The organism is Nonlabens sp. MB-3u-79 (assembly GCF_002831625.1).
Lineage (GTDB): Bacteria > Bacteroidota > Bacteroidia > Flavobacteriales > Flavobacteriaceae > Nonlabens.
Map to the genome: position 1 here is coordinate 2325857 of NZ_CP025116.1, position 57671 is coordinate 2383527.

Genomic DNA, 57671 nt, shown 5'->3' on the forward strand with positions numbered 1-57671 from the left:
TAAGCGTTTTACCTACAAACATAACGATCTAGAAAGTATAGAAAAAAACTTACAACGTGCCACTAAAATAGCAGAACAAACTGGAGGAGGAATTCTATTAATTTCTGAAGGTGTTTTTGGAATGCGTGGTGAGCAAGGAAAATTAAAAGAAATAGTTGCTTTTAAGAAAAAGTACAATTTCCGTCTTTTTGTAGATGATGCACATGGTTTCGGTACATTAGGTAAAACTGGTGCTGGAGCAGGTGAGGAGCAAGGTGTACAAGATGATATTGATGTTTACTTTGCCACATTTGCAAAATCTCTTGCTAGTACAGGAGCTTTTATAGCAGCTGACAAAGAAATAATAGATTATTTAAAGTACAATTTACGTTCTCAAATGTTTGCAAAATCACTGCAATCACAATTAGTAGTAGGTGCTTTAAAACGTCTTGATATGTTGCGTACCATGCCCGAGCTTAGGGAAAAGCTTTGGGAAAACGTAAACGCATTACAAAACGGTTTAAAAGATCGTGGCTTTGATATAGGTACAACAAAATCTTGTGTAACCCCAGTGTATTTGAAAGGAAGTATCCCAGAAGCGATGGCGCTAGTAAAAGACTTGCGTGAGAACTTTGGTGTATTTTGTTCTATTGTTGTGTATCCTGTAATACCTAAAGGTCTAATCCTATTAAGATTGATTCCTACAGCTTCTCATACAATGGAAGATATAGAGGAGACATTAACCGCATTTGAAGGAATTCGGGAACGATTAGATAGTGGCGTTTATAAAAGATTAAGCGCTAGTGTAGCTGCTGCTTTTGCATAAGCCGATCACTGATTACTTATATAAATGATTAAAGAAAGCTCTGTTTTTACGGAGCTTTTTTATGTAAAATAGTAATGTCATTATTCTTTAGGTAACCTGTCCTGAGCTTATTGAAGTAAGTGACTTATATTCCTGGATTTATTGAGCTAATTTATAAAGTGATGCTTGCTGCATGACACTTATGGGATAACTGCTGACTTGGTATCCTGCGGCCTCCCCTGTTTCTTCTTTATTCTTTAGCACCGACATGGTGATCATAAAATCCATGTGGTCTTTGTAAAAAACTTCGCTGTTCTGTAATAAATTACCAGCGACTTCATAAGTGCTGAATAAGGTGTTTTTAGAATAGGCTAGCGGAAGTAAAATGCCATTATTCTCATCCAGTTCATAAATATTAGGGTTTCCTGTCTGGATCAAGGTGTAGGCTCTTTCAGATCTTTCAGCTCCGTAGTATATTTTATAATCGTATTTAAAAGAATCAGATGTGGCGAGTAGATGGAACTCCATAGGAATGATTTCAACGCCATTGCTTGTAGTGTTCACTAGGTCTCCTTTATATATGCCTAAAAAGTCGTCTGGAAAGACAAGCTCTTTTTCAATCGCTTCAACAATAGACTCTGGGCTACTAGAAGGTTCTTTAGGCGGGGTTTTACAGTTTACTAAGAGCAGGAGAAGGGCAATTATGGTCCATTGTTTCATACTTCAAAAATAGAAATTTATCTGGTTTGCTTGTCATTGAATTTTAACTAATTCTCTAAAATAAGAAATCCCAAGTTGTCAAAGATGACACCTTAGGATTTCCAACTAACCAACCAAAATACTATTTGAAAATTACTCTTAATAACTTTATAATCAACTATATGCAATACCTATGCCAAACTATTATGCGCGCATAATAAATAACAGTAGATGTGTTTTTATTTTATCCATACGCTGTAGCTTTGTTCTGTTTTACCAGAAATCTTTAAGATATATCATACAAATATGAAGGCAGCCTTATGTTTTGGAGTAGATAAATGAGGTGTAATGAGGTTTGTAATAGTGAATCGTATTATGTTAAATACTGATTACCAAGGGTTAATAAATGTTTTTATACTAAGTCATGAAGGGCATTTCATTTTAAGTTACACTTGTTGAAGCAACTAAGTCAATTAGGGAGTTGTAATTGCCGCAGTAGGAGTTGAGTAGGTCAGTTTGATGACACTCTGACATTAATTTTTATAGGAGTACTTGTCACTAAGTAAAGCTTAGAGTTTTGAAGTTCAGTTGATTTACTAAGATATTCCTTTGTAAATATGTATTGAAGCGGTCCATTAAATGCTGCATATATTATTAAGCGTGTCCTCTCCCTTTTCTGTTTTTGAGAGTATTTCAATGAAAATTACAGTACTATCGAAATTTGTAAAAGATAATCCTCTGTCGTATTAGCCTGTTTTGTTATAGATCTAGGCATCTTTTTATTATTGTTAACTACTAAGAATAGAAATTATTGTTAACTACTAAGAATAGAAAAGAAGACTAAGAATTCACAGCAAGATAAACTCCATTTAGATCCACTTTTTCCATTTAAAAATAATAATCAAACTTATAAAAATAACTATGTTCAACATCCAGAAATATTGATAACCATGTTCCCAAGTCAATTCTGGAATGTGTTCAAAATTCATCCCGTAAATTCCTGCCACAAATGTCATTGGAATAAATATCGAAGACACTATAGTGAGCACTTGCATGATCTGGTTCATTTTGTGACTGACACTAGAAAGGTACATGTCACGTAATCCAGCGTTGATCTCTCGGTAAGATTCTACCGTTTCAATGATTTGAATACAGTGGTCGTAAGCGTCTTGTAGATACGCATGAGTGCGGGTATCAATAAGATTACTATCTTCTTTTATGAGTCTAGATATCGATTCTCTTAATGGAAAAATAGCTCGGCGTAATTTTAATAACATCCTTTTGTTTTTCTGTGCTTTGTTTAAAGAATCCCTCTGAGGGTCTTCAAAGACTTCATCTTCCAATAAGTCTAGATAATCGCCTATTTGCTCAACGGCAATAAAATAATGATCTATAATACTATCAATTAGGGCATAGAATAGGTAATCACTTTTTACAGATCTAATACGACCACGGCTATTTTCTATACGTTCTCTAATGTTTTCAAAGACATCTCCAGTTTTTTCTTGAAAAGTGATGACAGCATCTTCTGTAAGGATAATACTCACTTGTTCCTCCGAGAGTTCATGATTGACTGCATCATAAGAAATCATTTTGATACATTGATAAATGTAATCACCGTAGAATTCAGTTTTGGGACGTTGGGTGGTGTTTGCTATGTCTTCCAGAAGTAAGTGGTGTAAATGGAATTTACTTCCTATTTTTTCCAATAAATCAATATCATGTACACCATCAATATTGAACCAGTTGACGCGATCTTCTTTCAACTGATCTAAAAAGATACCATCTTGTTTAGAAAAATGAGTTTCATCATACAGAATGGTTTCTGCGGTAACAACACCGGTTCTATCTTCTCCTACGTAAGAAATTGTTCCAGGTGGCTGGAACACGTTATTTCTGGACTTAGGAGCCGCCTTACGGCGCAATCTCAAATTAGGTTTTTTCATGAATTTATTGATAAGAATTCAATCTAGATCAAATGTATGAAGTTTAAGTTGAACTATTTATGCTTATTGGGTAACTGCGACACCTTTATAGAATAAAGAGGCACCCCTTCTTACTTTAATTTTTCTGCGATGTATGGAGCAGTATAACAGTTTTTCACTTGAGCCACCTCTTCTGGAGTACCGCTAGCTACTAACTGACCACCAGCATCTCCACCTTCAGGTCCGAGATCAATAACGTAATCGGCACATTTTACCAAGTCCATATTGTGTTCTATAACAATCACTGAATGTCCTTTATCAATAAGTGCATTGAAACTATCCAGTAATTTATTAATGTCATGAAAGTGCAACCCAGTAGTAGGCTCGTCAAATATGAATAAGGTCTTATCAGACGTTATTCCTTTTACTAAAAAGCTAGCGAGTTTGATACGTTGTGCTTCACCGCCTGAAAGGGTAGAAGAGCTTTGTCCTAATGTTACATACCCCAAACCTACGTCCTGAAGCGGTTGTAATTTTCTTGTAATTTTTGCTTCCTTGTTAGTGTCAAAAAATGCGATGGCATCATTGATGGTCAGGTTCAAAATATCATCGATGTTTTTATCGTGAAATTTCACTTCTAAGATTTCCTTTTTAAAACGTTTTCCATTACAAGTTTCACATTGCAAAGTCACATCTGCCATGAATTGCATCTCGATAGTTACCTCTCCATCTCCTTTACAAGTCTCACACCTACCTCCATCTACATTAAAAGAAAAGTGTTTGGGTTTATAGTTTCTAATTTTTGAGACTTTTTCATTAGCAAATAGGTTACGAATGTCGTCATAAGCTTTGATGTAGGTCACAGGATTGGATCTTGAACTACGACCTATCGGATTTTGATCAATAAACTCTACTGTTTTTACATTTTCAAACTTTCCTTTTACTTCAGTAAACTGTCCTGCTTTTTTTCCATAGCCACCCAACTTTTTCAAGAGGGCAGGATATAAAATCTGCTTTACTAAAGTTGATTTTCCACTACCTGAAACCCCGGTAACCATGGTCAGAACACCTAGAGGGAAACGCACGTCTATATTCTTAAGATTGTTCTGTCTTGCGCCTATAACGTCTATATAATATTTGTGTGATCTGCGCTTTCGCGGAAGCGGAATTTCCATAGACCCATTCAGATACATAGCGGTAAGGCTGTCTGATTTCAAGATTTCAGCAAGTGTTCCGGCGGCAACCACTTCACCTCCATGAGTTCCTGCTTCTGGACCTATATCGATTATCTGATCAGCCGCTTGCATGATTTCTTCATCATGTTCTACAACGATCACAGTATTTCCTAAATCGCGTAGATTTTTGAGTACTTTGATCAAACGCTTCGTATCTCGCGGATGCAATCCTATACTAGGCTCGTCTAGAATATACATACTACCTACTAGGCTACTTCCCAGAGAGGTTGCTAGATTGATACGTTGCGACTCTCCACCAGAAAGACTGTTGGATTTGCGATTCAATGTCAAATAATCTAAGCCTACGTCAGATAAGAAAATGAGCCTGTTATTGATTTCAATAAGCAGTCTTTTAGCTATTTGTTGATCGTGTTCACTGAGTTTTAGATTTTCAAAAAAGACCGTCAGTTCTTTGATAGGCAAGGTAACCAGATCTGTGATTGTGGTTTCGGCTATTTTAACATAGTTGGTTTCCTTTCTCAATCTTGCACCATTACAATTGCTGCACTTCGTTTTACCGCGGTACCTAGAAAGCATCACGCGATTTTGAATTTTATAAGCTTTCGCCTCGAGCTCATCAAAAAAGGAATGAATACCGTCAAAATATTTATTCCCGTCCCAAACCAGCTGTTTTTGCTTCACTGTTAATTCAAACCAAGGTCTGTGAATGGGAAAATCAAACTTGTCAGCGTTCTTTATAAGTTGGTTGTTATAATAAGACATGCTCTCGCCACGCCAAGGAAAAACCGCCTGTTCATAAACAGATAATGCGGTGTTAGGAATAACTAATTCGTCATCTATACCTATGACGTCACCGTAACCTTCACATTTAGGACAAGCACCATACGGATTGTTAAAACTAAATAAATGTGGATTAGGTTCTAAGAACTCTATGCCATCCAATTCAAATTTATTAGTAAACTCACGGACTTTACTGCCGTCCATGTGCTCTATAAAAGCGACACCTTTTCCTTCAAAGAAAGCCGTGTCAATGGCATCTGCTAGTCGGTTATAGAAATCTTCATCATCACGCACGATGATACGATCCACGACTATTTTCACTTCGTCTTTTTTAGAATAGGATAAATTTTCTTCATCCATTCTATGAACGGTCTCGTTAATTTTGATACGAGTAAAGCCTTGTTGTTGCAGTACTTGTAATTGAGCCGCGATATCTCGCTTGCCTTTTACAATAAGCCTTGTGGTAAGCAATAACCTAGAACCTTCTTCTTGCTCTTTTACATAATTAACCACATCACTTACCGTATCTTTTTTTACTTCATCGCCAGAAATAGGCGAGTAGGTATGCCCTATACGTGCAAACAACAACTTGAGGTAGTCGTAAATCTCGGTGGTGGTTCCTACGGTTGATCGTGGATTTGTAGAATTCACCTTTTGTTCTATGGCTATTGCAGGCGCAATTCCTTTGATGTACTCTACTTTTGGTTTATTGAGACGTCCTAAAAACTGTCTGGCATAAGAAGAAAGACTCTCTACATAACGACGTTGACCTTCAGCATAAAGTGTGTCAAAAGCAAGAGAAGACTTCCCACTTCCCGATAAACCGGTGATGACAACTAGTTTATTACGCGGGATGACAGCGTCTAGACTTTTGAGGTTGTGAAGTTCGGCACCTTTGATGAGGATATTCTTCTTAGGGCTCAATTGGTCTATATTGGCAAACAATTTTATTTCAGGCATAAATACAAATATAAGAGGGAGATCGCCCTTCAAAGAATCGTTTATTGTGATTTAAATGTTAAAAAACATTATTAGTTTTTGTGTATGTAGAATAAATGTTACTATATTTAACCCGTAACAAACTCTAAACACTCTGCGTATACTATAACATTACTTTAAAAATCGATCAAAGGCTCCTGTTCTGAGGTCACCAAAGTTGTTATATTATGAAATTAGAAAACGTACAAGATGCTGCACTGGTAAGGCAGTATATCGAGGGAAATGAAAAAGGTATAGAAATCCTTATTACCCGTCACAAACAAAGAATCTACAGTTTTATTTTTTCCAAAGTACTCGATCGAGACATCACAGAAGATATTTTTCAGGATACCTTTATTAAGGTCATTCGCACGCTTAAAAGGGGGAAATATAATGAGGAAGGTAAATTTCTTCCATGGGTAATGCGTATTGCGCACAATCTAGTTATTGATCACTTCAGACGTAATAAGCGCATGCCTAAATTTCAGTCTCGTAATGATTTTGACATCTTTGATGTGATCAGTGATGGAGAGGAAAGTATGGAATATGAAATGATTACTAGTCAGATGCATGAAGATGTAAGACGTCTGATAGAAGAGCTTCCAGAAGATCAAAAGGAAGTGCTTACCATGCGTATTTTTAAAGAAATGTCCTTTAAGGAAATAGCTACTGCCACTGATGTAAGTATCAATACGGCATTAGGGAGAATGCGTTATGCGCTTATTAATTTACGCAAGGTAATTGACAAGCATAATATCATATTAACAAGATAAATTTAGTTTTTTAGTTGATTCTTATAATATAGTCATAAAAAGTACGTTTAATTGAAAACTAAACTTACTTAAAACATGGCACAACTTTACAATGAATCATTTCCTGAGCCAGTGAAACCTACAGGTCCCAAAGAGGAGACGGTAAAATTTTTACTCGCCTTTTCAAAAGCATTAAGTGTTACACGATATAAGAACATGACGTTTGAAACACTTAACAATTGATACCGTTCAGCCTGGTATCAATATTTGTTTTCAATTTGAAAATCCATTCTCAAAGCTACTGAGAATGGGTTTTCTTTTTTATGATGGTTTTGCTTGCGCGAAAGAGTGGCAAACAAAAACAGGAACTGTTTAATTCTAGGTCTGCAACACCTAACTCTTATCTTTTCTCAATGAAAGACGGGACTTTATGAATTATATTACCATTTGGAGATAGCAAGGCATTTAGTTTTCCCTTTAGGAAAATGTTCAAAAGACAAAGGGTGTTAGCGTTTTACTATGTGCTTTTAAAACAAGCACGAGAAATAAGTTATCTTCAGATTAATAAGGAGAATTAATTTCTTTATAATCACCAAAAGGAATATCGATTAAGATAATTTTATTCCATTCTCTTGACTCTAAAATTTCTAAATTTTTAACCTTGTTAAGATTTAGATCTCCAGAAATTGATATTCCAATGGATATAATAAGCCACCTTTCATCAAAACTTCTTTTCCATTCTTTAATTTTTGACGATTTTGAATTTATGATAGGTTGCAACCATTCTTCAGTTAGATCGCTATAATCAGATGGAATGCTTAATATAAGGCGAGTAGGTAGTAAATCAGTTTTACGAATAGAAAATTTTCTGATATTAATTGATGATGGAATTACTTGTCCTTCATAAAAATAGGATTCAATATTATTGATAACGGCTTGTACTTCCAATTTTATTGATGTTTTCTCAGTAGCTGCAAACTCATAATATATATCAAATACAAATCCCTTAGGATATTTGTCTAGTAGTTCTATTCCTAGAGTTTTATGTAATTTTTTAATAAAACTTTCTCGTTTCTTCAGCTTAGACCCTGTAACGTCATAGTCAGGATAAAACTCTGTTATCTCACAACCTATTTCATGACTTTCATTTTTTAATATAAAATCAGGAGATTCAAAATCAGTAATATCAAATAATTGATTAGAGCTATCAAGATATCTTTCAACAGCTTTCCTTTCTAATTCTTTTTGATTTAACATACTTCTATTTCCTCAATTTCTTATAATAAGCATCCAACACGGTTTTTCTTCCTACCGTCTTGGTAATGATGTCCCTTTCTATATCCCAACCACGTGCAGGACTGTATTCACGGCCGTACCAGATGATTTGAAGATGCAAGTCGTTCCACGTTTCTTCTGGAAAGAGTCTTTTAGCATCTTTTTCTGTTTGTACGACGTTCTTTCCATTGGTGAGATTCCAGCGGTACATCAGTCTGTGAATATGTGTGTCTACTGGAAAAGTGGGTATTCCAAAGGATTGCGCCATGACAACAGCAGCGGTTTTGTGTCCTACAGCTGGGAACTCTTCTAATTCCTCGTAAGTTCTTGGGACGATACCCTTATGTTTGTCAATCAAGATCTGAGAAAGGCCATGGATTCCTTTAGCTTTCATAGGAGAGAGTCCTACAGGTTTGATGATTTCACGTATTTCTTCTACGCTCAGTTTCACCATGTCATAGGGATTATTTGCTCTGTCAAACAGTAGCGGAGTAATCTTGTTGACTCGCACATCTGTGCTCTGTGCGCTCATTAAAACAGCAATTAATAAAGTATATGGATCGGTATGATCTAAGGGTATAGGAATTTCTGGATATAACTCTTCCAGTTTATTTATGATAAATGCAACTTTTTCTGATTTGTTCATTCCTATCTTTATGCTTTAATTCATTCAAAAATACGATATGACTTCATTAAAAGTAGGAGATAAGGCTCCAGATTTTTCAATTCTTAATCAAGAGGAACAAAGCGTTTCTTTGTCGGATTTTGCCGGTAAGAAGTTGGTTTTATTCTTTTACCCTAAAGCAAGTACACCGGGTTGTACCGCTGAGGCATGTAACTTAAGGGATAATGTAGATCGTTTTCGCGCAAGCGGCTATGAGATCTTAGGCGCAAGTGCCGATAGTCCTAAACGACAAAAGAACTTTCAGACTAAATACGAACTTCCATACGATCTTCTTGCAGATGAAGATCATACCTTGTTAAATGCTTTTCAAGTTTGGGGTCCTAAAAAGTTTATGGGTAAAGAATACGACGGCATTCACCGTACGACTTTTGTGATTGATGAAAACGGCGTGATCACTGATGTGATCCAAAAGGTAAAAACCAAAGATCACGCAGCTCAAATTTTATAAAGGTGCGTCCTCTGTATGAGATGCTGCATCCTTCTTAGAGTTTTGCTCGTTATTGTTGCAACCGAAGAGATTCTCCTTTTCCATTAAAGCGGGAATTCCTTCGGGCAACATAGCCTTCCACCCATCCTCACCTGCATCGATCATTCTTAGTACTTCTCTTGAGAAAATATGAAGAATATCAGGATTGTAATCCTCTATATCTTTTAGTTTTCCATTGTATTTGAAGAATTTATAAAGCTCCTTCATGCGTGGATGTACTTTTAGGTTCTCGCTTGTTGTGAGTTCCCCAGTTTCAGCATTTAGCATTGGGTACAAATAAACTCTTAAGTCCTTAAAGAATAGTTTTCCGAAAGCTTCCAGAATCCCACCACTTAAGTGGGTGTAATATTTGGTATCAAAAATTTCAACTAGATTATTGACCCCCATTACAAGGCCTATACGTTCTTTAGTATAGTTATTAAAGTACTCTACCAACTTATAGTATTCTTTAAAGTTAGAAATCATAACGGTTTGTCCAAGGGAGCAAAGCAGCTCTGCTCGGTGCATGAAGTCTTTCTCATCTATTTCTCCACTGGCTCTTAAATTAGATAGTGTAATTTCAAATATGGTTTCTACATTTTCTTCTTTAACTGTGCCTGATTTTAAGAACCTGCGGCGAGCAGTTTCAAACATATCCATGTTTACTTTAGTTACCGGACGGAAACTACCTCGTAGTGCCAATACATTTTTCTTATAAAGAATACGAGCACTTAAAATATTATTCCCATCAGGTCCGAACATTACAGCCTCCGTCATTCCGTGTTTAAGGAGTTGTAAACTCATTAAACGATTATCTACTTGTTCAAAACGAGGACCAGCAAAATTGATCATGTCAATCTCGATCTTATCCTTATCTATATGATCGTATAGATATTCCAATAATTTTCTTGGGTTATCATGCTTATAAAAAGCACCATATATCAAGTTAGTTCCCAGAATACCCAATGTAATTTGCTGTAATCTAGCGTCGCGTTCTTTAAAACGCACATGTAATATAATTTCTGAATAATCCTCCTCAGGGGAAGCTTGGAATCTAATTCCTACCCAGCCATGACCTAAGTATCTCTTAGCAAAGTCAATGGTTGCAACAGTGTTAGCATAAGTAAAGAATAATTTTTCAGGATGTTTTTCTCTAGAAAGCCTTTCTTCAATAAGGTTGGACTCGTGATCCAGCATTTTTACTAATCTCGACTCTGTGACATAACGTCCGTCATCTTGAATACCATAAATAGAATCTGAGAAATCCTTGTCATAAGCACTCATTGCTTTTGCAATTGTACCAGAGGCGCCACCAGCTCTAAAAAATTGCCTAACCGTTTCTTGTCCGGCACCTATTTCGGCAAAGGTTCCGTAAATGTTACGATTCAAGTTAATTCTAAGGACTTTGTTTTTTAGGGATGGAACAGATTCAAAATCGTGATCTCCTGGTAAGCTTAAACCCATCTTGTATATTTTGGTGTTTATACAAAGGTAGCGAACAACCCTACTTTAATGAAAAAATATCAATACTTTTATAAAACAATTATGGAAGTTAAAATTACGATTTTAGGAACTGGTACATCACAAGGAATTCCTGTTATAGGTAGCTCACATCCAGTGTGTTTGAGTGAGAATTCTAAGGATAAACGTCTTAGGGTGAGTGCTATGTTTGAAGTAAATGATAAGCGTTTTATCATCGATTGCGGTCCTGATTTCCGCCAGCAGATGCTCACACAAGAAGTTTCTGATATTAATGCTATGCTTTTTACCCATGAACATGCTGATCATACAGCAGGATTAGATGATTTGAGACCGTTCTACTTTCGTCAGGGGAATCTGCATTGCTATATGACCTCTCGAGTTCATAAGGCACTTCAAGAACGCTTCAGTTATATTTTTACCACAGTAAATAAATACCCTGGTGTAGCAACCTTAGACGTTCATGAATTTGAAAATGAGTCCTTTGAAATAGAAGGTATTCCCGTGACTCCTGTTTTGGCAGACCATGGTTATATACCTGTGCATGGCTATAGAATAGGAGATGTTGCTTATATGACTGATGTGAAGACTATAGATTCCAGCGAAAAGGAGAAGCTTAAAAACCTAGATGTTCTGGTACTTAATATGCTGCGTATAGAAACTCATGCCACACACCTTAATCTAGAAGAAGCATTAGAATTAGTAAGGGAATTGCAACCTAAACGTACTTACTTTACACATATAAGTCATCACCTAGGTTTTCACGATGAAGTGCAAAAAACACTTCCTGAAAACGTGTTTTTGGCATACGATAACCTTAAAATCATATCAAATTGATAAAAAGTTTTTATTTATACCTGTTTATTTTTGCCTCTTTAATTGCACTAGTCATCTACGTTAATGGTAGGAAATACCAAGAAAAACTAGAAGGCCAAGTACAAAGTCTTAGAAAAGAGCTTTATGAAACAGATCAAGAGCGTAAAGAGGCACTGTCTATAGAAGTAAAAGCCGATTATGAAAATTCTGTTTTTTCCTTAAAAGGAAATCCTGAAGCAGAAAATTATTTGTACAACATAGGATTAGAACCTTCTGAAGTTGAGGCGATCGTTAGAGATCAATTGCTAGAACTCAATATCAAGGAAGGTGGTAATCCATTAGTTCCTTATATAGGTCAAGGTCGTGGTTTTAGAATCAACGATACCAAGTTTATCAATCATAAATGGGTGCTCGCTAACTTTACTGATAACGACCGCTGGGGTGATGTTATGATACGATATAACATCAATACGAAGAAAGAGGTAGAGATGGAAACGATTAAAGCATTGTTGTTTGATAAGAATACCAACAATTAATCCAATCTGTAAATTCTAACCTTTCGCTTCTTAATTTTGCTATTATTAAGTTGCTGTGTTAAATCGTAAGCCTTTTCAAAAGGGACTGCGACAAAGGCACAATCTTGCTTTAATTCAATTTCGCCTAATTCGTTTTTGTCTAGATTTCCTTGTTTAAAGAACAGTCCCGCGATGTCACCTTTAGAAATTTTATCTTTTCTACCGCCAGAAATAAATAATGTTTCCCACTTTTGTTGATGGTTGACTTTTAATCGCTCCGCATATTCTAAAGGTGTACTTTCTCCTATATAATCAGGAAGTGGGTGTTTCTTATTGTGTAAGATATAAGCGGTTCCATCAGCATGCATTCTAGCCGTACGACCGTTTCTATGGGTGAATTCTTCTTTGTGGAATGGAAGTTCGTAATGAATAATAAAATCCAATTCAGGCACGTCTATTCCACGAGCAGCCAGATCTGTTGCTAGTAATAGTTGGTGTGTACCATTTCTAAATTTGATCAAGGCACGCTCGCGATCTCGTTGTTCTAGCCCACCATAAAAAACAGAATGAGAAATATCTCGGCTTTTTAGAAACTCGCTCACTTCTTCAATAGAATCTTTGAAATTGCAAAAAATGATCCCATTCCCGTTATCGGTACGCGCAATAATTTGCTCTAGATTGATAAAACGGTTCTTAGAGTCAGAAGCCATGGTTTTAATCTGAAGCACACTATCCGTCTTCTTCTCAAACTTCAACACTTGGGGATCCTTCAATCCTACAAAAACGGGAATGGCCACTTTAAAAGTAGCAGATGTAAGTATATTACGTCCTACATGAGGTAAAGAACCTACTATTTCCTTCATCTCTTTCTCAAATCCGGTCTCCAGAGATTTATCAAATTCATCGAGAATTAAGGTCGTTATAAACGATGGGTCAAATGATTCCCTTCTTAAATGGTCAGCTATTCTTCCTGGAGTTCCTATTAGAATAGTAGGGGTGTGTTGTAAATCTTCTTTGTCTTTTGCCCCTGCGCGCCCGCCGTAAATAGCATTTGCTTTATAACCAGTCCCCATTTCTCTAATCACTTGCTCTATCTGTATGGCAAGCTCGCGAGAAGGAACTAAAATTAAGGTTTGAACTTCTGTAAGCTCTGGATTTAATAATTCGATTACTGGAAGAAGAAATGCGAGTGTCTTTCCTGTACCTGTAGGTGAGATGATTACGGTATCTCTATGATTAGTTATGGCTTCATGCGCTTGCAATTGCATGTCGTTTAAAGAAACAATCCCTAGTTTATCCAGAATTTGTTGTTGAGATTTGATAGAATTGTTCATGGATCACATTTTAATTAACATCTAAATTACTGGCCTAAAACTCGTTTCTCGAGCCACTCCTTCATGTCGTAGAAATTATCTCTAGAAATACCGTGTCCTATGGGATACTCTTTGAAGACATAATCGGCGTGGATTTTTTCCAGGAGCAGAGGGGCCTGTTTTGCCCATGCAAAAGGGATGACTTGATCTTGGGTTCCATGAGAAATGAAGTAGTTGGTTTTGATCTCGCTTTCGCGAAAGCGTGCTTCTAATCCATCTTTTCCTGCGATTAAATCTTCATTAATATAACCACTCATCGCGACTAGGTTACGCAATAATCCTGGATGAGAAAGGCTTAAGCCGTAAGCAAGAATAGCTCCTTGACTAAAACCTAGCACATTCATGTTATTAGGATCAATAGAGTAGGTAGCCTTCAATTCCTCTAAAAAACTAGTAATTTTTAACATACTTTCTCTAGCTTGATCGTCATCGCTAAACTTACCGCCAGAAGCATCAAAATTGATGGCATACCATGCAGCTCCTTGTGGAGGCATCTCGTAAGGGGCACGGGCTGAAACTATAAAGATGTCTTCACTCAGCTCTGGCGCAAAGGAAAATAAGTCCTCTTCATTACTTCCATAACCGTGGAGCAGTAGGAGCAATGGAGCGTTTTCCTTGCGAGCAGGTCGCGTGATATGGGATAAAGTAAGTGATGTATGCAAAGTAATTATTTAATAAAAGTGAACCATTTCTGGAAGTATTTCCCTATAAATGGCAGTAAATCTTGTTGATTGCGTAGGCTACTGATCAGGCCTAATAAGGCGAGCAACACCATTAAAGTAATGATAAGCAATGGTAGTAATAGTTGGTCTTTTGGAATGTTATCTGCAAATACAGAAACCACTACCGCAATGATAGCTATACCAAACATTTGACGGATATGGAAGCTGGCAAATTTGTTTCCTTTATTGTAATTGAGAATGATAGCTACTCCAAAAACAGCAATGAAAACCATCAAGTGCAGGTATAAAAACACCGAACTGGCATAAGCAATAATCGCTATGTTTTTAGCAGGAGGGTTATCTTTCATTCCAAATCACTTTTTTATTGTTAATGATTCCGATAACTGTTCCTTTCATGGGTTTTCCTAGAAATGCAGAGTTCTTAGAAGTAGAAACAATATGACGTTTTTCAAAGGTATAGCTTGTTTCTGGTTCAAAAAGGGTCAAATTAGCTATTTGTCCTTCTTTTATTTGAGGTGTTACTTGATTAAAGACTTGGTAACCATTGGTCAATAATTCAATAGTTGTGGCCAGATCTGTCAGTTGATTCAGAACACCAAATGCACTTTCTAAGCCTATGGTTCCTGCAGTTGCATGGTCAAATTCTAGGTCTTTATGTTCTATGGTTAGTGGTGTGTGATCACTGGTAACAACGTCGATCACTCCTGAAGTTAGAAATTTTTGAAGCTGTTTGACTTCTTTCTCATCTCGCAGCGGTGGCTGTATTTTAAAGTTCGCATCAAAAGTTTCTAGTTCATTACTTGATAGGGTCAAATGATGAATGGAAACACTGCAAGTCACATTTTGAGCGGTCTTTTTATATTTTTTGATCAGTTTTAAACCTTCTACGGTGCTTACGGTAGGAATGTGTAATCTTCCTTTGGTATAGGTAGCGATTCTTAAATCTCTCGCTATTTGAAGCTCTTCGGCAAGGCTAGGCATGGACTTGATTCCTAGGTTAGTAGTTACGGGATCTTCATTGACCATTCCTTTTCCAGCGATGTCTTTATTTTGAGGAAATGACTGCACTACAGCGTTAAAGGAGGATGCGTATTGCAATCCTACTTTCAACAGGTTGGCATTAGTCACTTCCTGTTTGTAGTCGTAGAAGGAAACAGCACCAGCTTCTTGCATATCGTACAATTCGGCCAGGTGTTCCCCATTTTGATTTAAAGTAAAAGAGCCCACTGGCAAGATGCTTACTGCCTGATGTGCGGTTACGTTTTTCAAATATTTGATTCCCGATTGATCTTGCGGGTTAGGTTGATTGTTAGGATTCAACATGATGGTGGTAAAACCACCTGCTGCGGCAGCTTTAACTCCATTTTCTAGTGTTTGGCGTTCTTCAAAGCCAGGTTCTCCAAGACTGACACTTGTATCGATCCATCCTTTGGAGACATGCAAATTTGCAGTCTCAATGATTTTGGCATTTTCTTCTTTTAAAGAAACACCTATTTTTTCAATCTTCCCATTTTTAATGAGCAGATCTCTTTTTTTGCCGTTTAAATCAGAACTGGCATCGACGATAGTCACATTTTTAAGTAGTATCATTTTACAAACTTTAAAATCAATAATTCACAAATTAGGAAGAATAAAGCTCCCATGACAAAAAACTTCCACAAAGAAAGGATATTTTCTTCCTGACTGAGTTTGTAAAGTAAATCATCAATAGATGCTGAAAGGTTATTACCTAAATCAGCATTTGAATAATATTCTAACTTGTTCTCTTGACGTTTTGCATTGAAGCTTAGTGTAGAGATTTTTTGTTCTTTAATTTTTACATTATAGTTTCCTGCAATAGATAATTCATTTCCAGCAGTGACGAGCACATAACTATCAAAGGCTTGTTGTCTAGGAATCACTTCAGAGGAATCGTTGGAAAGGCTTAAAATATCGTCCTGATTTACGTTCGTATTTACAGCGATAGTGTTGTTGCTATCTAGCTCGTAATACAATTGAGGAATAGGCAAGGCATTTACAGCCATGTTATAAAAAACAGGAACAATAAGCGGCGAATTCTGAAAGTTACTGTTCTCTATATTGAGGCTTGCTGTAAAGAAATAAGTAGTGTTGTCTTTATATAGGAAGCTACTTCCATCGTCATATTTAAGTATAGGATCTATAGCGTTTGTAGTTTTTAAAACACTAGTAACATTAGGGTACTGGAAGTTGGAAACTTGTTTATTAAAAACACCTTTAAACAAAGGGTGATTGAAATTGATCTCTGTAATTTTTTTAGAAAAATCGTTGTATTCTAATCCGTTCAAGCCTATGTTTTGATATCCAGAAGGTTTTTTGGAAGGAATGACGACCATATAACCACCGTTGCTGGTTAATTTATTTAACTCTTCACTAAGACCGGTAGGAATGTTACTCATTTCATTAATGATAACGATGTTTTGATTTTTGATCAAATTATAATTGACATCCCTTTCTGCTACGCTGATGTACTCAAACTGTTCCCCTTTATAAAGTCGGTCTAGAAAACTAGAGTCGGCGCCATTGATACTTAAAACCTTGATTTTTTCCTTTTTACCCGTACTTATAAAAATCTCATTGTCCAATGAGATTCCTTTATCATCTATATAAATCCTTCCTTGAATAGGCTCATCAGTCTCTATTTCAAAATGAGCTGTTCCAGATTGATTTTCTAAAAGAACCGATGTTTTTGCCAATAAGATAGTGTTATTTTCAAAAGATAAAGTTACAGGTTGCTCCACTTTATAATTAGCACTTAAGCCTACTTGAAGTTTTAAATTTTCACCAGATTGGCTCTCTATAAAAACGGTATCAATAGATATGTTATTGATTTCTTGTGGCTCTAACTTTACAAGTTCTCTTTTTACATTTTGTAAGGGCGCTGGAAATTGTTCTCCAGCACTATTTTGAAAATCGGAGATGAAGATCATTTCTTTTACAGCATTCTTATTTTGAAGTAAGGAAGAGGCTTTAAGTTGTACTTGATCAAAGGGGAGTGCTACGGTAGAATAATTATTGGAAAGCAGCTCATTAGTAACTTGCTGTCTGTTGGTATTTGCAAAGACTTGATCATTTGTAAATAGGGTAAAGACTTTATCTGCTGGTATTTTTTCTAGAAGCTGACTGGTAGCGTTTTTATATAAGGCTCCGTTTTCACCTTTTAATTCCATGGAATAAGAATTATCAAGATAGATAGCGGTTTGCTTTTCTTGAGTAGCGGTGGTGCTTCCCGGTAAAAAGGGTTGTGCAAAAGCCATAACTATACAGGCAATAGCGGCACAACGAGCTAACAAAGTCAACCATTTTTTTAACTGACGACTTTTTCTAGTTTGAGTAATTAAAGGTTGGAGGAAAGCAACATTAGAAAAAGATACTTTATTAAACTTTCTAAGCTGAAAAAGATGAACAATAATAGGAACTATAAGAAAAAATAGACCGTAAAGTATTATTGGGTTTTTAAATAACATCTATCATAATTGCAGTCCAAAGATACTGCCTTTGCTTAAAAAAGCACTTATTTTTTGACGGTAAATGTAAAAGTAGTTCCAGAGTTGATTTTGGAATCGCATTTGATGGTTCCACCCAGTTTGTCTACAAGAATTTTAACAGTAGAAAGCCCTATACCGTTACCTTTTTTACCAGATCGATCTGTTTGATTTAATGTGGTAAATAATTTAAAAATATCTTCTTGTTTATCTTTTGGAATACCTATACCATTATCTTTTACACTGATTTTATAATATTTAGGGGTTACAGCTGCTGTAACTTGAATAACAATAGTCTCTTGGTCGTTGTATTTAATACTGTTCCCTATAAGGTTTAATAAGACTTGTTCAATAGCAGCACTGTTACTGTTAATGATAAGATTATCTTCAGGAAACATGAGTTGTATATCATCCCTAAGCCCAACCATTTCTTCCACTTTTTCAATAATAGAATTAATATCAAACTCTTCTTTGTCATCGATGGCTAATAGGTCACTTTCATAATAGCTTAAAATATTATCTATGTAATCACTCATAGAAAAAGCCGTGTCTTTAATAGAATGAAGATAACGTTTACCATCAGTATCTAATCGACCGCTGTATTTTTCAGACAGAAGATCGGTCGTAAGAATCATGCTTGCTAGGGGCATTTTCATGTCATGAGACACGACCCTAGCAAAGTTCTTGAGCATCTCATTATTTTCTTCTAACAACCTAGATTTTTCCTGGAGTTCTATATTGGTCTTGTTGAGCATTAACTGCCTCATTATAAGGTCAGCGATCATCTCTAGAGATTTCTTCTGTTCTGTATTTAATGTATGTGGTTTATCATCGAGGACACAGACTGTTCCTAAAGGTAAATTATGCTCGTCTTTTAATTGCACACCTGCATAAAACCTAATATTGTCATCATTTTTTAAGTATGGATGGTCTTGAAGTTCCCTAGTTTTATAAACATCCTCTACGTAGAAAAAGTCATTATCATTTGCAGTCGCATGCGCACAAAAACTAAATTCTCTTGGGGAATTATCTAATTGAAGTCCGCTTTGAGATTTGAACCATACCTCATCTTTATGGACAATAGAAATTAAACTTTTCGGTACATTAGTGAGCTTACAAGCTAACTCCGTGAGTTCATCAAGCACCTTTTCTCGTTTGGCATCGATATGAAATGATTCTAAATAAGCAAGACGCTCCACTTCACGAGGATGTAAGGAAACTTTGGCCATTAGGGCATTTTAATGTTTTCACAAAATTAACAAAAAAACTCTTAATTTTATGCTATAATTCTTTAAAAGCCCCTAATCCAAAAAGAGCAAAATCATATTTAATAGGATCTTTAGGGTCAAAACTCCTAAGCACTTTGTCCAGTTCGGCAACGGCTTTGGCATCGTTTTGTTTGCGTTTAAGCAGTTTTAGTTTACGAGCGACATTCCCGGTGTGTACATCTAATGGTAGTGATAAAGCGCTCATAGGGATGGAGTTCCATATGCCAAAATCTACACCAGCATTGTCTTTTCTCACCATCCAGCGCAGGAACATGTTGATGCGTTTTGCACTACTATTTTTCATGGGGTCACTGACGTGTTTTTGGGTGCGTGGCAAGTGATCTACCTCAAAGAAGCTGGTTTTAAATTGGGAGATGGCTTCTTGCAAATTTGCTTTTTCCTGATACGCTTTCGCGAAAGCGTGCTCTAAACCATCATGCTTCTTTTCTAAATGCTGCAAGGATCGCATAAAGGTCTTGCAATCTTCACTGTTAAAAGTGCGGTGTACAAAACCATCAAATCTATCCAAGTCACTTTCTTCGTGGTTTCTTATAAAGTCTGCTGGAGATTGATCTAGGAGCGTCATCAATTTATGAGCATTATTGATAATGGACTTGCGATTTCCCCAAGCAATGGTGGCTACAAGAAAGCTTGCTATTTCTATATCCTTTTTATCAGTAAAAAGATGCGGTATCTGAATAGGATCGTGAGGGATAAAATCTGGAGTGTTGTATTGCTCGACTTTTGCATCGAGAAATTCCTTAAGTTCTTTTCGGTTCATATGAAACCTGTTTTATTTTAAACTAATGCTTACAGAAATTTACCATCACTCATTACCAGCTTGCGGTCTGCTAGGTCTGCGAGTTCTTCATTATGGGTAACAATAACAAAAGTCTGATTGAATTCTTTTCTCAATTGAAAAATCAATTCATGAAGGTCATGAGCTGTGGCGCTATCTAGGTTTCCTGTAGGTTCATCAGCAAAGATGACCTTGGGATTATTGATTAAAGCTCTTGCTACAGCAACGCGTTGTTGTTCACCACCAGAAAGCGCCCCAGGCTTGTGATCCATACGATCAGATAATTTGAGATAGGAGAGGAGTTCTTTAGCTCGTTTATCAGCTACAGATTTATCAGTGTTTGCTATGTAAGCCGGGATGCAAACGTTTTCTAAAGCTGTAAACTCCGGTAATAATTGATGAAACTGGAATATAAAGCCAAGGGATTGATTTCTAAATTTATTAAGCTGTTTACCACTCAGTTTCATAATATCGGTGCCATCTATTTCTAGGCTGCTGCCGGTTTTCATGTCTGGTTTTTCTAAGGTACCTAGAATGTGTAATAAGGTGGTCTTACCTGCGCCAGAACTCCCTACAACACTAACTATTTCACCAGCTTTAATTTCTATATTTACGCCTTTAAGAACTTGTAAATCACCAAAACTTTTATAAATCTGTACTGCTTTAATCATAATAACAAAGTAATGGGTTTTTAGGCTTTAAACCATCTTTTTGCATCATTAAAGTCAAGGAAATAAGTAACTCGTAAGGACAGATTGTGTCGAGATGGTTGAGTAAACAAGTCTTCCAGGCTGTCTTGAAAGGCTATATCTCCTTGATTATCAAAGTTAAATATGCTATTTCGGTATAGTAAAGTAGCTTCACTACCTGGGGCAAAACGCCATCGGTAGGAAAGGTCTAGATTCCAAACATTAAAATTAGCGTCTGGGTCAAAGTTGTTTGTCAAGGTGTAATCGGTTGGAATGGTAGTACCATTGGAATCGAGTTCTTTAAAATCTCGACTGAATGTTGCTCGAGACCAAAAATTTCTAAAAGACAAGCTCAGTGCTTGCTTGTTGTTAAAATTATAGGTTCCAGACACTCTGTTTTCTACCGAGTGTGTATGACGTCTGCTTACTATAGGATTATTGTCTACGTCTTTATCCACATAGCTGATACGATTGTCATTTTTGTCCCATGACAGTCGATATACAAGCAAGAATTTATCTGAGAACCTATACCTAGGACTTATATTGAAATTATAACTTTCTTCTAAATCGTTAAATCGTTTTAACCAGCTCATTCTGATGTCGGTTGCAAATTTCTTACGATAATCTGTCGAGAAAGAACCTCCCGAATAATAGGCAGGTTCGTATCTCACGACTTGTCCTGTTTGACGAGCTTCAAATTGATTTAAATTTCTGGTAAAGAATTTGAAATCGCCACCGAATGCCAGACGTTCTCTAGTAGTGAAGGATGGGTTGATATTGTACTCACTATCTGTGTGTAAATCTGGATCGATCTGCCTTCTATGTCTTATTCTAAAGTCTACATCGTACCTGTTGAAAATACCAACAGGAGTAAATTGATTGTAACTCAAGTCAGCGGCAAAGGTTTGTGTATTGTTTTGAAAATTACGTCCTAAATCGTTAGGATTCCAATTTTTATCCCGGTAGAAGTGTGCTAGACTAGGTCTCCATCTGCCAGTGGTTTTACGCCATCTCGCTTCACTGGCCACACCAGTTTCAGTTCCCCTAGGAGTAAAACGATTACTCATTTTTAATTCTGCTCTGTAATTATTGGAAGCGTTTTTATCATTGTGATCGAGTACTAATGCATTAACTACCGCATCTGTAAAGCTTCCATTTCTCATCGTACTTGCTGTAGATAATGCAATAGAACTGTTTTTACTGAATTGCTGGTCCAGAATAAACATGTTGTAATTCGTAAAGGGTTCTGTAATTTCTGTACGGCGCTCGTTATTGAGTAAGTTTTCTATAGTAGCTTCTGTCTTTCCGGTTATGGCATTTAAAAAACCTATGCCTAACCTATCTTTTGTTCTTCCCGTAATTTTCACAGCATTGAGCAATTGTGCGCTATTGGGGTTATCTATAACGTCTTCATTTTCTAATAGAGCAAGGTTTCCAAAACCACTAGGTGTCTGTCCTATTCTACGTGAGAAGAAGATTCCTCCTTTATTAAACAAATCTATTCCTTCATTAAAAAAGGCTCTGTTTTCTCCAAAGGTTTGTTCAAAGGGCCCTAAATTAAGAACAACTTGATCAAAAGCCACTTGACCAAAATCTGGAATCAAAGTCGCGTCAAGAGTGAAGGCATCGTTGATCCCGTATTTAACATCCATTCCGGCACTGTACTTCGTTGTACTTACTCCATTAAAATTATCATTAACTATGGTGGTGTACGGATAAAGATTTAATCGTAATGGCGGGTTGATCTTTTCTACGCCTGTCATCAAAGCATCGTATTGTGTGGCTATTCCTTTGGTAATGTCTATGAAGTCATAAGAGTACTCTTCATTCAAAGCACGTATTCTTCTAAAAATTTGAAAGCTCCAGTCTTGTTTTTCTATTTCTGGAAATCTCAATGTTCTATAAGGAATTTTCATTTCCACAAACCACCCAAGTTTATTAATGCTCGTCTCTGATTTAAAAACAACATTATAACTAAAGTCATCTCGATTACCTTCAGTAATGGCATCACCTAACGCGTTGGCACTAGTGGCAAAAAACTTCGTTTGATTGATTTGGTTGTTATAAGTATTTAAATAAAACCCAAACACATCTGCTTGAGCATTTATTTCATCTCTTTGAGAAAATTGTCTCGGTATACTTTCTGGATTGTTGTCATAAAGAAATGCGGCAACATAAAGAGCATCATCATCATAAGCAATTTTAAACTCTGTTTTATGGGTGTCTCTTTCTTTTTGACCATTGGTAGGCTGGACCATCACAAAATTACCTCCTGTGGGAATAGCATCCCAAAACTTTTCAAATGGCTCCCCATCGATATCAGGTGCCGTACTTACTCGAGTAGCTTTATACACTTTTCTCTTGATATCAAGAGTGTCTTGAGCTATTTGTGATTCCGCTTTCGCGAAAGCGAGAACTAAAACCAACCAGGTGAAAATGAATTTAAATTGCATAAAGAGATCTGAAAAAGGCAAAAATAACTTGTTTAACAAACCATTTCATTAAAGGCATGTTAATTAAAAAAAAGATACATATATGTGGGTTAAATTGCTAAAAAAAAACAAAATGGACAAAGCAATTTTTGCGGGAGGATGCTTCTGGTGCACAGAAGCGGTTTTCCAAAGAGTAAAAGGAGTAGAGCAAGTGAAATCAGGTTTTTGTGGTGGGCATATTAAAAACCCTCCTTATAGAGAAGTATTGCAAGGAAGAACAGGTCATGCAGAAGCTATAGAGATCACCTATGATTCTGAAGTGGTATCCTATAAGGATTTAGTAGCTGTATTTATGGCAACTCATGATCCTACTACCTTAAATAGGCAAGGTTATGATGTGGGAACACATTATCGCAGTGCTATATTTTACCTTAATGATCAACAAGAAAATACGGCTAGAGATTATATTAAAAATCTAGAAGACAAAGGTGTTTATACAGAGCTATTAGTTACGGAGGTAGCTCCAGCAACGGTCTTTTATCCAGCAGAAGATATTCATAATGAATATTATAACAATAATAGGGAACAAGGATACTGTCAGGTAATCATAGACCCTAAGATCAAGAAATTAATGACAGGTTTTAAAGAATTGGTCAAATAAAAAAAGCTCCTTAACAGGAGCTTTTTTTATGAAAAGTGATCTATATCAATCGTTTTTTTATTGTCACCTCTTCCAGATTTGATCAGATAGGTATAACACCACATGATGGTAAATGATGGGATAACATCCAGTCCTGGAAGTAATTCTTCTATTGTTGTAACAACACCCGCTGCTACACCAGATTTACCAGGATAAAGTTTTGTCATCAAGTAACCAGCTATAGGCGCCCAAGCCAAATCGGTAAATTCCAGTATACCAAATCCCAAAAGGGAAGACATCCCTATAAGGTCAAAGACTACACCTGCAACTAATTTGGAACGTTTTGAATGAAACATATGATTTATTTAAAAGCCCTATAAATTCAAATTACGTACCACAGAATATTTTTAATGCAATTTTGAAGAAATAAGGTTCATGAATTCTGTACGGGTTTCTACTTTTTGAAATTGGCCTCTAAAACCACTAGTGGTAGTAGCGCTGTTTTGCTTTTGTACGCCACGCATCATCATACACATGTGAGAAGCTTCTATAACAACTGCAACACCTTTTGGTTTTAGGGTCTTGTCAATGCATTCTAATATGTCATGTGTCAACCGTTCTTGTACCTGAAGGCGACGCGCAAATACATCTACTATTCTAGGTATTTTAGAAAGACCTACAATATGTCCATTAGGGATATAAGCGATATGCGCTTTTCCAAAAAACGGTAGCATATGGTGCTCACATAAAGAATACAATTCAATATCTTTTATGATGACCATATCGTGATAATCTTCTGCAAACATAGCTCCCCTAAGTATTTCAGCAGGATCTATATCGTATCCTGAGGTTAAAAACTGCATTGCTTTTGCCGCTCTTTCAGGGGTTTTTACAAGACCTTCTCTTTCTACATCTTCTCCTAATTCTGTAATGACATCGCGGTATTTGCTCTTAATTTCATCTGTAATTTTTATGTTGTATTCTTCAAAAACCCTGTAAGGTGCCATATAATTTTTATTGAGCATCAAAGTTATCTATATAATTGTTTAACTTTATAGATAACTTTGTTAAACATTTTAGAAATTAAGAGTCAGTCCAATGCTGTTTGAAGTAGCCGTAAGGTTAAACACTATTTTTTGTGGTCTTTGTCCAGTTTTACCTGTTCCGTAACGTTTATCTCCATATCCATTCCTGGTATCTAGGTAACGATCCACGGCTTCTACTGTAGCAATTGTTATGACCATACTCAAAACTACATCGGTCAGAAAATGAGCTCCAGCCCATAAACGAGAAACAGGAGAAATTAATCCAACTGTATAAATCCCTGCTTTTACATAAGGGTTTTCAAATTGTTTTGCCAGTGCATAGGCCGTCGTAAATCCTAAAACCGTATGTCCAGATGGAAATGATCTAAAACCGGACTCTCCTGAAAAAGGTCTGAATTCATGTCTTCCGAACCCAGTTTCTGGCCGGGCTCTACCAGTAATCGTCTTTAGTATTTGCTGTAATAGTCCACCAGCACTGGCACTAGAGATCATCAATACCCCGGTGCGCCTCCATTTGGGATCTTTAGTCAGTAATCCATAGGCATAAACACCTGCCGTAACCCCATAATTATTTTGTGGGCTTCCAAAATACCAACCAAAATCTCTCAATAGTTCAGGAATATCTTTTTCTTGATCTCTAAAGTAATCACTAGATTCCTGATCAAAGCTATATAAGCCGCTAACTAATAAGGTCGTTGCCCCAGCACGATAAAGGTCTCGTTTCTCCCAATGAAATGGTCTGGAGTAGGAGTAGGCAACTCCATTAAAAACATTTAAACCGTCGTATTTGAGTAATTGCCATCGATTCATGTTCTCCACCTCTGAAGCAGTGTAGGAGTCTGCTTTAAAACTTTGGGAGTAAAGCATGTCTGATAGTAGTAGAACTACTAGGAAAAGAATATTTTTCAAAAAAATCATGACTGCAAAATTAAGAATTTCAACTAGTTAAAAGTATAAATCAAAGAATAGAATGTTTAATTTAAAAAATAGGCATGACTTTATAAAATAATACTATATTTGCAACCGCTTAGAGGTAATCTAGTGAGAAAGGGCTCGTAGCTCAGCTGGATAGAGCACCTCCCTTCTAAGGAGGCGGTCACAGGTTCGAATCCTGTCGGGCTCACTTAATTGTAGTAAAATTAGAAAAAAACGCCAAGTTTACTTGAGCGTTTTTTTTGTTTTCACTATTTCCAAAATGCTTCTTTAATGTTTTTATTTACTTCCTATATCTGTTTGTTTAAAGTCTACCTTCCTTTTTACAGTTAGTTTTGAGTTTTGTACCTGATTGCCAAAACTTTATGTTGTTTTATAAAATATATTTTTAAACATTCTAGACCTTAGAGTTCATAAAAATATTTACATTTATATTCATAATGGAGATAGATCAAGAAATCGTATTAAGACCTAGGTTTCAAAAAAGCCTTTCTATGACACGAGAAGTGTTTATGAGATTGTTTGATGGTCACCATTCCGACAAGCATTATATCGTAAGTAAGGTAGATGCTCATGTCTTTATACGTATTCCCGAAAGCAGGTCTCATTTCTGGTCTCCAGAATTGCACCTAGAGGTTCAAGAAGAAACAGATGGTCTTTTATTGCTTAAAGGTTTGTATGGCCCTAAACCAGCTGTATGGACTATGTTTATGTTTTTGCACTTTCTTATCTCAGGATTTTTTATCGCCGCCTTGATCTGGTTGTACACTCTATTTACCTTAAAAAAAGCAATGGAACTTCCTTTAATAGTCATGATTTTGATGGTGCTTATTTGGGTGGTTCTTTATATCTCAGGAAGGATGGGCAGGAAAAAGGGAGAAGATCAAATGAAAGAATTACAACAGTTCTTGGATAGCCTATTAGAGACTGAAGGCGTTTAATGGTGGTGCTCTGGCAGCATGAATAGCGGCAGTCAAAAAACGACCCAACACAAAAAAAGCTCCACCGTGATGATGAAGCTTTGTAATTGATTCCTTTAGTTGATACTAGTTGACTGTGTAACCCGTTAGATTTTGCACCGTTAAAATTTGTGCGCTCTGAGGCACTGGAAGCGTCACTCCTAAAGAAGAAAAATCCTCCAGCATATAGTCCAATTGATTTTCAGACTTGATGAGTCCTATGTCTTTTGCCCAATAGTTATCAATAACGATAACATCTTGTGGCGCTAACAGTGGTACTTGTTGAGTAAACCCAGCGATGCTTACATCTGTAGTGATAGAAGCGTTGATGATGAGTTGTGAATGTATCACCTCTGTATAACTTATTCCTTCTACTGTCATTTGTGCTACTTCAGCTTGTTGTACTGTGGTAACCTCATAATTAATATCTAGGTCAAAACTCTGAACGGTTTGTGTTGTTGATCCAGTAGTGCTGTACAGCTCAGTATCCGCACTGGCATTTTGATCGTAAAGTGTACCATTTGTAATAGTGACATTAAAGTTGTTCAATCCCTGAAGTCCAAAATCAATAGTTCCATTACCTATCAATTTTCCTGATACTGCTTCTAAGGCACCACCACTTAAAATACGTGTCATGAATCCAACGGGTGTGTTAGGGTTTGCTGTTAGGGTATAACTATTACCAGTAACAGAAGCCACCGTAAGACTTTCTGAAGAGGTATCTGTTCCTGTTACGACATCATAGTCCCAATTATTTGCTACTGCGAGTGGGAAGTAACTAAAGTCTGTATTTGTACTACTAGAATTTCCATTATCATCATCAGGATCACAGGAAACTAATGAAATAAGACAAAATGCAAGTATTGTTTTTTTGAACATAATTGTTTTCTTAGCGGGTAAATATATTAGAAATATATAGAAATCTGTTTGCTATTTTAGATTATTAAATAATTGTAAATAATTGATTTACATTATTTACTACAAAGGATTATATGTCACAGGAACCGAGAAAGGAACACTTACTTTTTCACCTCTTGATTCACCTGGTAGCATCTGAGGGAGGCTAAAGATCACTCTTTTTGCTTCCAAGGATAAAAACGCGTTTGTTCCTCTAGCAACAATGCTTGTCGCATCACCTTCGGTATCAACTGTATAATAAACATGAGTCCTTACTTTTTCATAAACACCAAAAGTGTTTCCCAAACCTACATCATAGGTACTCACAATATGTTCTTGAACGATTTGACTGCTGCATTTTTGAATTTCTTTTTGTGTTGTCTCTGGGCAAGTTGGAAATCTAGGCTGTTTTTCAACCATCAAATAGCTATCGTCAGTCAGCTGTTCGTTATTCTTGTTTTTTAATAGTTCCTCTTGTTTTACTCTTATTTGTTCCTGAAACTCTTCTTCAGCAAGATTAAGAGCAAATAATTGTGCTGCTTTGTTTTTATATAATGAATAGGTTTCCGTATGATCAATGACGTATTGATAAGCAGCACTTGCATCAGTAGTTTTTCCGTAAGCGTGAAGCATAAAACCTTTTAAATAATAGAGCTCTACTAAATGTTCTTGGTTCTTTTCTTGTATCGCTTGATGGATTGCCTCTAAGCCTTTATTGTATTCTGCTTCTGATAAGTAATACTTAGCAGCTTCATAAAAGGTTTTTTCTGACCCATTTATTTTTGTTACAATAGTTGATTTAGTTTGACAACTGCTCCCTAGTAACACTGTAATTGCGAAGAGATAATACAGGTTTTTCATCTAGAAGATTTTATGATGATAATATATAATGTACACAAAGCTAATGCTATTCATATAGTATATTTGCCTTTATGGCAGGAAATACCTTTGGTAAGCAATTTACCGTTACAACATATGGAGAATCTCATGGAGTCGCTTTAGGTGGCGTTATCGATGGGTGTCCAGCAGGAATAAATATAGACTTAGAGGCAATACAATTTGATTTAGACCGACGCAAACCCGGTCAAAGCAAGATTGTTACTCAGCGCAAAGAAAGTGATACCGTCACGATCTATTCGGGAATATTTGAAGGAAAAACGACAGGAACACCTATAGGTTTTCAAATTGTTAATGAGAATCAAAAATCAAAAGATTACTCTCATATCAAAGAAACTTACCGACCTAGTCATGCCGATAAGGTCTATGATGATAAGTACGGACATAGGGATTACCGTGGTGGTGGGCGCAGCAGTGCTCGTGAAACTGCCAGTAGAGTCGTGGCAGGAGCTATCGCAAAACAATTGCTTTCTCAGATCAAAATAACCGCTTACACGAGTAGTGTAGGAGATCTTTTTATAGATAAACCTTATCAAGAACTGGATTTCTCAGAGATTGAAAATAATGCAGTGCGCTGTCCTGATATCGCTTTTGCGAAAGCGATGGAAGAAAAAATCCTACAAACCAGAAAAGAAGGGGATACCATAGGAGGAACTATATCCTGTGTTATTCAAGGTTTACCGGCTGGTCTAGGAGACCCGGTATTTGATAAACTGCATGCAGACCTTGGAAAAGCCATGCTCTCCATCAATGCGGTAAAAGGTTTTGAATACGGTAGTGGTTTTGCCGGTACTCAGCTGAAAGGAAGCGAGCATAACGATCAATACAATGCAGACGGAACCACCAAAACAAATTTAAGTGGCGGTATTCAAGGCGGTATTTCTAATGGTATGGATGTTTATTTTAGAGTAGCCTTTAAACCTGTGGCTACCATCATGCAATCTCAAGAAACGATCAATTCCAAAGGCGAACTTGTTGAAATGCAAGGAAAAGGAAGACATGATCCCTGTGTAGTTCCTAGAGCTGTGGTGATTGTAGAAGCCATGGCAGCACTCGTACTCGCCGACCATTTTTTAAGAGCACGCACGTCAAAGATTTAAGGCGATCATTATACAGATAGTTTTAGGCACATAGCTGCTCTTGATTTTAGTTTTAATTTTGTTTTTATACTCGCTTTCGCGAAAGCGGAAACACCACAAAAACTTTACTTATATTACGCCTCAAGAAGATTTAGAATTCAATTTCACATGAAAAAATTAGCATTACACTGGCAAATATTAATAGGGATGGTTCTCGGAATCGCTTTTGGGTTTATCATGACTCAGGTAGATTGGGGTAAAGACTTTGTAGGGGACTGGATCGAGCCTTTTGGTAAAATCTTTGTCAACCTATTGAAATTAATAGCAGTTCCATTGATTCTTGCTTCCTTGGTCAAAGGAATTTCTGACTTAAAAGACATCGCAAAATTCCGCAATATGGGATTGCGTACCGTGGTGATTTATATTGCTACCACTGTAATTGCAATTACGATAGGATTGGCCTTAGTAAATGTTTTTAAGCCTGGTGAAGGAATTTCAGAAGAAACCATTGCTAATTTAAGTGCGACTTATGAAAGCAATTCAGATATCCAAGGAAAATTAGCAACTGCCGCTGCACAAAAAGATGCGGGTCCATTGCAAGCCCTGATAGATATGGTTCCTGATAATGCTGTTTCTGCAATGTCTAACAATAGTTTAATGTTGCAAGTGATCTTCTTTGCTATTTTCTTAGGTATATCTATGTTATTAATAGGTGAAAAGAAAGCCAAACCATTAAAGAAATTCTTTGATAGTCTCAACGACGTGGTGCTGAAAATGGTAGACTTGATCATGTTGTCAGCTCCATTTGCAGTCTTTGCATTATTAGCCACCGTAGTGGTTACTTCAGATGATCCAGAAGTACTACTAGCCCTATTGTATTATGCGCTTACGGTGATAGCAGGTTTATTGCTCATGATCGTGGTGTATTGTATCATTTTTGCCGTTTATGTCAAAAAATCACCGTTATGGTTTTTACAACAAATAGCACCAGCACAATTACTCGCTTTTTCTACCAGCTCCAGTGCCGCAACTTTACCGGTAACTATGGAACGAGTAGAAGAGCATATGGGTGTGGAAAAAGAAGTTTCTAGTTTTGTACTTCCAGTAGGAGCCACCATCAATATGGATGGAACCAGTTTGTACCAAGCTGTTGCTGCTGTTTTTGTGTGTCAGGCTTTAGGTATAGACCTTACTATTGGTGCTCAACTAACTATTGTTTTAACGGCCTTACTAGCTTCCATAGGTAGTGCTGCAGTTCCTGGAGCTGGGATGGTCATGCTGGTCATTGTTTTAGAATCCATAGACTTCCCTAGTGAGTTATTACCAGTGGCTCTTGCACTCATTTTTGCTGTAGACCGACCACTAGATATGCTCCGTACCACGGTTAACGTTACTGGAGATGCTACTGTTGCATCAGTTGTCGCAAAAAGTCTGGGTAAATTTGGTAAGCCTCATGTTAAGAATTGGGACGATCATCTGGACGAAGTTTCTTCTTAGAGGAATAGCTTTATTAACTACGGTCATAGAAATCGATGGTAATGTTACATATCAAGCAGAATGAGAATTTTTTGATTTTCATTCCGCTTTCGCGAAAGCGAATACAATGCATTAATTTCAATAATAATATTACATAAACTTAAAGTAACACATCGTTTTTACTTCTTAGTTTGCTTTAATAATTAATCCAAAAAATCAAAACATGAATGTTTGTTTTATCATGTACCCTTGGGAAGAAATCAACCCAGAAAAAGATTCCACTTTAACACTTATTCACGAATGTGTTAAACGAGGGCATCGGGTAGCCATAGCTACTCCTTCAAACCTTACTATTAGAAATAGCATTGCTTATGCTTTCTCTAAGATGATCAAGAAAACAGATAAAGTGCCCGCACAATTAAAGTCTTTTTACAAAAACACAGTACTTATAGAAAAAATGTTGCCACTCGCAGGTTTTGACGTGATAATGATGCGAGCAAATCCGCCTTTGGATCCTATTGCGTTGAATTTTCTCGACTCCGTAAAAGATGATGTGTTTATTGTAAATGATATTCAAGGATTGCGGGAAGCTAATAATAAACTTTACACCGCCTGTTTTGATGATCCTAATAACGAAATCATCCCAGCGACTCATGTTTCTAAGAATAAAGAATATTTAAAATCTGTAATCAAGGAAAACCCTAAGGAAAAAATGATCATGAAGCCATTAAACGGTTTTGGAGGAAGTGGGGTGATCATGATTGAGAAAACAGCTATGGGTAATGTCAACTCCCTGTTGGACTTTTATATAGATAATAAGGACGGGACCACAAATTACGTGATCCTTCAAGATTATATAGAAGGGGCCGAAAAAGGGGACGCGCGTATTTTATTATTAAATGGAAAGCCTATAGGTGCGGTGCAGCGTGTTCCTGGAGAGGAAGACCATCGCTCTAACATAAGTGCTGGCGGCACCTTTAAAAAACACACGCTCACACCAGCAGAGAAAAACCTTTGTAAAAAAATAGGCCCTAAATTGGTCAAAGATGGATTGTACTTTGTCGGGATAGACGTAATTAATGGGATGCTGGTAGAAGTAAACGTGATGTCCCCAGGAGGGATTACCTATATCAATAAAGTATCTAAAGTGAAATTACAGGAAAAGGTAATCGACTTTTTTGAAGAAGTGGTAGGAGATCGCATCAAAGAATTAGAAAGACGTAACAAACTTAAAAGTACCATACTGGATGATTAAACTGTCTGTTATTGAGATCATAACTCGTATTGAAAATCAAGAGACTTTTCATGCAGTTGTAGAAGATTATTCGTTCTCAATAAAAATTGATGATTATGTACCTTATGCGTGTGCAGCGGTTCACGGCGGCCATCACTTTTCAAAAGATTTATGGGACAACTGTTTGCATACAGAGTACGATCGCTGGTATGAAGAAGATCCATGCACAGGTCAGATGATTTCTGGTTTGCCCATTACCTTAATTGCACATGACAGTAGGTTTGAGTACGATTTAAATAGAGCACCTGAAACGGCTATCTATGAAACTGCTTGGGGAAAAACACTTTGGAAAAAGCCCTTAAGTCAAGAGAAAAAAGATAGAGCTCTTGCCAAGCACGATAATTTCTATAAAGTGGTACTTAGTCTTATTGTTAAATTGGAAGAGCTTTTTGGCAGTAGCGTTTTTTACGATATGCATTCCTATAATTGGAAAAGATGGGACCGAGAAGTTCCTGTTTTCAATATAGGAACTACTAATGTAGACGAAGAGAAATACCGTGCCGAAATCACTCAGTGGCAGGATATTTTAGATGATGTGCAACTGCCTATAGCGCAAAAAGTACATTGTAAAATCAACGACGTTTTTCAAGGAAATGGATATTTTTTAAAATATGTCACTTCCAACTCCTTAAACACACTTGTTCTAGCTACAGAAATTTCAAAGATATATGCAGATGAAACTACGGGAAGAATTTTCCCAGAAGTAGTAACAGCAGTTCAAGACCTTCTTAAGTATTATATTAAAGCACATGCCCACCGTTTTTATGATAGATATCACACTCCCAAAATATAAGGACATAGATTTGCACACCTATCAGGACGTATTTGATATTGATGCAAATGTTCATAGAATCGTAAAGAATTTAGAGCTCCTATCTTATATCAACCCGTTGAATATTGCTCAGGAGCGCAAAGAGTTTTTTAAATCTAAATATACGCACGAGCCCAATTTCAAGTACCGTAAGCTTAAGTTCAAGCCCTACAAGTTACACCGTATGTTTTATAGCCAGCGGCTGGAACGTATAGAAGATGAGGGGATCAGATCTTTGTATAAAGACGTTATTTATACCTATAGCGGTTTGGTGCAATGCATAGAAACTATCAGTGAACCCAGCAGTAAATTTTATTACAACAGTTTGCGCTTTTTTGGAACACCTACAGAGAAGATGGTAGAGAATGCTAAATTCATTTTGCATTTTCAAGAAGAAAAACTTGCAGCGCCCAAATACGATGCTGTGCTTAGTACTGACCAAGCCGAAGCCTTTTTCATCAAATACAGAGAGTTGTACGATTTTGATTTTAAAATCAAAACAAGCAGTGCGATGAGTGCTGCAGCTATGGTCTCTAATAAGGATAGAATGCTTATTTTAAAAAAAGGACATAAGTATTCACAACATGAATTGAACGTGCTGGCACATCACGAAATTGGAGTACATTTAGTGACGACTTTTAATGCTATAGAACAACCCTTGTATATTTTTGGCAATGGATTTCCTAATAATGTAGAAACACAAGAAGGGCTTGCTGTGATGTCAGAGTATATGAGCGGTAATTTAACCTTAACTAGGTTGAAAGAGTTAGCTTACAGGGTTATAGCATCCGACTCCCTGATAAAAGGGTACTCCTTTGCAGATACGTTTGACTTGATACACGGTAAGTACAAACTAGATAGGGAGCGTGCTTTTAACATTACCTTACGCGTGCATCGAGGTGGCGGTTTTACTAAAGATGCCTTGTATCTTTCAGGGCTTAAAAAGGTATACGACCTCTACAAATCTAATCGAAGTATTGACAACATGCTTTTAGGGAAATGTTCTCTAGAATACGATCCAATTATTGAAAAAATGAAGTCTTTAAACTTAGTCTTGCCAGCGGCGCATACAGCTAGAAGTTTTGATCAACAGATGAATACAAATCCTACGATTGATTTTATTTTAGGACATTTGAAATAGTAGCGAAGAGGTTGTCGTAGTCTCGCTTTCGCGAAAGCAGAACAATAACAATTAATAGCGACATCTTAAGGGAAACCGCTGCTAGAATATGTACTATTGTAATTCTTAAAAATAGACCATGTCAGACTTAGGTAAACAATTAGAAGAGCGATCAGGAAATACTTGTGAGATTTGCGCTGCAACAGATACTTTAGAAGTTAAGGTGAGCCTAGAGGCATACGAAGTTCCAGATTCTCCTAAAAACGTGAAGGACACGGCTATTTTTGCCTGTGAGACCTGTAGAATGCAGTTAAAAGGAGAATCAGAAGTAGAGCCCAACCATTGGCGTGCGCTTAATGATTCTATGTGGAGTACAGTACCTGCAGTTCAAGTTGTAGCCTATAGAATGCTCGATCAATTGCGACCTGAAGGCTGGCCAGTAGATCTTATAGACATGATGTATATGGAAGAGGATACCAAACAATGGGCTGAAGATGGTATCCAACGTGGACCAAAAATTGTTCATAAGGATGCCAACGGTAACATTCTTCACAGAGGGGATAGCATTGTAATTCTAAAGGATTTAGATGTAAAAGGCTCTAGTCTTATTGCAAAACGTGGTACAGCGGTACGTAATATTTCTCTAGTTCATGAGAACGCAAATCAAATTGAAGGTAAAGTAGGTCCTACTCAAGTAGTTCTATTGACTCAGTTTGTAAAGAAAACTTCTAAGGAAGAGTAACCTATAAGTGTTATTGAGCTTTAAAGCTTTATATAGCTTTATACGGATAAGCACTGTTTATGGTGATAAGAACCATGATCCTTTGCAGCTAGTTGGGTACAAAAGGAACAACATGACCTTACTCATAACGCAACGCCTCAATAGGGTCTAGTTTGGCCGCTTTTATTGCCGGAATAACACCAGAAGCAAAAGCAATTAAAACAGAAACAATAGTTGCAGCAATAATCGCATTCCACGGGATCTCAAAGGGGATTTCAAAGCCTGCAGAAACAGCATATCCGATAAGCATTCCTAACAGAATACCTAATATACTGCCGTACTGACTAATTAAAAAGGTCTCAATAAAAAATTGCCATGAAATCGTACTGCGTTTGGCACCAAGAGCTTTTCTAACTCCTATTTCGCGAGTGCGCTCGGTAACCGACACTAACATGATATTCATCAATGCAATCGAAGAACCGAAAATGGTAATCAGACTAATGATAATAGCGGCAATATTTAAAGAAGAAGTAATTTGATTTAAGTTCCCTAAAAGCTGATCGCTTTGTACGATTCCAAAATTCTCTTCTTCAATAGGATTGAGACCCCTGATATTTCGCATTAAAACAAGCGCATCGTCTTTTGCCTTTTCCATAAAATTTTGCTCAAATACCTTGACGCTTAAATCATAATTGATATTAGGAGAGGTATAAATACCTCTTGCCGCTTCCATAGGAATAAGGATTCTTAAGTCTACATTATTACCGAAGGTAGAACCTTTTTCTTCTAGAATTCCAATAACGGTAAATTTATGACCTCTAATACTTAGGGTTTTGTCAATTGGATTAAATCCTTGGAACAGATCTTCCTGCATGTCACTTCCTATAACGCAAACTTTAGAATTATTGGATATATCTAGAGACGAGAACATACGTCCTTCGCCTAGTTGGATCCCCGCGTTTTCTGCATAATACTCATTGACTCCAGTAATAATCACTTCTGGTTTGGTTTTTCGGTCTTCACTTTTTACCTCGGCGCTAGTACTGGCTTGAAAAGAAACGCCTACCTGTGTTAAAGGTGTTGTATAGTTTTTCTCAAACTCTACTACTTGTCGGTAATTGATAATGGGATTTACTTTTGTTCTTTTATTACCACCACGACTTTGAAAACTACGGGCGTATTGCTGTACATAAAAAGTATTGGTACCTATTCCTGAGAATCCACTGTTTAAAGTAGTAGAAAGTGCATTCACAGCGCTTAAGATCCCTACAAGAGCAGTAATACCTATAGCGATGATTATGATGGTTAAGATGGTGCGCAATAGCTGTCCTTTGATGCTTTGCTGTGCGATATTTATATTTTGGCGTAGTAATCCTATCATGAAAAGTAAGACTTAAAAATGTATAGAAAGTTACAAGTTCTTCAGGTAAATTATATTTTTATTAAAATTACTTTAGGAACAGACGCGTTATAACTGTTTATATTTGCAGGCTTAATAACAATTATGGCACAGAAACCATCCATTCCAAAAGGTACAAGAGATTTTAGTCCGCTAGAAGTACAACGCAGGCAGTATATCATGAAGATCATCCAGCGCCATTTTGAGCTGTACGGTTTCATGCCTATTGAAACTCCTAGCTTTGAGAACTCTGATACGTTGATGGGTAAATACGGTGAAGAAGGTGATCGATTGATATTTAAGATTTTAAATAGTGGGGAATACCTAAAAAAGGCAGATCCAGACCTGTTGGAAACTGGAAAAGAAAATCAACTGACCGCCCAGATTTCTGAAAAGGCATTGAGATACGATCTTACGGTACCTTTTGCACGTTATGTAGTTCAAAATCAAAACGACATTAGCTTTCCTTTTAAGAGGTATCAAATGCAAAATGTATGGCGGGCAGATCGCCCACAGAAAGGGCGTTTTAGAGAATTCACCCAATGCGATGCAGATGTAGTAGGAAGTAACTCCCTCTTTCAAGAAGTAGAGTTGGTGCAGTTGTATGATGCTGTTTTTACAAACTTAAAACTGAATGCGTGCACTATAAAAATCAATAACCGCAAAGTTCTTGCTGGTATTGCTGAGGTAATGGGAGCAGAAGACAAGCTCATAGACTTTACAGTTGCATTAGATAAGCTGGATAAAATAGGAAAGCAAAAGGTACAGGAAGAAATGCTGTCCAGAGGAATCGATCAACAAGCGATTGATGTTTTGGATCCTGTTTTCTCTCTTTCTGGATCTTATGCAGAAAAGATTGCGAGCATGAAAGAATTGCTCCATAATTCTGAAATAGGATTAAAAGGCATCGAAGAGCTGGAATTTATAAATACTTCTATCACTCAAATGCCTTTAAAAAGTGCCGTTCTGGATCTTGATATTACGCTTGCCCGAGGTTTGAATTATTACACAGGATGTATTTTTGAAGTCGCTGCTCCAGAAGGAGTTGCTATGGGAAGTATAGGTGGTGGCGGCCGTTATGATGATTTAACGGGAATCTTTGGATTAAAAGATGTGAGTGGTGTTGGAATCAGTTTTGGACTGGATCGCATCTACTTAGTTATGGAACAATTAGGCCTTTTTCCAGATTCTGTAAGAGCAGGAGTAGAGGTGTTGTTTATTAATTTTGGGATGAAAGAAGCGCAGTATTGTTCTTTGTGGTTGTCTCGCTTTCGCGAAAGCGGAATCAAATCAGAACTCTATCCTGATGCTGCAAAAATGAAGAAGCAAATGAGTTATGCAGATCGAAATGTGATTCCTTATGTGATTTTTGCTGGTGAAGACGAAATAGCTACAGGAAAACTGAATCTAAAGAATATGGTTAATGGCGAACAATCGCTGCTGACCCCCGAAGAGATTATATCAAAGTTGTCCTAAAGACTCCTGAGTATGGATCTAATATACATCTTAAACACCCTAAAGGTTGTTGTTGATGGAGAAATCAGACCAACTTGATGTGGGCGCTAATGCACATAAGCTTTTGTATATATAGTTTACGTCTGCAGGTTCTTTTAATCTTATTTACCTTTAGTCTATAAATAACAAAAGCCTTTGAATAATTTCAAAGGCTTTTGTGTTTGCGTATTGGAGTGTCTTACTGAATGATCACTTTTCGTGACTGCATACCGTAATTAGTTTCCATAACTACAATGTAGTTACCGCGGGCTATATTTTGGGTACTCACCGTGATGATACCGTCTTGATTTCTAACATCCCAATTTTGTACTTGTTGTCCTAACATATTAGTAAGAGCGATGGATTCAATAGTGATTTCCTGTCCTTTTTTAATATTTAAAGTATCCATACCATTAGGAGTGTAGACCACTAAATTACTTTCTGCTAGTGCTACATCTTCATTACTTAACGTAGTAGGGTTGTTAAACACAATAGAATAACGTGTTGTGTTTGTTCCAGCAACTAACCTTGGACTTGTGTACATACCAATCATCAAATCTGTATATGTTCCTAAAACAGCATCTTTAAGAAATATTTGCTGTGTTGGATCTATATTTTTAATGTCATCTAACTTGATGTTCATAGTTCCTTCAGCTTGCATTTTTACCATTAATGGCAATTCAACAGTAGCATCCAGGTTATTTATTCCTTGAATACTAAGATTCTTATTTCCTAAAATGAATGCCATATCTTCCATTTGTACACCGATTTGCACACCGTCAAAAGCATGATCATAGTTCATACTAGCATTAGGGTCTATAGTCAATAATAGTTGTCTGTGGATGGTGCTAGGACTATCAAATCCCAATCTAATTTTAGGTCTAGGATCGTTATAGTTGTTATAGTCTGCATAGGCATTGCTACCAGCATCACTTCCTGGAGCAGCAACAAACAAGCTGTTTCCAGAAGATTCGGTTACAAATTGACGTTGGTCGTTTCTAAATTTAATAGTACCATTTGTAATTCCAGAAACAAAAAATCCTTGGGCAACAGGTATAAAACGCTCTGGACGCTTGGTAGCAATTCCTCCTTGGTTAACGTCAGGATTAGAGGTACCATAAGTTGCAGTAGATACACCACCAGAGAAGTTGTACATAGCATAACCTCCTTGATAGCTAGCTAAGATATGCGTACCACCACCCCAGTGTTCCCAAAAGTATAAGGTACCGTCTAGGTTAGGATTATCTAAAATAAATTCATGGGCATCTAAAGCACTCGGATATGGATTACCAATTAAGTAATCGTTCCCTGAATTAATAGGCAAGTCAATATCCCCGTTGTTAGGCTTTCCTACAAAAGCATAGTTTTGTTCTCCGGTTGCACCAGTTCCTTTCATTGTAAATCCTTCACCAGCTTTCATAGCTCCATTAGGACCTACATACTGCCAGTTAGCATATACGCCACTAGTTAAGTTTCCATATTTGTACAACCATCTTCCAGATAGAGTAGCTGCGGTAGTTGCATCTCCTGCGGTACCATCTGTCACACTGGTAGTGGTCCAGTTTAAATCTCTAGGGTTGTCTACTAGAGTTCCATCTTTAAGAGACTCAGCTAGTGTGTAGCCATTATTAGCAGTGTTATTATTAGTAATACTCACTGGAGAAGACCAGTAGTTATAGTCATATGTTACCCCAGTACCTTGTTGATCTCTTTCGATAAATCCAGTGGTGGTACTTAATAAATCACTGTCTGTAGTTTGAATTAATTGAGATTCTCCCTTAAGATCAATGGAGCCTTGAAGATCAAGAACGTGAGTTATAGTAAGTCCATGATCGTTATCAACATTCATTTCATTGCTTTCTACAAATAAGCCTAGTAAGGTTATATCTGAATTTGTAATAGTAACCTCATTATTAGTTTTCACAATGTTCCAGTTTATTTTTTCTACGATTCCATTGATGACACGAGTACTTCCTGGGGTATAAAGAACAGAACCATTTTCCCAGCTAGAAGTATTTTCCCAGTCACCGGCACCTATAGATTTATATGGTAATGGAGCGGATTGAGTTTTCAATTCAAAGTAACTCTCATTTGCCATTCTACCATATCCTTCATTAACTGATTCGTCATTTAAAGAAGTTCCAATAAAACTATTCATACTGTAATAAGCAGATAAGCTCGTCCAACTCAATCCATCCAATTCATTTTTAGTGATGGTGCTTGGAACAGTTTTACCAGAAACAAGGTTGGCATTTTCAATTAATTCTTGATTCATGATGAATCTGATTTGATTTTCAGTTAAGGCCTTGTTCCACATTCTGATTTCGTCAATTTCTCCATGGAAAAGATCGTAAGCGGTTTCATCTTCATCTATTCTAGCACCTATACCTAATAAATTTCCATCTGGAACAGGAGCAGAGAGTGTTGCTTCAATGTCCAACACACCATCAATATAGATTTTTGCAGTACTACCGTCATATGAGAAACCTATATGTCTCCATACACCGTCACTTAAAGACGTATTAGAAATTATTTCTTCTAACGAGCTGCCGTTCCATCTTAAAGTAATACGATTGTCATTTCTAAGAGAAAGTTGAAAACCAGTTCCATTTGCTCTTTTTGCAACTATGGTTCTTTCTGTGTTGGTGCTGTTTGCACCTTCACTTAAAATCCATGCACTTGCTGAAAAAGTACTTCCTAAACCTTGTGGGTTGTCTACGATAATATGATCATCTACACCGTCAAAATCAACACTTCTATCTTCAAACATCACATCAGAAACAGCAAGAGTGAAATACTTAATTGCATCAAAGTTGTAAGAAGCTCTTTCATAGATTCCATCGTTTACGAAGAATCTTGTTTCCAGACCAGTAGTAAAGGTTTCATCATCTGCCATCATAAGCACATATTTTCTATTTGCTGTTAAGGCTGGTAGACCAACAAAATCAGTGGTAGCAACTCTTAACTCTGTAGTTGCTATATCAGTAGAGGTTTGCTCCTCTATCTTCCATACACGGTTCATTCTCGTAATGTTAGTCAACACTGCATTTGAAACACCAACATCGTGATTTATTATTGTACTGTTGGCATTGATATCTTGTCCATTATGACCCCAGAATAAAAAGTCTTTATCATTTTCAAAGATCTGGGTGTTTTGCGTTCCTAAGTCTTCTACGCGATTTAAAGCTACAGCTACTATACTCGTAGAGTTTTCACTTTTAGATTGCTTTTGAACCAATTCTGATTTATCATCGCGTCCTATTGCAGCAACATCAAAGTTGAAGTTCGTGTTAGCAGCGTAGTTCCACACAATATTATCATCAGAATCAAGATAATCCCAATCAGCTCTGTGGTCATCTAATGTACTCGTAGGGTTGTGAAGTGATACACCATTTTTGATTGCTAAATAAGAATATATTCTTTGTTGTACGGCATTAGATTTTCTATCTCGGTAACTAAAAACTTCAGTTATTTCCCCATTTAAGTGCGTTTCAAATGGTAACCCATTTAATTGGTAACGCCCTGCGCCTATATAAAAAGGTTTGTTGGTAAAGCTAGAAAAGTTTAAGGTTTCTCTAGAAACTTGAGTTACTCCAGTTTGATTGTCAATTTTACGTCCATTCAAATAGATTTCTGTTTGATTGTTTGCTGGATTATTTTTCACATTGAGGATGTGTACATCATCAAATGTTCCAGTAGCGTCAGAGAATGATCTTCCATAACTACCATCTGCTGGATTTGTTTCAGAAACAGTACCAACACTATGAGCAATAACTTCATCATCAAATCTTACTGATACGGGTCCCCAACCTAATCCAGAAGGATCTTTTGCTGGGTTAACAGGAGCGCATTTTGCTCCTAGAAGCATGGTTTCACCCGCTAGTTGCCCCGTCATATCTATAGTACTGCGTACCACAATCCAGTAATCGTTAGAGTTATACCCTCCTTTACCTCTTAAGTGTTGTTGTTGGGTTCTATCAAAAGCAACGGTAGCGTTAAAGTTGATGTTATTAGTCGTATTGTTAGCATACACTGGTGCGTTTGCAGGTATTTCAAAAGCATCGTTATCTAGTGCTTGATCTTCCCATAATGGTAATAGTGCTCCATCAGTGGATGGAATATCTTGAGATCTCAACCAAAGTGTCAAATTATCATTTACATCAGCTGGTCCATCAATAGCATTATCTGTTATTGTTTTTCTACCAGTGATGATAATATTGTCAAATAATGCTCCATCATCTGTAGGAGTAGAACCATCGCTAGCAAAAGCAATTCTAATTCTAAGATTAGCATTGTTTTCAACTGAGCTAGGTAATATATGTGTAGCTTCTTCAAATCTACTTAAAGAAGAGGTTAAGCTAGAGTTGTCTCCTGTCCACGCATCTGCATTGTTAGCAAACCCATCTACATCTGTAGAATTATACCAATTCACACCTGTAGTATCTGAACCTAATGTGATCCATGTAGATCCACCGTCATCACTGTATTGAACTCTCATACCATCCTTGTTGTCGTTGGTATTTGTTCTAAAATCTATGTAAAATTTAAGGTCGGTATATCCTAAAGTAGAAATGATAGGGCTGGTTACCGTAGCCGATTTATTAGAAGGGTAATCGTTCCAGTTATCAGTATACCAATAGTCTCCTTCTCCTTTTTCGTTAGTAACAGTTCCTAAGCTAAATTGAAACCCACCTGTTGTTGAAGGACTCCATCCAGATGCGCCATCATCAAAATTTTCGAAGTATAAAGTAGAAACTGGTCCAGCTGAAACCGCTGTAATGTCAAAATTATAATTTGTCTCATCTGCATCATTTGAAGTGAAACTAATTATTGCATTACTTGTTCCAGTAGTAGCACGTGAGAACTCTACGGTAAAGGTGTCTGAACTTCCAGGAGTAATGGTTGCAACAGGTTGATCTGTAATGCTAAAGTCTCCAGCGTTTGTTCCAGTTATATTAATAGGAGTACCTGAAAGATCTAAATTTGCAGTTCCTGTATTCTCTATAGTGTAGGTAACTGAGATACTCGTAGTTCCGTCAGCAGTACCTAAATTAGTAGCATCAGTAGTACTTGGAGTGGTGTCGTTATCAGAAATAATAACTCCATTTCCTAAAACAGCTACTTCAGGCGCAGCAGCACCACAACCACCTCCATTTACGTTAAAGTTAAAATAGGAACCGCTTTGACCACTGTTTAAACCAGTGCTAAGGACTACGTTTCCACCTGAAGTAATAGTAGCTGTACCACCGCCATCCCAGCCATCATTTTGGCTATCATATAATCTGGCTCTGTAATCATTCCCGTCTGATAAACAACCTAAATTGATAGTTGCATAATAAGCAAGCGCCGACCCATTATAACACTGAGCAGGGTTACAATACCTGGCTATTTCAGTTCCAGAAGGATCAAATATTAATATATAGTTTTCACCAGAATAAGCTGGCCAACTTATATCTAAATTAACTTGACTCGTTTGTGCAATACTCGAAAAGGAATATAAAGCAACAGATATGAACATTATAATTTTCCAAAGGGTAGAAAGAGTAAATTTTTGCATGATCTTTTTATTATTTTATTCAGGTACACGAATATAACGGTTGTTCATCGTTAAAAAACGTATTTTAGCAATATAATCGCTAAACAACGTAATTATCATGCATTTAATCGATTTATTATCTTTTTTAGACTAATATTTTAAGATAAAACTATGTATTTAATCAGATATATTTGTATTTTTAACTTGTTTATTAACATATGATAATCAAAAAAAAACAAGTTTTCAGTGCTTAGCAATACTCGCATATTTCCTTTTGTAGCATTTGAAGTATGAAAAAAAGAAAGGATCCTTAAAGCAGTTGGCAGATTTGATAAAATATTCGATTTCGACAATTTCTAAATCCTTGAACCACAGTGAAGAAATCAAGAGCGATACAAAGTTTAAGATTATGGAGGCTGTCAAAGAGCTAGGCTATACGGATTCCAAAGTATCCTTTCCCAGCAATAAAACAGTCGTTGTGATGATTCCAGACATAAGGAATGACTTTTTTGCTCAGGATTTAATTGGTTTAGAAGATGCTGCAACAGAGAATAACTTTAAAATCATCAGAGGCTTTTCAAATGGACCCTATGATCAAGAGGTCGCTTATTTTATCTGCTTTAAAAAATGAAACCCTTGTGGGCTTTATAATTGCTGCCGCAAGGCAATCACAACGGATTGAAAAACACGAGCCTTTTGAAGAACTCATTGATTTAGGAATTCCATTAGTTATGTTTGATTCTGTAATTGATGAGTTGGAATGTGATAAAATAGTTAATGATCATTATCAATCTGGGCGGAGAGCGTTGGAGTGCTTGTTAGAAAGTGGTAATAGAATTATTTGTATCGCGCTAGTACTACAAGTCTATCAAGTGTAGGTAAATTAAGAGAAAAGGGTATTAGAGTCAGTGTGGAAAAGAATGAAAATGTAAACTTCCAAGTTATTACAGCATCTGACGAAAAGGAATCTTCGAGAAAAACAGAAAAGGCTTTGAAACTTGATGGTATTGAGTCTATTTATAGCATTAGATCAAATAGCAGGAGTCTTAGCATTAAATAAAGCCCTCCAATTGCATATCAAAATACCAGAAGCACTACAGCTTATATGCTATTCCAATGGACTTTTATCTTATTATTCCTTTCTGAAAATGTCTGTGATTGATCAGCATTCTAAAGAAATAGGTAAGGAAGGCGTTCATCAGGATGATGAATCTCATTAATGACACTAATAAAATAAAGGTAACTCGCGTCCATACCTTGAAATCGTGGCTGAATAAAGAGAAACTACTTAGGTAATAAAAAAGCTCTTACCGTAAAGTAAGAGCTTTGTAGCGTGGGGCGGGCACGATCCGCCGACCTCAGCATTATGAGTGCTGCGCTCTAACCAACTGAGCTACCACGCCATTTTGGTAATACACTTTGTTGTTTAGCGGCTGCAAATATACATCTATTTATTTTTTTATTCCAAACCTTACTCATTATTAATTTTGATTAATTTTCTTTTTTTAGGAATGAAATTAAACCCTATATTGCCACTAAAGTTTATTAAATGCAAGACCCAATCAAATTTGAACTTGAATTTCCAATTCAAGCATCACCGACTTTGTTATACCAACATATTGCAACGCCATCTGGAATGTCTGAGTGGTTTGCTGATAATGTAAATAGTCGAGGCGAATATTTCCGATTTATTTGGGACGGTCAAGAAGAGAAAGCAAAAATCCTTAAACGCGTCTCTGGTGAAAGAGCACGTTTTCAATGGGATTATGATGAGGACACTAAAAAATATTTTGAAATTAGAATTCAAGTAGATGAAATTACTAAAGATGTCTCTTTAATGATTTCAGACTTTGGTGATGATGAAGATGAGGTGGAAGAACAAAAAATGTTCTGGGAAAACCAAATAGGAGCACTAAAAAAAGTCTTAGGGTCTAGATAATACCCTAATTAATATTTAAATTTGAGCCCTGGATTTACAGGGCTTTTTTTATGGTAATAATCAATAAAGAATTTTTAGAAGAACAAAATGCTGTTATCCCTTATGACAATAGAGGGACCTTTTATGGTGATGGGGTTTTTGAAACCTTGAGGTGTTATAACGGTAAGGCATTACTTTTTGAAGAACATTATTTTAGATTAATGTCTAGTATGCGCATTTTACGCATGGATATCCCACCATTTTTCACTCCAGAATTTCTGGAGGAGAGCATTCATGAGTTGCTTTTCAAGCAAGGATTACATAAAAATCACGCAAGGATAAGAATTAGTGTTTGGAGAAAATCAGGAGGTTTGTACACGCCAAATGACTTATCAGTAAACTACTCGATTTCTTCTTCTATTCTGGAGGATATTTTTATAAATGTGACAAATAATGAAGTCGATCTATTTAAAGATCATTTTGTTTACGCTTCCATGTTAAGCACTTTAAAGACTACCAATAAAGCAGTAAACATTCTTGCAGGGATTTATGCTAGCGAAAATGATTATGATGATTTATTATTGCTCAATCAAAATAAGATGGTTGTGGAAGCTATTTCAGGAAACGTGTTTTTACGTAAAGGAGATCAGATCAAAACGCCACCTATTGACGACGGTTGTTTGAATGGTATTATGAGAACTCATATTATCAAGCAACTTAAAAAGATGCTCAACTATAATTTTGTAGAGGAAACCATCACTCCTTTTGAATTACAAAGGGCAGATGAAATCTTTACTACCAACATGATCAGGGGTGTTCAAAGTATTACTAAGTACCGTAAAAAGAGTTATACTAACGAAACTGCAAGCGAGTTGATAGAATCACTTAACGAAACCTTTTTTGATTAGTTATAAGAAGGATTTTCTGGAGCGTTAGACCACAACTCGTAGTCACCACCTAATTTCTTCATCTTCTTTTTCCAAATATCATGCATGTTATTGGAAAGAAGGTTTTTACTATCTGTGTTTTCTACGACTACCCAAGAATTAGATTCTAACTCATTCTCTAGTTGATGGCGTTCCCATCCTGAGTAACCTAAAAAGAATTTAATTTCGTCGCCAGTAATACTTCCTTTACGAAGTAAATCACTTACTGCGTGAAAATCTCCACCCCAATAAATGCCATCTTCAATCAAATAAGAGCCTGGAATTAGGTCTGGAATATTGTGAAGAAAATACAAATTATCGGTTTCTACAGGTCCCCCTTGGTAAACTTCTAGTTTTAATGTTATTTCTGGTATTAATTGATCAAGAGTACAGTCTAATGGTTTGTTGAGGATAAAGCCCACAACCCCCTCTTTATTAAATTCAGTGAGTAAAACCACCGAGCGTGAGAAGGAATCATCTCCTATTATGGAAGGTTCAGAAACTAAAAGACTTCCTTTCTCCGGGGTTACATTTTTCATAATCTTATCTTAGTACTCTTAAACTTAGTGAAAATTATTGAATATTATACTAGTTTTTATGTAATAGCGTAAGAATCAAATAAAATCCCTAAATACGATGAATAAAAAAAGCCCCAACCTTAAATTAATTAAGTTGGGACTTCTAATGGTTTAAACTAATCTAAATTAGTTTACAGCTTTTTGTAAATCGCTACCTGCTTTGAATTTTACAACTTTTTTTGCAGCAATTTTGATAGTCTTACCAGTTTGCGGGTTTCTACCTTCACGTGCAGCTCTTTTAGAAACTGAGAAAGATCCGAATCCTACTAGGGATACTCTATCTCCTTTTTTAAGAGAACCTTCTACATTTCCTAAGAAAGATTCTAATGCTTTTTTAGCTGCTGCTTTTGAAATACCAGCATGCTCTGCCATTCCTTCGATTAAATCTGTTTTGTTCATAATTGAATTTAAATTAATGTTGGTTAAACTAAAACGTTGAACAAATTTATACGGAATATGCGACCACACAAGGATTACAGTGTAAATCTCAACAATTTGTTCATAAAACCGATAAATTGTTAATAACTATAGGCGTTTCAAGGAGATTTCTCCTTAAGCCACGTCAAATCTAGCATCTGGAACAAACGTATATCCATTCAATAGATCTTTTATTTTCAGACGCTTTTTATTAGGTAACTGTAATTCTTCTATTTCTATCATGTTTGTACCACAAGCCACGAACATCTCGCCGTTTTCGATAACAAAACTACCTGGGGTCATTTTATGTTGTTTTTCAACGACTTTGCTTTTGTGAATTTTTACAACCATCTGCTCTTTATTATATAAAGAGGCTTTTGCTACTGGATAAGGATACAAACCTCTTATGAGTGCATCAACAGCCACAGCACTTTTTGTAAAGTCGATTAGAGTATTTTTACTATCGAGTTTAGGAGCTTCTTTTAAATCGGTATGATCTTTTTGTACCGTAGTAGAAACTGTCCCTGTAGCGATGCTATTCACTGTCTCTAGGCTTAGTTCTGCTCCCATTTTCATCAACCTATCATAAAGAGTTTCTACGTTCTCTAAGGGGCTTATAAGGGTTTCTTGGTTTGAGATAATGGCACCAGTATCAATTTTATCATCTATAAAAAAAGTGGTTACGCCAGTGACTTTTTCTTGATTTATAATTGCCCAGTTGATAGGGGCAGCCCCTCGGTACTGAGGCAAAAGGCTTGCGTGAAGGTTAAAGGTGCCTAAAGAAGGCATTTTCCACACGGCTTCTGGAAGCATTCTAAATGCTACGATAACTTGCACATCTGCCTTAAAGGAAGCAAGTTCCTCTAAGAAATCCTCAGCTTTTAAGTTTTTAGGTTGTAAAACGGGAAGACCATGTGCTACCGCATATTTTTTTACATCACTTTCGTTTATTTTCCTTCCTCTTCCAGCGGGTTTGTCTGGAGCGGTCACTACAGCTGCTATTTCATGTTGTGATTTATGCAACGCATCTAATACACCTGTAGCAAATTCGGGTGTACCGAAGAATACAATCTTTATGGACTTACTCATTGATTTTATATTTATTATGGCTCGTTAAAAGAACCTTTCTTTGTTCTAGTAATGTTTTGAGATGTGCTACAACCACATCTTTATCTTCGTTCATTTCTTTACAGATCTGTTGACTATCAAGCGGCTGATTTTGTAGTGCGATAAGGATTTGTTCTGAAGTGGTACGCGCTACTATCGGCGCACAATTACTACAATTTCCACAATCGCGGTCTGTTTCTTCGTCAAAATACTCCAAGAGCATTCTATTGATACAAGTTGTAGTATTGGTTACCAGCTGTACTAATGATTTTAGTTTATTCAGCCGCAACGTATTCTGTCGTTCTAGTTCTCTTGAGAATCTATTGATCGTGCGATCATCATCTCTAGGAGTTAAATAGGTGATTTGTAAATCGGTATTGGTAATAGTAGCCTCTATCAATTCTTGATCGTGCAGCAATTGCAGGGTTTCATTTACTTCTTCTTCACTCGTATTACTTCTTGTAGCGATCAAAGCAGTATTGATTTGTAATACGTGATTTTCACTGCTTCCATAGGTACGCAATATGGCCTGTATAATTGCATTAGCAACAGGTCTGTTTTGGGCAAAGGAAATGATTCTTGTTCCGCTTTCGCGAAAGCTTACACTGCAACGTCTCCTATAACCTTGTGCAAGACTGATGACACTAAATCTGTCTAAGGCATTAAGGGCGCTGTAGGCTTGCATACCATTTAACTCATAAGTGGCGCAAAATCTTGAAAATGATAGCGTATGGGTTTGCTCTTCTCCTTCACCTATGGCAATTCTTAAATAATTGGATAATTTGCGATAGATCAATTTGAGGTAATCTGCTGTAGGTTTTGATTTTACAAACTGATTGTATGCGTGTTCAATATCGTTGCGATTGTAAATAAAATAAGCAATACTGTCAGCGCCATCTCGACCAGCTCTTCCAGTTTCTTGATAGTAACTTTCAACGCTGTCGGGCAACTGCATGTGAACCACACTACGCACATCTGGCTTATCTATTCCCATACCAAAGGCATTGGTCGCTACCATCACCTGTATTTTATTATTCATCCAGGATTGTGCAGTGCGTGATCGTATTTTATTAGAAAGACCACCGTGATAGAACCCTGCAGTAATTTGAGCTTGTTGAAGGAGTAAGGTGAATTCTACGGCATTCTTTCTACTCCTTACATAGGTGATACTGCTACCGGGTTGAACGTTGTAAAAATGGCGTAGTGCTTGTCGTTTATCTCCAGTATTTTCTATTTTATAATGGATGTTGGAACGCTCATAACTAGACTTAAATACTCGTGCATCTTCTAGTTCCAGAACAGTCACTATGTCCTCTTGCACCGCTTTTGTTGCTGTAGCTGTTACCGCAATTATAGGAACTCGCGGGTGTAATTCTTTTAAGGTAATGATCTGTCGGTAGGCGGGTCTAAAATCATGACCCCATTCACTGATGCAATGTGCTTCATCAATAGCGATTAGATTGACATTCATTTTAAGAACACGCTCCTTCACTAATGCTTGTTGCAATCGCTCTGGACTCATGTAAAGAAAATCATAATTTCCATAAATACAATTATCCAGTACATCATCCAGTTCTTGATAGGAGATACCACCAGTAATTCCTACCGCTTTGATATTTCTCTTTTTAAGTTGATCGACTTGATCTTTAATCAAAGCAACTAGTGGTGAAATAACGATGCATATACCAGGAAGTTGTATTCCAGGAATTTGATAACATACAGATTTCCCTCCACCGGTAGGTAACAAGGCAAGAGTATCCTTACCTTCTAATACACTGGAAATAATTTCCTGTTGTAAAGGTCTGAATAGGTCAAAACCATAAACGGTTTTTAATATGTCTAAGGATTTATTTATCAATACTATAAATGATCATTAATAAAAGTAAGACGTTTCTCTATATCAAATTTAGGAACGTTAATAGGGGCGTAGCCTAATTTGTTATAAAAGCTATTGAGAATACCTCCTAAAATCACCGCTTGCTCATAGCTTTCATAACGCTCATTGTCACTCTCATATATTTCCTCCCATGGTGGTAAAAAGAAGACCATATCGTATTGGTGCTCTTCACTGGCCTTGATAAATTCTGCTGGAATATCATCCCCTGTAAACTCATGATAGGCAGGGATGTCGGGAATGCCTCTGTCATAAAAATGGATCCCCTCTGTAGCCTTCTTGAATTGTAAAATACGACCAGCAAGCAACTCATTGCTAAAAGCAAGCGGGTCGGTTAGAAAAAGTCGCTCTATACCTTGCTGTTTTGCTTTTGCTGTTACTTCCCTAGAGATTTCATGATGTACGTTAAAGCCGTTTTTTTCAATAGCTCTAAGAACACTAGTTTTTCCAGATCCAGGACCACCGATGATTAAAATTCTTTTAAGTTTTTTCATAACAGTACAAAATAACTAAATCTATGAATAGCAATCGAGCGTATCATGAATTATATTTGCATATATACTATGGAAAATAAAAATACAGAAGAGTTTTATGCAAAACTAAAGATTCAGCTGGCAGACACGAGTTTATGGCCTTCTAAGTATTTGTATAAATTTATAGTCCCAACGCAAGGAACACAAATCTCAGAGATAGAAGCACTTTTTGATAATACAGGAGCGGTAATAACGACGAAAGAATCCAGTAAAGGAAAATACACCAGTGTTTCTATTGTAGTAAATATGAAAAATCCTGATGCAGTGATCTCTAAATATAAAGAGGTCAGTAAAGTTAAAGGAGTTATCTCTCTTTAATAGTTTATTTATTCTATTTTGTGTATTTTGCAACACTTCACATTAAGTAATACCATTTCAATTTGATATCATCATTAGAATACAATACGGAGCGCAACCAGCTTGTTATACCAGAATATGGGAGACATATTCAAAAGTTAGTGGAACATTGTAGAGCCTTAGAGACTAAGGAAGAACGCAATAAGATGGCCACTGCTATTATAGGTGTGATGGGTAATTTAAATCCACATTTAAGAGATGTCGCTGACTTTCAACACAAACTATGGGATCAATTATTTGTTATCGCAAATTTTGATTTAGACGTAGATTCCCCATATCCTATTCCTGATAGAGAAGAGCTTGCGGCTAGACCAGCAAGAATGTCTTATCCTCAAAAAAGACCTCGATACCGATTTTATGGAAATAACATCCAGGGAATGATCAATGTTGCTCTAGGATGGGAAAAAGGAGAGAAAAGAGAAGCACTTGCGTATATTATTGCAAACCACATGAAGAAATCGTTCTTAAATTGGAACAAAGACTCTGTAGATGATGCGGTTATTTTCAAGCACCTCTTTGAATTAAGCGAAGGGGAGATCAATCTTGCGGCAAAAGAAGAAGATCTTTTAGAATCTAAAGCCTTGATTTATCGCAACACAAGTACCAATCGTTCTAATACCAACGACAATAAGCGTCAGCATGGTAAAAAGAACACGAGGAATAACAGTAGCAGTAGTAGTAATAGCAACAGAAGGAGAAGAAATTAAGTTCCTTTCTTTTTTACACATTATAAAAAGCCCCATTTTAATTATAAAATGGGGCTTTTGATTTTTAATAAATAATCTAGATTAAATAGATTTTCTGGTATCTTCAGAGTTCATTCTCCAGGCATCTAACATCCAAGAAGTAGTTTCTAGTTCTCTGATGTAAGCGCCAATTAAATCAATGGTACCCTCGTCTTGACACGCTCCAGCTGTCGCTACAACTTTTGACATTTGAGAAAGAATAGCTCCATGGTCTTCTATTAAATTATTCACCATTTCCAAATCAGATAATTCTGACTTGGTTTCTTTTAAATTAGAAATTTTTAAGTAATCACTATAATTGGATGTAGGTTGATACCTTAGGGTTAAGATACGCTCTGCTATTGCATCAATTTTTATAATGGCATCGTCATACATTTCTTCAAATTTAACATGTAAATCAAAGAAAGAGCGTCCTACAATATTCCAATGGTAATTTCTTAATTTTTGGTAATACAAGTGGTAATCAGCTAATAAAATATTAAGTTCTTTGCTGGTGTCTTTTGCTTTTTCCATATTGAAGTTTAGGTAATTCATTATTTTTATTTTTCTTGTTGTTTTTTTTGATGGTAGTTTAATCTAAGTTAAGACATCAGTGCTCCAAGATTTTGTTTCCATAACTCGTTAACGGTTGATCCTTTGTCTTTCTTTCCATTTTCTTTTCCATATTTCAATATAATCATATACAGTTCGACTTTTTATGAAATTGAAGTTAAAATGTGTTTATAAAATCACAAATCAGTAGAAGGAATCCGGTTATAGTTTGAATCTATTAGGTAAAGTTGAATTATTTAACAACAAAAAATGTTTCAAAACTTTTGTCTGTTAATTGCATCCAGAGTAATGGTGCAAACCCTCTCTCCAAGCTATCGTTGGTGAGTGCTAATGCTTCATGGAAGGTATAGGAAGTAAGTAATTCTTGTGGTGTCATTTTCCACGCATATTTTTCTGGTAGAAAATAGGTGTTTTCAGTTTCCGCTTTCGCGAAAGCGGAACTCTTATAATAATACCCAGTAATACTCGATTTATGAATGTATTTAAATTTATGATCCCATAATTGATGGGGTATGAATACATGTGCCAAAAAACAAACTTGCTGTTTTATTTTTTCTACAGCAATATCATGACTCTTTAATAACTCCACAGCTTCTGCAGTGTAGAGTAAAGGGAGTTGATGGTTTTTAAGATGCTCTAATTTCCGTACCAGATTATCTCTGCCGTTGGGACCTTGATATTTGTTGAGCTCTTGAAGGACTGGTGATTTCTCAGTACTTGTGATGGTAGGATTATAAATGTAAAACTTATAGACTAACTCTATGTGTATAGTGGAATTAGTACGCAGATCCTTAATGACATAGTCCAGTTCTCCTTTGGTGATCTTCCCTTTAAATATCTGTATATTAGATAGTAATAATTGATAATTACTGGATTGCTCCACACAAAACTTGAAAAAGTATTCGGCTCTTTTACCCAATAAAGTTCCTTGAGGTATCACTGGTAAATCTAATGACTCTTGATCCTTTAGATGATCAAAAATAAAATTTGATAATCCGAACTGTTCTAGTCCCAGTAAAGTTCCAGACCACAAACTTGCCGTTTTATAAAAAGCTTTAAAACGTTCCAAGTTGCTTTGCATAGGTCTATAATTGAGGGTATTGATTTTTTAGGTAAGCACCAGTAGCTGGTCCTAAGTTGAATAATACATCAAGACCACTCAAAGGTTGTGTAAACCCATGCTTTTCTTGAAACACTTGTATATAAGGGCTTATATGCATAAGCGGGCGGTCTTTAGCATGAATTAGTCGCTTGGCTAGTGGATCGTTTTGATAGTCTTGAGTGATTTTTATTTCTCTATGCAGTTGCAAGTGTTCTAATAAAAAATGAAGTGTTTTAATATTCCATTCGATTAAAGAGGTTGGAATGTCTTTAAAAAGCATCTCGAGATCATCTTGATAATATTCAAAGTAAGGACTGCTGTAATAAGCACTTTTAATGCTTTTTAAATGAGTAGTCGCCCAATTTTGTGAATGATCTATTTCAATTGAGTTATAGGGTACCGAATTTCCTTTTTTTTGATGTATTACAGGAATGTTAAGTGCGAGTTTACCATTTGCCGCAGCGATGTAAGTTCTATTGCGATAGGTCTGTTTAACGTAACTATCTTGTGTTTCTAAAAGAAGGCTTGAAGATTTATGAATATGAACGAGGGCTATTACATCCACAAAATACGATGGATGAATAATGATTTCATTCATAACTTTTAACTTCTTACTTTTAATATTCTTTTTACGATAAAATATCCAGCCACAACAACAAGGAAATAAATTAAGTAGGAAGTAGGCTGTCCAGGGCCATTTACTGTGGTGAACATTCTTTCCCATCTAAAACCATTAGGAAACGATTGATTACCGTCATAACTCATCCATACAAATACGGGCTTCCCAACCACGTGATTAAATGGCACGTAGCCCCAGAATCTACTATCAAGACTGTTATCGCGATTATCTCCCATAAGCCAATAATAATCTTGCTTAAAAGTATAAGAGATGAGTGGTGCGCCATTTAAAAGTACTTGGTTTCCTTTTAAAGTGATGTCCTGAAAAGTATCCATTTCACTTCCTTCATAAACTTCAATGATTCTTTCAAAGTATGGGATATTCTTATAGTCAATGTCTACGGTCATTCCTTTGGCAGGAATCAAGAAAGGGTCTCTATCATCGGCATTGTTTGATGTTCTTCCATCATAGGGAAAAACATTAGGTCTCATATAAAGGGAGTTTTCGTCCTGTAGGTCTCTTAAGGCCATACTCATAGGACTTCCTATGTCCCTGTTTTGTCTTTCTACATTAACCACATGTCCAGAGGCTTTTATTTTTTCTATGGCTTCTTCTGTAGCAGCTTTAACAAAAAATGCTGGCCTGCCAGTTTTTAAATGAGAACCAAATTGAAACCCATCAGTGATGTCATAGGTAAAGAAAAACTCTTCTCTTGTTAATCTACTTCCATCTGGGAAAACCATTTCTTGATCTGTCTGAGATACAGCATCGGTTTCTATGACATAGGAGTGCTGAGGCTTTGCGCGTTCAGGAAGTATTAATTTATCTCCATTGATAAAGATAGCTCCATTTTTCATAGACATCGTATCGCCGGCGATAGCTACACATCTCTTGACATAATTGGATTTTTTATCAATAGGCTTGTAATGAAATTTCCCATCATCATTGGGGTACGAATTAATGGTATCTGTAGGGTAATTAAAAACTACAATATCATTGCGTTTTATTTTTTGAAATCCCGGAATTCTCGCATAAGGCAATTGGGGTCTGGCTAGATAGCTCTTTACACCCAAAATAGGAATGGTATCGTGTACCATTGGGGCCGCAATAGGGGTCATAGGTAGTCTTGCACCATAATGAAATTTACTTACAAATAAGAAATCTCCAGTAAGCAAGGATTTCTCTAAGGAAGAAGTTGGAATGATAAAAGGCTGCATCACATAGGTATGCACGATAGTAGCTGCTATAACAGCAAACAGAACGGAGTTGGTCCATTCTCCGGCAGCTGTTCTCGGATTTAAATCCCTTTCTTCTATATGACGTAAGGATTGTGTATAATTAATGTAATAGATGTAAAAGCCTAAACTAACCACACCTAAAATAGTATCTAACCTTTTATTGTAACCGAAGGATCTCAGTGTATCTACCCAGACGACGATAAACATCATGATATTTACCACTGGCAGGAATAAAAGGATGGTCCACCACCATGGTCTATTCATTATTTTCATTAAAATAACCGCGTTAAAAACAGGAACAAATGCTTGCCATGCCTTATACCCAGTAGCAACGTACATTTTCCAAGTTCCTAGTCCATGTACCAGCTGGATTATTAAAAATACGATTAACCATTCTGTCCAATTCATAATTGATATGTTCTAATGTGATAAAAGTGTTTAGGTTGTGTTACAATCCTAATACATCTTTCATCGTGTATATTCCTTTTTTATTAGTAATCCACTCTGCGGCAATGATACTTCCAATTGCAAAGCCATCTCTAGTTTGTGCCGTATGAATAATTTCTATACGATCTATTTCATTTTGATAGGTAACACTATGTGTTCCCTTTACCTCATTTTCTCTCAGGGCCTCTATAGGTACAGAGTTCTTTTTTAAGGTATTACCTAGATGCCAATTCTCTTTCCTTAGGCTTTCTGAAAGTCCTTCAAATAAGCTAATTGCCGTGCCGCTAGGGGCATCTTTTTTTTCTGTATGATGAATTTCTTTCATTTTTACATCATACTCGTTAAACCGGCTCATCATTTGAGCTAATTTCTTGTTGAGTTCAAAGAATATATTCACTCCTAGACTAAAATTAGAAGCATATACCAAACTGGATTTATGTTGAGAAACCAGCTTTGTAATTTCAGCAATATGCTTGTTCCATCCAGTGGTACCGCATACTATTGGTATCTGTGTTGGAATCAAATACTTTAAATTTCCCAGGACACTTTCTGGACTTGTAAATTCAATAATAACATCGGCTTTTGTAATGTCTTCCATGGAGTCGTTGCGCCCCACGCGAGTAACTACAGTATGACCGCGTTCTAGTGCTATTTTTTCAATAGCCTTGCCCATTTTACCATATCCTAATAATGCTATTTTCATATTAAAAAGTGTAGCTCAAATTAAAACCATAGGAATTGCCAATGGCTAAAGTATTATAATCCATATAAGGTAAGAAACTCAAATTACGATCCACGCTAAATTGGCTCAAATGTCCATCAACATTAGCATCAATTATTTGTAGGACATAAAGAGCAGCAGTTATTAAGATGCTTAACTCTTTATTGCGTTGTGATGTGCGTTGTGCTCGTTCTAATCCTTCTGTGCTTATAATAGGGGTGCCGTCTTCATTTGAAAACTCATCGTCAGTTCCTCCAGCAAGTCTTATTCTAAAAGCATCTCTTAGTCGGTTGTATTCTTTGTCGTTTATAGTGTAAGCATAAATTGGTAACCCCACTGCAGCGATTGCTAGAGGTACTTTCCAGTATTGTTTATTGTAGGCTTGTCCTAAACCAGGTATGACAGCGCTATAAAAAGCCGCTTTTGCAGGCCTATTGGCATCATAAGCTGCAACACTGTCTTGCGCGACGAGCAAGGTGTCAAAATTAGGTCCGGGAACAGTTGTGTTTTGTGATAAACCTAATATTCCCGAAAAAAGTAATATGTAAAAAAAGCTTTTACTCATTGATCAACTTTACAATACGTTCAAAATCAGCTTTAGAAGCGTAAGAAATAGTTATTTTACCCTTACCAGAATTTGCCATGGTAGTGGTTACTTTTGTGTCTAGTAAGGCGTTTAACTCCTTTGTTTGCTTAGAGATATGCTCTGGTAAGGAATTGGTTTTAGTTGGCTTTCGCGAAAGCGTACCACTTTTTAATTCCTTTACCATTTTCTCCGTATCTCTTACAGAAAGGCTATCGCTGAGGATCTTTTGATAAATATCTAGTTGTTGTTCTAGACTTTCTACTGTGATCAATGCGCGACCATGTCCCATAGAAATAAACCCATCTCTCATACCTGTCTGTATGATAGGGTCTAATTTTAACAGGCGTAGGTAATTAGCTATAGCGCTACGAGATTTTCCGATACGATCACTCATTTGTTCTTGAGTAAGATCTATCTCTTCAATGAGTCTTTGATAGGAAAGAGCAATTTCAATAGGGTCAAGGTCCTGACGTTGTATGTTTTCCACCAGCGCCATTTCAAGAGATTCTTGATCATTTGCAATACGTACAT

Annotated in this window: 57 protein-coding genes and 2 tRNA genes (2 of these 59 running past the window's edge); 24 read left to right on the forward strand and 35 right to left on the reverse strand. The window is 36.6% G+C overall.

Annotation, left to right across the window (positions count from 1 at the left end; genetic code table 11):
• Positions 1-805 carry the 3' portion of an aminotransferase class I/II-fold pyridoxal phosphate-dependent enzyme gene (locus CW736_RS10235; RefSeq protein ID WP_101013846.1) on the forward strand. The gene continues 452 nt to the left of window position 1, outside the view, so only the last 805 of its 1257 coding nucleotides appear in the window; its start codon lies beyond the left edge, outside the window; the stop codon is at positions 803-805.
• A gap of 138 nt (positions 806-943) precedes the next feature.
• On the opposite strand, the gene CW736_RS10240 is transcribed toward CW736_RS10235, so the two are convergent.
• The 3 genes from CW736_RS10240 to uvrA all read right to left on the reverse strand — a co-directional run bounded on the left by CW736_RS10240 (position 944) and on the right by uvrA (position 6344).
• Complete coding sequence (locus CW736_RS10240; protein WP_101013847.1) at positions 944-1504, reverse strand: hypothetical protein; 561 nt, start codon at positions 1502-1504, stop codon at positions 944-946.
• A gap of 848 nt (positions 1505-2352) precedes the next feature.
• Positions 2353-3429, reverse strand: coding sequence for a magnesium/cobalt transporter CorA (gene corA / locus CW736_RS10245; RefSeq protein ID WP_101013848.1), 1077 nt, complete (start codon positions 3427-3429; stop codon positions 2353-2355).
• Positions 3430-3539: 110 nt separating this feature from the next.
• On the reverse strand, positions 3540-6344 hold the full coding sequence (uvrA, locus tag CW736_RS10250; protein WP_101013849.1) for an excinuclease ABC subunit UvrA: 2805 nt from the start codon (positions 6342-6344) through the stop codon (positions 3540-3542).
• Positions 6345-6550: 206 nt separating this feature from the next.
• Between uvrA and CW736_RS10255 the strand changes: the two genes are divergently transcribed.
• The 3 genes from CW736_RS10255 to CW736_RS14070 all read left to right on the forward strand — a co-directional run bounded on the left by CW736_RS10255 (position 6551) and on the right by CW736_RS14070 (position 7490).
• Positions 6551-7135, forward strand: a complete 585-nt coding sequence (locus CW736_RS10255) for a sigma-70 family RNA polymerase sigma factor (RefSeq protein ID WP_101013850.1) — start codon at positions 6551-6553, stop codon at positions 7133-7135.
• A 75-nt stretch (positions 7136-7210) separates the two neighbouring features.
• Positions 7211-7357: a hypothetical protein gene (locus tag CW736_RS14215; RefSeq protein ID WP_198519318.1), complete on the forward strand. Its 147-nt coding sequence runs from the start codon at positions 7211-7213 to the stop codon at positions 7355-7357.
• Complete coding sequence (locus CW736_RS14070) at positions 7338-7490, forward strand: hypothetical protein (protein ID WP_157810928.1); 153 nt, start codon at positions 7338-7340, stop codon at positions 7488-7490. Before CW736_RS14215 ends, CW736_RS14070 begins: the two co-directional genes overlap by 20 nt.
• A 185-nt stretch (positions 7491-7675) precedes the next feature.
• Here the strand turns inward: CW736_RS14070 and CW736_RS10260 are convergent, their stop codons facing one another.
• Complete coding sequence (locus tag CW736_RS10260; RefSeq protein ID WP_101013851.1) at positions 7676-8371, reverse strand: hypothetical protein; 696 nt, start codon at positions 8369-8371, stop codon at positions 7676-7678.
• 4 nt (positions 8372-8375) lie between these two features.
• Positions 8376-9035: an endonuclease III domain-containing protein gene (locus tag CW736_RS10265; protein ID WP_101013852.1), complete on the reverse strand. Its 660-nt coding sequence runs from the start codon at positions 9033-9035 to the stop codon at positions 8376-8378.
• 37 nt (positions 9036-9072) lie between these two features.
• Here CW736_RS10265 and bcp point away from each other — a divergent pair, with 37 nt between their 5' ends.
• Entirely contained in the window at positions 9073-9522 is a 450-nt protein-coding gene (gene bcp, locus CW736_RS10270) for a thioredoxin-dependent thiol peroxidase (protein WP_101013853.1), read from the forward strand.
• Here bcp and CW736_RS10275 read toward each other — a convergent pair.
• Entirely contained in the window at positions 9517-11004 is a 1488-nt protein-coding gene (locus CW736_RS10275; protein WP_101013854.1) for a nicotinate-nucleotide adenylyltransferase, read from the reverse strand. The genes bcp and CW736_RS10275 overlap by 6 nt on opposite strands.
• A 48-nt stretch (positions 11005-11052) precedes the next feature.
• Here CW736_RS10275 and CW736_RS10280 point away from each other — a divergent pair, with 48 nt between their 5' ends.
• Together CW736_RS10280 and CW736_RS10285 are read left to right on the forward strand one after the other, a co-directional pair.
• The gene (locus tag CW736_RS10280; protein ID WP_232735346.1) at positions 11053-11856 is read left to right on the forward strand and encodes an MBL fold metallo-hydrolase; all 804 of its coding nucleotides are present in this window, start codon (positions 11053-11055) and stop codon (positions 11854-11856) included.
• Positions 11853-12371 (forward strand): hypothetical protein, encoded by a 519-nt coding sequence (locus CW736_RS10285; RefSeq protein WP_101013855.1) that lies wholly within the window; start codon positions 11853-11855, stop codon positions 12369-12371. The genes CW736_RS10280 and CW736_RS10285 overlap by 4 nt, the downstream gene beginning before the upstream one ends.
• Here the strand turns inward: CW736_RS10285 and CW736_RS10290 are convergent.
• Genes CW736_RS10290 through CW736_RS10330 form a run of 9 tightly spaced genes read right to left on the reverse strand, consistent with a single transcriptional unit; the run spans position 12368 to position 23118 of the window.
• Positions 12368-13684: a DEAD/DEAH box helicase gene (locus CW736_RS10290; protein WP_101013856.1), complete on the reverse strand. Its 1317-nt coding sequence runs from the start codon at positions 13682-13684 to the stop codon at positions 12368-12370. The genes CW736_RS10285 and CW736_RS10290 overlap by 4 nt on opposite strands.
• Positions 13685-13710: 26 nt before the next feature.
• Positions 13711-14385 carry an alpha/beta hydrolase gene (locus CW736_RS10295; protein WP_101013857.1) on the reverse strand — a complete coding sequence of 225 codons (675 nt, stop codon included), beginning with the start codon at positions 14383-14385 and terminating at the stop codon, positions 13711-13713.
• Positions 14386-14390: 5 nt separating this feature from the next.
• On the reverse strand, positions 14391-14753 hold the full coding sequence (locus CW736_RS10300) for a hypothetical protein (protein ID WP_101013858.1): 363 nt from the start codon (positions 14751-14753) through the stop codon (positions 14391-14393).
• A complete protein-coding gene (locus tag CW736_RS10305) occupies positions 14743-15996 on the reverse strand; it encodes a dihydroorotase (protein ID WP_101013859.1) in 1254 nt (417 codons plus the stop codon). Before CW736_RS10305 ends, CW736_RS10300 begins: the two co-directional genes overlap by 11 nt.
• A complete protein-coding gene (locus CW736_RS10310; RefSeq protein ID WP_101013860.1) occupies positions 15993-17891 on the reverse strand; it encodes a BatA domain-containing protein in 1899 nt (632 codons plus the stop codon). Before CW736_RS10310 ends, CW736_RS10305 begins: the two co-directional genes overlap by 4 nt.
• A 47-nt stretch (positions 17892-17938) precedes the next feature.
• Positions 17939-19138 carry a GAF domain-containing sensor histidine kinase gene (locus tag CW736_RS10315; protein ID WP_101013861.1) on the reverse strand — a complete coding sequence of 400 codons (1200 nt, stop codon included), beginning with the start codon at positions 19136-19138 and terminating at the stop codon, positions 17939-17941.
• A gap of 52 nt (positions 19139-19190) precedes the next feature.
• Entirely contained in the window at positions 19191-19958 is a 768-nt protein-coding gene (locus CW736_RS10320; protein ID WP_101013862.1) for a TIGR02757 family protein, read from the reverse strand.
• 29 nt (positions 19959-19987) lie between these two features.
• Positions 19988-20647 (reverse strand): ABC transporter ATP-binding protein, encoded by a 660-nt coding sequence (locus CW736_RS10325; protein WP_101013863.1) that lies wholly within the window; start codon positions 20645-20647, stop codon positions 19988-19990.
• 20 nt (positions 20648-20667) lie between these two features.
• The gene (locus CW736_RS10330; protein ID WP_101013864.1) at positions 20668-23118 is read right to left on the reverse strand and encodes a DUF5916 domain-containing protein; all 2451 of its coding nucleotides are present in this window, start codon (positions 23116-23118) and stop codon (positions 20668-20670) included.
• A 112-nt stretch (positions 23119-23230) separates the two neighbouring features.
• Here CW736_RS10330 and msrA point away from each other — a divergent pair, with 112 nt between their 5' ends.
• Positions 23231-23758 carry a peptide-methionine (S)-S-oxide reductase MsrA gene (gene msrA / locus CW736_RS10335; protein WP_101015118.1) on the forward strand — a complete coding sequence of 176 codons (528 nt, stop codon included), beginning with the start codon at positions 23231-23233 and terminating at the stop codon, positions 23756-23758.
• A gap of 26 nt (positions 23759-23784) precedes the next feature.
• On the opposite strand, the gene CW736_RS10340 is transcribed toward msrA, so the two are convergent.
• The 3 genes from CW736_RS10340 to CW736_RS10350 form a co-directional block, all read right to left on the reverse strand.
• Entirely contained in the window at positions 23785-24093 is a 309-nt protein-coding gene (locus CW736_RS10340) for a hypothetical protein (protein WP_101013865.1), read from the reverse strand.
• Between the two features lie 51 nt (positions 24094-24144).
• Entirely contained in the window at positions 24145-24744 is a 600-nt protein-coding gene (gene folE / locus CW736_RS10345; protein ID WP_101013866.1) for a GTP cyclohydrolase I FolE, read from the reverse strand.
• Positions 24745-24813: 69 nt separating this feature from the next.
• Positions 24814-25701 (reverse strand): phosphatase PAP2 family protein, encoded by an 888-nt coding sequence (locus CW736_RS10350; protein ID WP_101013867.1) that lies wholly within the window; start codon positions 25699-25701, stop codon positions 24814-24816.
• A gap of 131 nt (positions 25702-25832) precedes the next feature.
• Between CW736_RS10350 and CW736_RS10355 the strand changes: the two genes are divergently transcribed.
• Positions 25833-25906: transfer RNA gene (locus CW736_RS10355), tRNA-Arg, on the forward strand.
• 250 nt (positions 25907-26156) lie between these two features.
• Positions 26157-26657, forward strand: coding sequence for a GTP-binding protein (locus CW736_RS10360; RefSeq protein WP_101013868.1), 501 nt, complete (start codon positions 26157-26159; stop codon positions 26655-26657).
• 105 nt (positions 26658-26762) lie between these two features.
• Here the strand turns inward: CW736_RS10360 and CW736_RS10365 are convergent, their stop codons facing one another.
• Positions 26763-27554, reverse strand: a complete 792-nt coding sequence (locus CW736_RS10365; protein ID WP_101013869.1) for a chorismate synthase — start codon at positions 27552-27554, stop codon at positions 26763-26765.
• Between the two features lie 99 nt (positions 27555-27653).
• Positions 27654-28433, reverse strand: a complete 780-nt coding sequence (locus CW736_RS10370) for a tetratricopeptide repeat protein (RefSeq protein WP_101013870.1) — start codon at positions 28431-28433, stop codon at positions 27654-27656.
• A 71-nt stretch (positions 28434-28504) separates the two neighbouring features.
• On the opposite strand from CW736_RS10370, the gene aroC reads away from it, so the two are divergent.
• From aroC to CW736_RS10400, 6 genes are all read left to right on the forward strand, one after another.
• Complete coding sequence (gene aroC / locus CW736_RS10375) at positions 28505-29569, forward strand: chorismate synthase (RefSeq protein ID WP_101013871.1); 1065 nt, start codon at positions 28505-28507, stop codon at positions 29567-29569.
• 147 nt (positions 29570-29716) lie between these two features.
• The gene (locus tag CW736_RS10380; RefSeq protein ID WP_101013872.1) at positions 29717-31045 is read left to right on the forward strand and encodes a dicarboxylate/amino acid:cation symporter; all 1329 of its coding nucleotides are present in this window, start codon (positions 29717-29719) and stop codon (positions 31043-31045) included.
• A 202-nt stretch (positions 31046-31247) separates the two neighbouring features.
• A complete protein-coding gene (gene gshB / locus CW736_RS10385; RefSeq protein ID WP_101013873.1) occupies positions 31248-32279 on the forward strand; it encodes a glutathione synthase in 1032 nt (343 codons plus the stop codon).
• The gene (locus tag CW736_RS10390; protein ID WP_101013874.1) at positions 32272-33111 is read left to right on the forward strand and encodes an N-formylglutamate amidohydrolase; all 840 of its coding nucleotides are present in this window, start codon (positions 32272-32274) and stop codon (positions 33109-33111) included. Before gshB ends, CW736_RS10390 begins: the two co-directional genes overlap by 8 nt.
• Complete coding sequence (locus tag CW736_RS10395; protein ID WP_410503947.1) at positions 33068-34270, forward strand: flavohemoglobin expression-modulating QEGLA motif protein; 1203 nt, start codon at positions 33068-33070, stop codon at positions 34268-34270. Before CW736_RS10390 ends, CW736_RS10395 begins: the two co-directional genes overlap by 44 nt.
• A 118-nt stretch (positions 34271-34388) precedes the next feature.
• Positions 34389-34991 (forward strand): PhnA domain-containing protein, encoded by a 603-nt coding sequence (locus tag CW736_RS10400; RefSeq protein ID WP_101013876.1) that lies wholly within the window; start codon positions 34389-34391, stop codon positions 34989-34991.
• Positions 34992-35109: 118 nt separating this feature from the next.
• Here the strand turns inward: CW736_RS10400 and CW736_RS10405 are convergent, their stop codons facing one another.
• The gene (locus CW736_RS10405; RefSeq protein ID WP_101013877.1) at positions 35110-36351 is read right to left on the reverse strand and encodes an ABC transporter permease; all 1242 of its coding nucleotides are present in this window, start codon (positions 36349-36351) and stop codon (positions 35110-35112) included.
• 123 nt (positions 36352-36474) lie between these two features.
• Between CW736_RS10405 and hisS the strand changes: the two genes are divergently transcribed.
• Positions 36475-37845, forward strand: coding sequence for a histidine--tRNA ligase (gene hisS / locus CW736_RS10410; protein WP_101013878.1), 1371 nt, complete (start codon positions 36475-36477; stop codon positions 37843-37845).
• A 217-nt stretch (positions 37846-38062) separates the two neighbouring features.
• Here hisS and CW736_RS10415 read toward each other — a convergent pair whose 3' ends face one another.
• Positions 38063-43420 carry a LamG-like jellyroll fold domain-containing protein gene (locus CW736_RS10415; protein WP_101013879.1) on the reverse strand — a complete coding sequence of 1786 codons (5358 nt, stop codon included), beginning with the start codon at positions 43418-43420 and terminating at the stop codon, positions 38063-38065.
• A 298-nt stretch (positions 43421-43718) separates the two neighbouring features.
• Between CW736_RS10415 and CW736_RS14280 the strand changes: the two genes are divergently transcribed.
• From CW736_RS14280 to CW736_RS10430, 3 genes are all read left to right on the forward strand, one after another.
• Positions 43719-44030: a LacI family DNA-binding transcriptional regulator gene (locus CW736_RS14280; protein WP_262493812.1), complete on the forward strand. Its 312-nt coding sequence runs from the start codon at positions 43719-43721 to the stop codon at positions 44028-44030.
• Positions 43990-44277 (forward strand): LacI family transcriptional regulator, encoded by a 288-nt coding sequence (locus tag CW736_RS10425; RefSeq protein WP_101013881.1) that lies wholly within the window; start codon positions 43990-43992, stop codon positions 44275-44277. Before CW736_RS14280 ends, CW736_RS10425 begins: the two co-directional genes overlap by 41 nt.
• A 129-nt stretch (positions 44278-44406) precedes the next feature.
• Positions 44407-44619, forward strand: a complete 213-nt coding sequence (locus CW736_RS10430) for a substrate-binding domain-containing protein (RefSeq protein WP_157810929.1) — start codon at positions 44407-44409, stop codon at positions 44617-44619.
• A 109-nt stretch (positions 44620-44728) separates the two neighbouring features.
• On the opposite strand, the gene CW736_RS10435 is transcribed toward CW736_RS10430, so the two are convergent.
• Positions 44729-44802: transfer RNA gene (locus CW736_RS10435), tRNA-Met, on the reverse strand.
• 146 nt (positions 44803-44948) lie between these two features.
• Between CW736_RS10435 and CW736_RS10440 the strand changes: the two genes are divergently transcribed.
• Together CW736_RS10440 and CW736_RS10445 are read left to right on the forward strand one after the other, a co-directional pair.
• Positions 44949-45338, forward strand: coding sequence for an START-like domain-containing protein (locus tag CW736_RS10440; protein ID WP_101013883.1), 390 nt, complete (start codon positions 44949-44951; stop codon positions 45336-45338).
• 50 nt (positions 45339-45388) lie between these two features.
• A complete protein-coding gene (locus CW736_RS10445) occupies positions 45389-46225 on the forward strand; it encodes an aminotransferase class IV (RefSeq protein WP_101013884.1) in 837 nt (278 codons plus the stop codon).
• On the opposite strand, the gene CW736_RS10450 is transcribed toward CW736_RS10445, so the two are convergent.
• The 5 genes from CW736_RS10450 to CW736_RS10470 form a co-directional block, all read right to left on the reverse strand.
• Positions 46222-46782, reverse strand: a complete 561-nt coding sequence (locus CW736_RS10450; protein WP_101013885.1) for a YqgE/AlgH family protein — start codon at positions 46780-46782, stop codon at positions 46222-46224. The two genes, CW736_RS10445 and CW736_RS10450, sit on opposite strands and share 4 nt — an antisense overlap.
• A 165-nt stretch (positions 46783-46947) precedes the next feature.
• A complete protein-coding gene (locus CW736_RS10455) occupies positions 46948-47220 on the reverse strand; it encodes an HU family DNA-binding protein (RefSeq protein WP_015363467.1) in 273 nt (90 codons plus the stop codon).
• A gap of 153 nt (positions 47221-47373) precedes the next feature.
• Complete coding sequence (gene fmt, locus CW736_RS10460; protein ID WP_101013886.1) at positions 47374-48327, reverse strand: methionyl-tRNA formyltransferase; 954 nt, start codon at positions 48325-48327, stop codon at positions 47374-47376.
• Entirely contained in the window at positions 48320-50203 is a 1884-nt protein-coding gene (locus tag CW736_RS10465) for an ATP-dependent DNA helicase RecQ (protein ID WP_101013887.1), read from the reverse strand. The genes fmt and CW736_RS10465 overlap by 8 nt, the downstream gene beginning before the upstream one ends.
• A gap of 2 nt (positions 50204-50205) precedes the next feature.
• Complete coding sequence (locus CW736_RS10470; RefSeq protein ID WP_101013888.1) at positions 50206-50733, reverse strand: AAA family ATPase; 528 nt, start codon at positions 50731-50733, stop codon at positions 50206-50208.
• Positions 50734-50802: 69 nt separating this feature from the next.
• On the opposite strand from CW736_RS10470, the gene CW736_RS10475 reads away from it, so the two are divergent.
• The gene (locus tag CW736_RS10475) at positions 50803-51090 is read left to right on the forward strand and encodes a DUF493 family protein (protein ID WP_101013889.1); all 288 of its coding nucleotides are present in this window, start codon (positions 50803-50805) and stop codon (positions 51088-51090) included.
• A 62-nt stretch (positions 51091-51152) separates the two neighbouring features.
• The gene (locus CW736_RS10480; protein ID WP_101013890.1) at positions 51153-51836 is read left to right on the forward strand and encodes a DUF4290 domain-containing protein; all 684 of its coding nucleotides are present in this window, start codon (positions 51153-51155) and stop codon (positions 51834-51836) included.
• A gap of 81 nt (positions 51837-51917) precedes the next feature.
• Here the strand turns inward: CW736_RS10480 and CW736_RS10485 are convergent, their stop codons facing one another.
• The 7 genes from CW736_RS10485 to CW736_RS10515 all read right to left on the reverse strand — a co-directional run.
• Positions 51918-52409, reverse strand: a complete 492-nt coding sequence (locus CW736_RS10485) for a Dps family protein (protein WP_101013891.1) — start codon at positions 52407-52409, stop codon at positions 51918-51920.
• Between the two features lie 250 nt (positions 52410-52659).
• Positions 52660-53508: a DUF1853 family protein gene (locus CW736_RS10490; protein ID WP_101013892.1), complete on the reverse strand. Its 849-nt coding sequence runs from the start codon at positions 53506-53508 to the stop codon at positions 52660-52662.
• Between the two features lie 4 nt (positions 53509-53512).
• Positions 53513-54127: a WbqC family protein gene (locus CW736_RS10495; RefSeq protein ID WP_101013893.1), complete on the reverse strand. Its 615-nt coding sequence runs from the start codon at positions 54125-54127 to the stop codon at positions 53513-53515.
• Between the two features lie 5 nt (positions 54128-54132).
• On the reverse strand, positions 54133-55794 hold the full coding sequence (gene lepB, locus CW736_RS10500; RefSeq protein ID WP_101013894.1) for a signal peptidase I: 1662 nt from the start codon (positions 55792-55794) through the stop codon (positions 54133-54135).
• Positions 55795-55834: 40 nt separating this feature from the next.
• Entirely contained in the window at positions 55835-56536 is a 702-nt protein-coding gene (dapB, locus tag CW736_RS10505) for a 4-hydroxy-tetrahydrodipicolinate reductase (protein ID WP_101013895.1), read from the reverse strand.
• Position 56537: 1 nt separating this feature from the next.
• On the reverse strand, positions 56538-57119 hold the full coding sequence (locus tag CW736_RS10510) for a DUF5683 domain-containing protein (RefSeq protein ID WP_232735348.1): 582 nt from the start codon (positions 57117-57119) through the stop codon (positions 56538-56540).
• Positions 57112-57671, reverse strand: the 3' portion of a protein-coding gene (locus CW736_RS10515; RefSeq protein ID WP_101013896.1) for a ParB/RepB/Spo0J family partition protein. The gene runs 337 nt beyond the window's last position; 560 of the gene's 897 nt are visible here — the last part of the coding sequence; its start codon lies beyond the right edge, outside the window; its stop codon occupies positions 57112-57114. The genes CW736_RS10510 and CW736_RS10515 overlap by 8 nt, the downstream gene beginning before the upstream one ends.

Excerpts from the sequence above, each read along its gene's own strand:
- CW736_RS10240 (WP_101013847.1), bottom strand. The coding sequence starts at position 1,504 with ATGAAACAATGGACCATAATTGCCCTTCTCCTGCTCTTAGTAAACTGT.
- corA (WP_101013848.1), bottom strand. The coding sequence starts at position 3,429 with ATGAAAAAACCTAATTTGAGATTGCGCCGTAAGGCGGCTCCTAAGTCC.
- uvrA (WP_101013849.1), bottom strand. The coding sequence starts at position 6,344 with ATGCCTGAAATAAAATTGTTTGCCAATATAGACCAATTGAGCCCTAAG.
- CW736_RS10255 (WP_101013850.1), top strand. The coding sequence starts at position 6,551 with ATGAAATTAGAAAACGTACAAGATGCTGCACTGGTAAGGCAGTATATC.
- CW736_RS14215 (WP_198519318.1), top strand. The coding sequence starts at position 7,211 with ATGGCACAACTTTACAATGAATCATTTCCTGAGCCAGTGAAACCTACA.
- CW736_RS10260 (WP_101013851.1), bottom strand. The coding sequence starts at position 8,371 with ATGTTAAATCAAAAAGAATTAGAAAGGAAAGCTGTTGAAAGATATCTT.
- CW736_RS10265 (WP_101013852.1), bottom strand. The coding sequence starts at position 9,035 with ATGAACAAATCAGAAAAAGTTGCATTTATCATAAATAAACTGGAAGAG.
- bcp (WP_101013853.1), top strand. The coding sequence starts at position 9,073 with ATGACTTCATTAAAAGTAGGAGATAAGGCTCCAGATTTTTCAATTCTT.
- CW736_RS10275 (WP_101013854.1), bottom strand. The coding sequence starts at position 11,004 with ATGGGTTTAAGCTTACCAGGAGATCACGATTTTGAATCTGTTCCATCC.
- CW736_RS10280 (WP_232735346.1), top strand. The coding sequence starts at position 11,053 with ATGAAAAAATATCAATACTTTTATAAAACAATTATGGAAGTTAAAATT.
- CW736_RS10290 (WP_101013856.1), bottom strand. The coding sequence starts at position 13,684 with ATGAACAATTCTATCAAATCTCAACAACAAATTCTGGATAAACTAGGG.
- CW736_RS10300 (WP_101013858.1), bottom strand. The coding sequence starts at position 14,753 with ATGAAAGATAACCCTCCTGCTAAAAACATAGCGATTATTGCTTATGCC.
- CW736_RS10305 (WP_101013859.1), bottom strand. The coding sequence starts at position 15,996 with ATGATACTACTTAAAAATGTGACTATCGTCGATGCCAGTTCTGATTTA.
- CW736_RS10310 (WP_101013860.1), bottom strand. The coding sequence starts at position 17,891 with ATGTTATTTAAAAACCCAATAATACTTTACGGTCTATTTTTTCTTATA.
- CW736_RS10315 (WP_101013861.1), bottom strand. The coding sequence starts at position 19,138 with ATGGCCAAAGTTTCCTTACATCCTCGTGAAGTGGAGCGTCTTGCTTAT.
- CW736_RS10320 (WP_101013862.1), bottom strand. The coding sequence starts at position 19,958 with ATGAACCGAAAAGAACTTAAGGAATTTCTCGATGCAAAAGTCGAGCAA.
- CW736_RS10325 (WP_101013863.1), bottom strand. The coding sequence starts at position 20,647 with ATGATTAAAGCAGTACAGATTTATAAAAGTTTTGGTGATTTACAAGTT.
- CW736_RS10330 (WP_101013864.1), bottom strand. The coding sequence starts at position 23,118 with ATGCAATTTAAATTCATTTTCACCTGGTTGGTTTTAGTTCTCGCTTTC.
- msrA (WP_101015118.1), top strand. The coding sequence starts at position 23,231 with ATGGACAAAGCAATTTTTGCGGGAGGATGCTTCTGGTGCACAGAAGCG.
- CW736_RS10340 (WP_101013865.1), bottom strand. The coding sequence starts at position 24,093 with ATGTTTCATTCAAAACGTTCCAAATTAGTTGCAGGTGTAGTCTTTGAC.
- folE (WP_101013866.1), bottom strand. The coding sequence starts at position 24,744 with ATGGCACCTTACAGGGTTTTTGAAGAATACAACATAAAAATTACAGAT.
- CW736_RS10350 (WP_101013867.1), bottom strand. The coding sequence starts at position 25,701 with ATGATTTTTTTGAAAAATATTCTTTTCCTAGTAGTTCTACTACTATCA.
- CW736_RS10360 (WP_101013868.1), top strand. The coding sequence starts at position 26,157 with ATGGAGATAGATCAAGAAATCGTATTAAGACCTAGGTTTCAAAAAAGC.
- CW736_RS10365 (WP_101013869.1), bottom strand. The coding sequence starts at position 27,554 with ATGTTCAAAAAAACAATACTTGCATTTTGTCTTATTTCATTAGTTTCC.
- CW736_RS10370 (WP_101013870.1), bottom strand. The coding sequence starts at position 28,433 with ATGAAAAACCTGTATTATCTCTTCGCAATTACAGTGTTACTAGGGAGC.
- aroC (WP_101013871.1), top strand. The coding sequence starts at position 28,505 with ATGGCAGGAAATACCTTTGGTAAGCAATTTACCGTTACAACATATGGA.
- CW736_RS10380 (WP_101013872.1), top strand. The coding sequence starts at position 29,717 with ATGAAAAAATTAGCATTACACTGGCAAATATTAATAGGGATGGTTCTC.
- gshB (WP_101013873.1), top strand. The coding sequence starts at position 31,248 with ATGAATGTTTGTTTTATCATGTACCCTTGGGAAGAAATCAACCCAGAA.
- CW736_RS10390 (WP_101013874.1), top strand. The coding sequence starts at position 32,272 with ATGATTAAACTGTCTGTTATTGAGATCATAACTCGTATTGAAAATCAA.
- CW736_RS10395 (WP_410503947.1), top strand. The coding sequence starts at position 33,068 with ATGCCCACCGTTTTTATGATAGATATCACACTCCCAAAATATAAGGAC.
- CW736_RS10400 (WP_101013876.1), top strand. The coding sequence starts at position 34,389 with ATGTCAGACTTAGGTAAACAATTAGAAGAGCGATCAGGAAATACTTGT.
- CW736_RS10405 (WP_101013877.1), bottom strand. The coding sequence starts at position 36,351 with ATGATAGGATTACTACGCCAAAATATAAATATCGCACAGCAAAGCATC.
- hisS (WP_101013878.1), top strand. The coding sequence starts at position 36,475 with ATGGCACAGAAACCATCCATTCCAAAAGGTACAAGAGATTTTAGTCCG.
- CW736_RS10415 (WP_101013879.1), bottom strand. The coding sequence starts at position 43,420 with ATGCAAAAATTTACTCTTTCTACCCTTTGGAAAATTATAATGTTCATA.
- CW736_RS10425 (WP_101013881.1), top strand. The coding sequence starts at position 43,990 with ATGATCAAGAGGTCGCTTATTTTATCTGCTTTAAAAAATGAAACCCTT.
- CW736_RS10440 (WP_101013883.1), top strand. The coding sequence starts at position 44,949 with ATGCAAGACCCAATCAAATTTGAACTTGAATTTCCAATTCAAGCATCA.
- CW736_RS10445 (WP_101013884.1), top strand. The coding sequence starts at position 45,389 with ATGGTAATAATCAATAAAGAATTTTTAGAAGAACAAAATGCTGTTATC.
- CW736_RS10450 (WP_101013885.1), bottom strand. The coding sequence starts at position 46,782 with ATGAAAAATGTAACCCCGGAGAAAGGAAGTCTTTTAGTTTCTGAACCT.
- CW736_RS10455 (WP_015363467.1), bottom strand. The coding sequence starts at position 47,220 with ATGAACAAAACAGATTTAATCGAAGGAATGGCAGAGCATGCTGGTATT.
- fmt (WP_101013886.1), bottom strand. The coding sequence starts at position 48,327 with ATGAGTAAGTCCATAAAGATTGTATTCTTCGGTACACCCGAATTTGCT.
- CW736_RS10470 (WP_101013888.1), bottom strand. The coding sequence starts at position 50,733 with ATGAAAAAACTTAAAAGAATTTTAATCATCGGTGGTCCTGGATCTGGA.
- CW736_RS10475 (WP_101013889.1), top strand. The coding sequence starts at position 50,803 with ATGGAAAATAAAAATACAGAAGAGTTTTATGCAAAACTAAAGATTCAG.
- CW736_RS10485 (WP_101013891.1), bottom strand. The coding sequence starts at position 52,409 with ATGAATTACCTAAACTTCAATATGGAAAAAGCAAAAGACACCAGCAAA.
- CW736_RS10490 (WP_101013892.1), bottom strand. The coding sequence starts at position 53,508 with ATGCAAAGCAACTTGGAACGTTTTAAAGCTTTTTATAAAACGGCAAGT.
- CW736_RS10495 (WP_101013893.1), bottom strand. The coding sequence starts at position 54,127 with ATGAATGAAATCATTATTCATCCATCGTATTTTGTGGATGTAATAGCC.
- lepB (WP_101013894.1), bottom strand. The coding sequence starts at position 55,794 with ATGAATTGGACAGAATGGTTAATCGTATTTTTAATAATCCAGCTGGTA.
- dapB (WP_101013895.1), bottom strand. The coding sequence starts at position 56,536 with ATGAAAATAGCATTATTAGGATATGGTAAAATGGGCAAGGCTATTGAA.
- CW736_RS10510 (WP_232735348.1), bottom strand. The coding sequence starts at position 57,119 with ATGAGTAAAAGCTTTTTTTACATATTACTTTTTTCGGGAATATTAGGT.